Raw genomic sequence first — 55,777 nt, 5'->3', positions numbered from 1 at the left:
TGAATTTTCGTAGGAAAATCAATTGATTGGAGCCACCCTCCACTGCCGTCTCAGGCAGCGAGGGCGCGAACTATACGGACTACTGTGCTTCTGCGCAAGTCTTTATTCAGCTGTTACGCAGCCCTCTTATTTTGAGGGGAGTATTGAGGCCGCATCCGACCTCCCGACGATCACATTTCCGTCTCAGTTCGCACTCCCGCATAACTACCTTAAGGTCGAAAGGTACAAATCCCAAAGAGAATCCTTAGAGGCTAGTGCAGCTCCCTATCCTTCGCCTTATCACCAGCAGTTTCGCTACTTCGATTGGCGGGTTTTGGGTGTACTCTGCCCCATAGCCACAAAGCCGGACCCGAAAGTGTATAGAGAACAGCCAAAGTGAGGAGAACACCAGCGGGGTCGATGGTCACAAGGCTAAACACCAGGATTACTGCAAGCATCATCACAAAGGGTACTCGACCCTTGAAATCAAGTCCCTTGAAGCTTGTATAGTGGAAATTTGAGACCATTAAAAGCCCTGCCACGGCGGTTACCAATGCGGCGATCATTGCCATACCAGCGCCGACATCGAGATCGTGTCCAGCCCAAACCATGCTGGCAACAATTGCCGCAGCTGTTGGACTGGCAAGACCAATAAATACCCCTTTATCGACGGTATCTACCTGGGTATTAAATCGGGCCAAGCGCAGGGCGGCGCAAGCCGCATATAAAAACGCGATAGCCCAGCCAAATTTGCCCAAAGAATCCAGCCCCCAGCTAAAAGCTACCAGAGCTGGAGCAAGGCCGAAAGAAACCATGTCAGAGAGGGAATCATATTGCACGCCAAAGGCACTTTGAGTGTCGGTCAGACGTGCAACCCGCCCATCCAGGCCATCCAAAACCATAGCCACAAAAATTGCGATCGCGGCAGCCTCAAAGTTTCCGCTCATACCGGCAATAATTGCGTAGAAACCGCTAAAAAGGGCTCCGGTGGTAATTAGGTTGGGCAAGAGATAGACACCGCGCGCGCGCACCTTTTTGCCATTCTCTGCAACCTCTTCCTCAATGTGCTCGTCGACGGGCAGACGAATTTCCTCATTCAGACCACTAATTGGGTCTTCGGGCTGCTTATCATCCCCTTGAACGCTCATAGACTCTCCGTTAATGCATTTTGCAGCCAGCGAGTGTACGCCATTGCCCTGTGTGGGCACAGGGCAAAAAAAAACGGCGGGGTATCCCGCCGTCTTTTTAGTTAAACAGTTCTCAACCGTTGCCTTCTGTCCGATCAATAATTTTATTCGCTTTAATCCAGGGCATCATGGCACGAAGCTTGGCACCCACCTGCTCAATTTGATGTTCTGCACCAATGCGGCGCTCAGCCTTTAAGCGCGGCTGTCCAGCGAGAGATTCCAACATAAAGTCCTTTGCGAATTTCCCGGTCTGAATATCCTTCAAAACGCGCTGCATTTCTGCTTTAGTCTCATCGGTAACAATCCGCGGCCCAGTGACATAATCACCGTACTCTGCAGTATTGGAAATAGAATAGCGCATGTCAGCAATACCGCCCTGATACATCAGGTCGACAATCAACTTCAGCTCATGCAGGCACTCGAAATAGGCCATCTCAGGCGCGTAACCGGCCTCAACCAGAGTTTCGAAACCAGCGGTCACCAGGGCGGAAACCCCCCCGCACAATACAGCCTGCTCTCCAAAAAGGTCTGTCTCAGTCTCCTCACGGAAATTGGTTTCAATAATTCCAGAGCGGCCGCCACCATTTGCACTGGCGTAGGAAAGTGCCAGTTCTTTCGCATTGCCGGAAGCATTCTGATAAACCGCAATCAGAGTTGGCACACCGCCCCCTTCAAGATAAGTGGAGCGTACGGTATGCCCGGGACCTTTTGGCGCAATCATAATGACATCTATATCTGCCGGCGGCTCAATCAGTTCGAAATGCACATTGAACCCGTGAGCAAAGGCGAGCGCCGCACCAGATTTTAAATTGGGGGCCACTTGCTCTTTGTAAATATTGGCTTGGTACTCATCCGGTGCCAGAATCATTACCACATCAGCATCTTTGACCGCACTCTCTACCTCGGCAACACGCAGGCCGGCACTCTCCACTTTGCTCCAGGAGCCAGAACCTTTGCGCAAACCGACAACAATATTTTCTACACCGGAATCCTTGAGATTATTGGCGTGGGCATGCCCCTGAGAACCGTAACCGATAATCGCAACATTTTTCCCGCGGATTAAAGACAGTTCACAATCTTTATCGTAATAAACTTGCATGACTAAATTCCTATTTCCTGCTATCTAAACACTTAATACTTTTTCACCGCGGGCGATTCCAGAAACCCCGGAGCGCACGACTTCCATAATGGTGTGCTCTCCCAATGCCTGTAAAAATGCATCGAGTTTTTGACCGGTACCGGCAACCTGAACCGTGTACATACTGCTGGTAACATCCACTATCTGCCCACGAAAAATATCTACACTTCGTTTGACCTCATCGCGCTGGGCTCCATTGGCGCGCACCTTTACCAGCAATAATTCCCGCTCAATGTGAGAGCCTTCCGTAAGGTCAACCAGCTTCACCACATCAATTAATTTGTTGAGGTTTTTTGTTATCTGCTCGATCTTGTGATCATCACCTATGGTCACCATGGTGAGACGTGACAAAGTAGCGTCTTCTGTAGGCGCCACAGTCAAGCTCTCAATGTTGTAGCCGCGCTGGGAAAACAATCCCACAACTCGGGATAGCGCTCCCGGCTCGTTCTCCATCAAAACCGAAATAATTCTCCGCATTTCCCTAACCCCTATGTCCGTTCGGTTTTGCTCAGCCACATATCACGCATGGAGCCACTCGGCATGACTTGCATCGGGTAGACATGCTCAGAGGGATCGACATAAACATCGATAAACACCGTGCGGTCTTTATGCGCAAAGGCTTCTTGCAGTTTTTCATGCAGGTCTTCTCTTCGCTCAATCTTCACACCCAGGTGGCCATAGGCTTCTGCAAGCTTGACGAAGTCCGGCAGAGACTCTTCGTAGACACTGTTGGAAAGGCGCCCTTCGTACTGCATTTCCTGCCACTGCTTCACCATGCCTAGTGCCTGGTTATTGAGACACAGAATCTTAACCGGCAGATGGTATTGAGTAGCGGTGGACAATTCCTGAATACACATCTGGATACTGCCCTCACCGGTCACACAGACAACTTCTTTATCTGGGTGGGCAATCTTCACCCCCAGGGCAGAAGGCAGACCAAAACCCATGGTGCCGAGCCCGCCGGAGTTAATCCAACGGCGCGGCTTGTCGAAATGGTAATACTGGGCGGCAAACATCTGGTGTTGTCCAACATCAGAGGTCACGAAGGCATCGCCCTCGGTGATATCGTAAACCGCACGAATGACCTCCTGCGGCATGATCAGGGCGCCGTCAGTTTTGTATCGCGGAACGGTATAGAGGCCGTGACGTTCACGCCAGTCGTCTATCTGACGCCACCAGTCAACGATTGCTGACTGGTCCGGCTGTTCCTCACTGGATTTAAAGGCTTCCAGCATATCAGCCAGTACTGACTGCACAGTACCAACGATGGGAATATCGGCGACGATGGTTTTGGAAATAGAAGCCGGGTCCACATCAATATGAATAATCTTGGCTCCCGGACAAAATTTGCTGGGTGTATTGGTAACGCGGTCATCGAAACGCGCTCCCACCGCCAGAATGACATCTGCATGATGCATAGCGGTATTAGCCTCGAAGGTGCCATGCATGCCGAGCATACCGAGAAAACGTTTATCGCTACCGGGAAAAGCGCCGAGTCCCATCAAGGTATTGGTCACGGGATAATTCAAATGGCGAGCCAACTCAGTGAGCAGTTCGGAGCCATCCCCCTGAACCACACCACCGCCAGCGTAAATTACCGGTCGCCGCGCCGATAGCAACAACGCCACCGCCTTGCGAATTTGTCCACTGTGGCCCTTGCCCGCCGGAGTATAGGAGCGCATGCGCAGCTTATCCGGGTAGCGATAGGGAAAGCGCTCGGCGGGGTTGGTTACATCCTTGGGTACATCAATCACCACAGGGCCAGGGCGGCCAGTCGTGGCTATATAGAAAGCTTTCTTAACGATCTCGGGAATATCCTCGGCGTTCTTCACCAGGAAACTGTGCTTTACGATTGGCCGCGAGCACCCAACCATATCGGTTTCCTGAAAGGCATCTTCACCGATCTTATCGCTGGGCACCTGACCCGAAATCACCACCATAGGAATCGAATCCATATAGGCGGTAGCAATTCCGGTAATCGCATTCGTGGCCCCTGGACCCGAGGTCACAAGTACAACACCCGCCTTGCCTGTTGAGCGGGCATAGCCGTCTGCAGCGTGAGTAGCACCCTGTTCATGCCGCACCAAAATGTGTTTGATGGACTTCTGCCTAAAGATGGCGTCATAGATATGCAGTGCCGAACCGCCCGGGTAGCCAAAAATCAGATCTACCCCTTCATCCTGCAGCGCGCGAACCAACATATCGCCGCCGGAAAGTAATTCCACTTGAGTCTCCTCAATTCACCTAGTTGGTAGGATAGCCATCACCAAAGAACCGCTAACCGAACGAACAACAAGAATGTTGAACGGCAATTGTAAAGGAAAATGATGACAGATATCAGCCTGTTGCGTGTTTACATGCCGATTTTTAGGATGAGATCATCGCGCGCAGTAAAACACCCAGCCTGAAACCGACACGGCGGTGTCCGAATTGCAGGCTAGCAGGCCTCCAGGGGTAGGGAGAGCCTCTCGGCGGAATTGCGGCGGAGGGGTGGTCCACCTGTGCTAGTGTCCTGGCCGCGGGTGTGCGGAGACGACTACTCGCCGAGGAAACAGTCGATTTTGCCAATCCAACATTGACTGTCAATAGACATGACTGAAAGTGTTAAGAGAGTTACAGGAAAGTCCACCGTTACCGGTACAATATGTCGGGTAAGGAAAGATACAACGATAAGGGGTAATCCGATGCGCATCGCACTCGCAATGCTATTCTCCGGCCTGGCACTGGCCGCTCAAGCCAACGGCATCTACAAGTGGGTGGATGAGAACGGCGTGGTGCACTTTGGGGAGCAGCCACCCAGTAGCACTGAGGTTGAAGTTATAAAGAAGCCGAAGTCGGAGCGCTACAAACAATGGGAAGCGGAACAACAGGCTGCGATAGCTGCAGAAAAAGCCAAACAAGTGGCTGCCAAGCCCACTCCCGAGAGAAAAAATACCACAAAACAAGAAGCCCAGGGCCCCTCAAAAGTGGATGAGCAAGTAGCCCGTGCCCAGGCAGCAGCACGCGCACAACGCTGTGAGTCCTCCCAGAAAAACCTAAAAGCCCTGACTACCCACGCTCGGGTACGTGAAATCGACGAACAGGGCAATCACCGTATGCTGGGAGAAGATGAACGCCAGGAACGCATTACCAAGGAAAAACAGAGTATCCGCGATAACTGCTAAGCCCTAGCTTTTAAAGCTCTTTATAGGGCGTTTCGTTAAACTGCTCCAGGCTGTAACGCTCGGTGTAATAGCCGGGTTCAAACAGCCTATCTGCCCTGGGCACCGTCACCCGCGCAATACTCAGCTGCTTAACCAGATAGGGGCCATCCTGATCGGCATCGCGGATCATCAGACCGTAAAATTCGAAGGGGATCCAGTGGCGCCCTGGAGAAAGCTCAACCGCATATTGGGTGCTGCCAATGGGCGTCTGCTCATCGTTGTAGAGGGAACCACGGAAGTAAAAACGGCCCTGTTGCAATATTTCCACTTCGGCTTCCACTAGTAAATTACCCTCACTGGTAAGCGAGTCCCGCAAGTTGCCAGTATAGCTGCCCGTATCCTCTGACAGTGTAAATGCCGCTGCATCGCGCAGGCCATCGATATCCGTATCCACGATAATCTTATAAATACCCGTTGGCAGCGACTGCCCTTGGTAAGCTCCCGCCTCTATCTCCGCCTCGTAAACCAAGTCCCCGTTGCCATCTTCAAAGGTCAGTGAACCCAGCACATGCTGGTCATCCAACACCATCAGGGCGGTCAGGTCCGCTGGTACCTTGGCACCATCGCTATCAGTCTGAAAGGCGAAGACACGCACGGTATCACCATACAGATAGAACTTCTGATCAGTCCACAGGGTCAAGGTGTCCCCATTGTCACTGTAGGTAGTGCGCTGGTCTGGGGCATGGGTCTGGGAAATCGGATCCTGCGAAGCGCTCTTGATCGCGCGATTTTCCGGTGGATAGCGGTGAAATTTTGCCAGATCAGAGAGCAGTGACTGGTGCAATTCGGTCTTGACCGGCCGCGCCTGGATCTCCTGCCAAACCTGAACAGATTTATCCTCGACCGATTTCTCTTCAACCAGCGCTACCTCTTGAAGCTCGGCCCTCTGTGGCTGTGGGGCATGGAGCCCGCCAGCTTCCGCCTTGGCAACAACCGCTGTGGATACTTCCCCACCCTCACCAGTGAGCCAATAAGCCACGGCTGCGGCGATAAAGACAATGGATCCCAGGATGGCTAAGCGCCCCTTGAGGCGATTGTTGCTGACGAACATAGGCTAGCTCCCGCAAAAATTACTGAGTACAGGCGGCAATTCGGCCGGCGCTGTTTTTACCAACCCCACAATTCAAACCATCGGGAATGCCATCGTAATCCGGAGACAAAATACCGCCATTGCGCTGAGCATCGTGATCGGTATAAATGCTGGCCAGATTGTAGGAGCGAGCCGTACCCTTATTGTCGTTGTCACAGGAGAAGGTGGCACTGCCGTAGGCAATACCCATGAAGGTGTCGTACTGCTTGAGGTTTGACCAGAGGCTTCGTTTGCCGGAACCAGAACAGTTCATCTGGGAAGCGAGATTAATGTAACCATCATCTTCACCATTCAACAGTGCCGAGGAAACGCTTTCTGCACCGGGAAAGCCCGCGTAGCCGCCAATGGTGTAGACAGGCGCACCCAGATTAGTGCCCACGTAATTACGCACGGTATAAATATCGTTGGTCTGCATATAGCGCACCGCGGCACACTCCCTGCCAAAGAAGAGGTCGTTGATCACCTCGTCATACCAAGTGCCATTACAGATACGATCCACGCCCTCGGTACCGGTGATTGCTCCACCAGTGGTGAAGATCGCAGCCACTCCGCTAATCGCACTATCAAAATCCACAGTAACCGCGTTGGCATCACTCAGGCTGGCAACCTGCACTTCCTCAGAAACGGTTTTACAGCTCTTGCTACCCCACCAAGTTGTCGAGCACTTTTTAACATCCTGTACTTCAGTATCTGTGTCGTACTGATTGTAAGCACGGTTGTAGTAAGGTGATCCTTCAACAGCGTTGCCAGCGATATACATCATCTGCGCAGCGCCCTGGCTGTGGGAAATAATCCAGAAGGTATCATCGGCAGAACACTGGTTTTCGTGTTCGAACCTGTCTCCGGCTCCACTGCGGATCTGAATAATTTGCCGTGCAATTTCACCGGAGGTTTTATCGTGCCAGTAGGGCAGCTCACCCTCATCGGTAGAGTTGTACCCCACTACTCCGTAATTACCGCCGCTGATTAGCAGCTGGTCGATAAAACTGCTGTTTTTATATTCATCGAAATAGGTTTCGCTCCAATAGTCCAGTGCCGGTTGCACTAAACTCCCATCGCTCTCTGTACTGGTTGTATGCCCCTCGACTCCATGTCCATGGACCAGGATGTAGCAGTTCTCCGCTACCGCTGCAGAAGTGCCTACCATCGCAGCAAAAAAAACAGACAGGCCTGCGCCCAGTCGTTTAGACAGTGTCATGGTTATTGACCTTTATAATTTTATAAGTGGATATTTACTGACTGCAGAGTCTCGAGGTATCCGTTTCGCAACACACTGCAGACCCCTGCAACTTATCTGCTGAAGTGGGTGCCGCAATAGGATTTATGGCGCCACAGGATGATCAAGTGCGCCACATGAGGCGACCGGTTCGTCATAATTCACATTATTGTTTTCTTAGATTGATACGCCTTTGCTATGATCGAATTAACGCCACCCGGACGGCAAAGAGTCATGAGAGACCAGAATAAAAATATGTCCGGCCATGCCGGCGTGCCTAAAATATTTGCACCCTATTTCGTTACAGCTGCTGCGCGGCTGGGTATTCCTATTGGTACTCTAATTGAACGGCTGCCTTTCGCATTTAGCTGGAATCCCCGCGAGAACGAGCGACTGAGTTACAGCGAGTTCAATGCACTGATTGAAAACCTGGTAGCACTTTCCCCAGTTTCTTCACCGGGACTCAGTTTCAGTCGCTTTCCTATTATCTTGTGGCTGGAAGAAACCATTATCGAGGCGCAACCCTCCCTGCGGCGGCCACGGGAAATACTGCGCCCTGCGGAAATTGTTTTATCGCAAACCCTGGCACCGCTACTAAGATTCGAAACAAGACAAGAAAAAGAATTTGAAGTCCTCACTCTGCAATGGCGCTTAGAATTATTTAGCGAATCGGTAAACCATTTCTTTGCCGAAATGTTAATGGCCCGAATCGCGGAATTATTGCGTACGCTGAACCCCCAGTTTACTGAGGTATGCGGTGTTAAGTTGCGCAGGCCAAAACCCGAGGATGATTCTATTTATGCCCGTATATTCCAAAGCCCAGTAGAATTTGACTGTGATACCAACGCCATTATTCTTGGCTCTGAAACACTGGATTTTCCTATCCCCAGCTACCACAAGTTACTGCGTAGCCAGAGCCGAAATGTTTTAAAAACTGTTTTACACAATACGCTATCGAGTTACAACTTAGCTGCGAGCCTGCGCTCATGGCTGGAAAAACACATTCTCCGCGAGGAAGTCACCATTAAACAGGCCGCCGCTCACTTTCGCACCAGCGGCCGCACCCTGCAAAGGAGATTGAAAGAACAGGGGGTTACTTTTCAGGAGCTAAAAGACAGTGTCACCCTGGCCCTGACCAAACGTCTACTGCTGTCCTCCAGTGAATCTGTCGAGAGTATCGCAATAAAGCTGCATTTTGCCGAGCGCGCGGTATTTACCCGCTTCTTTAAAAAACACGAAGGGGTTACTCCCAGTGAATTCCGCCGTAGTAACACCACAAGGGGTATCCTCGACGCTTAAAAGTATCATGCACGAGGCCATTAATTGCCCTGCACTTGTGCCCTTATCTTTTCGTAATCCCGCCCCAAATAAAGATACATGGCAGGCACCACAAAAAGGGTAAACAATGTGCCAATCGTCATACCCGAGGCGACGACCAGCCCCATGGCAAAACGGGCCCCACCACCGGGCCCTGAAGCAATCAGCAGTGGCACCATTGCCAGCACCAGTGATGCCGTTGTCATCAATACCGGCCGCAGACGAATAGAAGTGGCCTCCTCTATAGCGATACGCTTATCCACTCCCCCCATTTGTAGTTTATTGGCAAACTCCACAATTAGAATTCCATGCTTGGAGATAACGCCGATTAAAGTCACCAGTCCCACCTGGGTGTAGATATTAAGTGTGGTTAGACCCAGGCTTACAAAGATCATAGCGCCGCACACACTCATCGGGACAGTCACCAGCATAATTAGAGGGTCGCGCCAGGACTCAAACTGAGCCGCCAGCACCAGATAAATTACTATCAGTGCGAAGAAAAATGTTATGACTAATTCAGAACCTTCCGTTTTGAATTGACGGGATTGACCGGAGTAGTCCACAGAATACTCGGCTGGCAGTATTTGCCTCGCCGCATTTTCCAAAACGTCCAACGCTTCACCTAGGGTGACACCCGGGCGCGGCACCCCGGATATCGTAACCGCATTAAGTTGCTGGAAGCGTTTTAATTGTTGTGGCTCAACGATTTGGCGCAGATTAATCAGGGTATTAATAGGAACCAGGTCCCCGTTAATCGCCCGGATATAATATTGCTTCAACTGGGCAGGAGTCAGGCGATCAACTCGCTCGACCTGAGGGATCACCTTATAACTACGATTATCAAGTGAAAAGCGATTAACATAAGCACCGGAAAGCATTGCCCCCAAGTCACGACTGAGGTTCACCATATCCACCCCCATAGTCGCAGCCTTCTCTCGGTCTATTTCAATAACGACCTTAGGCTTATCAATTTTCAGGTCGGAGTCCAGAAAAATAAACTTCCTGCTTTGCAAGGCCTTTGCCATAATCTCACTGGCAACATCGGCGAGATTCTCCACTGGCTCTGTTGCCCCGATAACAAATTCCACCGGCAGTTGACCACCTGCAGTGGGCAAGCTCGGCGGCACAACCACAGCCACTTTAAGACCAGCGATGTTGCGCACATCCTCACTGATTAGTTCCTGCATTTGTGCAGTGTCACGTTTACGCTTTTCCCAGGGCCCTAATACAAAGCCCGCCGTAGCATTATTGACACCACTGCTAAAAGTACCGGCGCCATTGAGCAGGAAAATATTTTCCACCTCAGTATAGAGATCAGCAATATCCACCAACTCCCCTGTATATTGCTCAACATAATCCAGTGTTGCATAAGCATCTGCTGTGGATATAGTGAGGACCAAACCCCGATCTTCTGTAGGCTCCAGCTCCTGCGGTGAAGTAATAAAAAGAAAATAACAGCTCACCAAAACAATCAAGCCGAAAAGTAAAATAACGCTGCGTTCCTCTAATGCGTTGTGCAAGCGCTTTTCAAAACCCTTCTGTAAATTCGCAAAGCGCCGCTCCAACCAGGCCTCCAAGCGTGTCCCCCCACCGTCACGCGGCTTCAGTATCCTAGAGGCCATCATTGGTGAAAGTGTTAGCGCGACCACACCCGATAGCAGCACGGCACCGGCGAGAGAAAACGCAAACTCGATAAATAGAGTTCCGGTAAGACCACCGAGAAAGCCAATAGGAATATACACGGCGATCAACGTGGTAGTCATAGCTACTACTGGCCATGCAAGTTCTCGAGCCCCTACAATGGCAGCTTCGCGTGGCGTGAGCCCCTCTTCAATATGGCGGTGCACATTTTCCAAAACGATAATCGCATCATCCACGACGATGCCAATAGCCAGCACCATACTTAACAGAGTTAGCAAGTTGATGGAAAAGCCCATCAACAGCATCAGAAACATTGCACCCACTAAGGAAAGAGGAAGCGCGATGGCAGGAATCAAAACACTGCGCAAAGACCCCAGAAACAGATAGATGACCACGATAACGATAATCACTGCTTCAACAATGGTACGCACCACTTCAGAAATAGAGTCCTGAATATACTCAGTACTGTCATAGGGAATTTCTCCCCGCATCCCCTCCGGTAGCTGGGGAAAAATTTCACTCTCCAGCTTTTCCCGTACATGTTTGATGACATCCAAGGAGTTTGCATTGGGGGCGACTTCAATAGCAATAAAAGTTGCAGACTGCCCGTTAAATGTCACCGAGCTATCGTAAGTCTCCGCTCCCAACTCAATATCCGCTACATCTCTAAGTCTTACCAATTGATCGCCGCTCGCACGCACCACCAGATTTTGAAAATCCACTTGGCGGGAAATATCCGTGTCTGCACGTATTTCTATTGCTACTCTAGAGCCCTTGGTGGCCCCCGCTGCAGAAAGGATATTGTTATTGCGCAGGGCATTGGCTACGTCTTCAGGTGTCACCTCCAACGCAGCCATTTCTTTAGGCTTCAACCAGGCGCGCATAGCAAAAGTACTGTCTCCAAGCAAACGTGCACGCTGTACCCCGGCTATAGTGGCCAGCTTGGGCTGCACAACCCGAACTAAGTAATCGGTAATTTGATTGTTAGCGAGGATCTCCGAGGAAAAAGAAAGGTACATGGCAGCGGTTGTTTCCCCCTGCTGCATCTCCACACTGGAATCCTCAGACTCTTCGGGCAAGTCGCTGCGCAATTTATTTACCTTTGCAACAATTTGAGTCAGCACCTCGTTGGGGTCGTAATCAAACCGCACATAGGCATTGATGGTCGAGAGCCCCTGTACGCTGGTAGATACCATGTAATCTATGCCATCCGCCGTTGCAATCTCCTGTTCAAGCGGCGTGGTAATAAATCCCTGTACAAGATCGGAGTCTGCTCCCACATAGACAGTAGTGACTGTAATAACTGCATTCTCCAGTTCCGGATACTGACGAATATTTAATTCAGTTATTGAGCGCAAGCCCAGTAGAAAAATAAATAAACTGACTACTGAAGCTAATACCGGTTTACGAATAAATATCTCTGTAAAATTCACCGCAACACCCAGTAGAAATTAACTGTTTTCAGGAGTGGGAGATGGGTCCTCTGGCGGCTTGTTCTCATTGTTGATTACCGCAGCCTCACCATTGCGCAATTTAAGCAAGCCACTGCTGGCCACCTCATCGCCCTGCAGCAATCCTTCTACAATTTCCACCAGATCACCGCGCTCCTCACCGGTTTTAACAAAGCGTTTGTTTGCGGTGACACTGTTGTCAGAGGCTTCCGTTTCCAACACAAAGACCGATACGCCATAGGGAGCAAACAACAGGGCCGTTCGGGGGACCACAAGTACTCGGCGGCTGGCTTCAATTTTTACAGAAACCTGGGCAAACATACCTGGGCGCAGGTGCTTCTTGGGATTTTCGAGCGTAGCCTGTATCAGGAAGTTGCGGCTGGCTCTATCTACTCTGGGGTCTACTGCGGTAATTCTCCCCCGGTAGGTTTTACCGGGAAAAGCATCGGTAGTCAGGCTGATAGGCATCCCCTCCTTAACCAGAGAGTATTTCTGCTCTGGCAGGGAAAAGTCGACAAAGATAGGCGTGAGCTGTTGAAGAGTGACTACCGCGTCCCCCGGGCTGACATTCTGCCCAAGATCAATACGGCGTATTCCTAGAACACCATTAAAAGGCGCCAGCACTCTACGCTGATCCACCCTGGCGCGCTGTACCTCGATATTGGCCACCACCTGATCCAAGGTGCTACGTGCACTATCGAGCTCTGCTTCGGTGGTCACACCACGAGCGGTAAGCGTTTTAATTCGTGCATAATTGCGCCTTGCCAAACGCAGCTCAGCATCCAGAACCTGCAGCTGTGCTTTCTCCGGCTCGGCGAATATTTCTACGAGAAGGTCGCCTTTGTGTACATACTGGCCGGACTTGAAGTGGATAGCACTAACCACACCCTCGGCCTCTGTCGTAACCTCAACACCATTGACGGCACGGACTGTACCAACCCCGCTTAAATCCTCTGGCCAATTTTGCACCTGCGCTTTCGCCGAGGTCACTGTAGGAGCCGGCAAACGCATATTGTCCAGAAATTGATTCACCATACGCTGGACAATAAATTTATACGCAAAAATACCGCCAAAAAGTACCAGGCACCCGAGCAGCATTAGCACCATGCGTTTACTGATAATTTACCCCCGATCATTCACAACAATGCCGCGGATCGACAAGACGGAGGTCTGACTCTGGGAGCCACCAACTAAACAGACCACCAGATTTAGTTTATAAAGAAAATCCCGTGCGTATTGTTAGACTCTCATTGGATTAGCCTGAAAAGATATTTGAACGCCATGGAAGGGACGGAAGTGACGATAATGGTGGAAAGATAGGTACCTGCACCCAATTTTGAGCGAGATAAAGAAGGAGGAAGAAAACGAAATATCCTACTCTAAAAGTCGATGAAACAGATGTATAACTAGCTGTTTCATCGACAGAGAAACGAATAATACCGACTAGCGGAATACCGCCCGATCACCCTCGACATCCGCGTGGATAGTGGTGCCGGGAGTAAATTTACCTGCGAGCACATCTTGCGCCAGTGGGTTTTCCAGCCAGATTTGTATCGCCCGTTTCAGTGGCCGCGCGCCATAGACCGGATCAAAGCCCACCTCAGCAAGCTTATTCAACAGGCCCTCGGAAACCTCCAGCTTCAGATCACGCTCGCTCAGACGGCGGCACAATTGTCGCAACTGAATTTCCGCAATGGAGCGCACTTCCGCCTTATCCAGCGGGTGGAATACCACTACCTCATCAATACGGTTAATAAATTCTGGGCGGAAGTGATTGCCCACCACTTCCATCACCGCATTTTTCATCTGTCGATAACGAATTTCGGCATCCAAGTCATCACCACTCTCGGCGCTGGCAAACTTTTGGATCAGGTCCGACCCCAGGTTGGAAGTCATCACTACAACAGTATTGCGAAAGTCCACGGTGCGACCCTGGCCATCGGTCAAGCGACCATCATCCAGCACCTGCAGCAGGATATTGAATACATCCGGATGTGCCTTTTCCACTTCATCGAGCAACACCACTGAGTAGGGTTTACGACGCACCGCCTCAGTCAGATAGCCGCCCTCCTCGTAACCCACATACCCCGGAGGTGCGCCTATCAGGCGGGCCACTGAGTGCTTTTCCATAAATTCCGACATATCGATGCGCACCATGGCATCTTCGGTGTCGAAGAGAAATTGTGCCAGCGCCTTACAGAGCTCAGTTTTACCAACCCCGGTGGGGCCCAGAAATAGGAAAGAGCCGTTGGGGCGATTAGGATCGGCGAGACCCGCGCGGGAGCGCCGCACCGCATTGGCGACAGCTTCCACCGCTTCACCCTGGCCTATAACACGTTTGTGAAGCTCGTCTTCCATACGCAGTAATTTTTCCCGCTCGCCCTCCAGCATTTTGGAAACCGGGATACCTGTCCAGCGAGAAACAACTTCGGCTACTTCTTCATCGGTTACCCGATTGCGCAACAGGCGCGGCTCTTCACTTGCCTCATGGGTTGCAGCAGACTTCAACTGTTGTTCCAGCTGTGGGATAACACCGTACTGCAGCTCCGACATTCGGGTTAAATCACCGGCGCGACGCGCCGATTCCATATCCAACTTGGCCTGTTCCAGTTTCTCTTTCAGGTCGTGGCTACCCGCAAGCTGGGATTTCTCCGCTTTCCAAACTTCCTCGAGATCGGAGTATTCCTTTTCCAACTGGTGAATTTCCTCCTCCAACTTGGCTAACCGCTTTTGTGTGGCCTCGTCATCTTTATCTTTTTTGACTGCCTCGCGTTCGATTTTAAGTTGGATTAAACGGCGTTCCAGTTTATCCATCGATTCCGGCTTGGAATCTATTTCCATGCGGATACGACTGGCCGCTTCATCGATCAGGTCGATCGCTTTGTCCGGCAGCTGACGATCGGTAATATAACGCTGGGACAATTTGGTGGCAGCAATGATGGCCGAGTCGGTGATATCCACGCCGTGGTGCACTTCGTAGCGTTCTTTTAATCCCCGCAATATGGCAATGGTATCTTCCTCGGTGGGCTCATCCACCAGTACCTTTTGGAAGCGACGTTCAAGGGCCGCATCTTTCTCGATGTACTGGCGATATTCATCCAGGGTTGTGGCGCCAACACAGTGCAACTCACCGCGCGCTAGAGCCGGTTTAAGCATATTACCGGCATCCATAGCGCCCTCGGCTTTGCCCGCCCCCACCATGGTATGCAGCTCATCAATAAACAGAATGATCCGCCCTTCCTGCTTGGAGAGCTCATTGAGAACAGCTTTTAAGCGCTCTTCAAATTCTCCACGGAACTTGGCGCCGGCTAGCAGAGCGCCCAAGTCCAATGACAACAGACGCTTGTCTTTGAGGCCCTCGGGAACCTCACCGTTCACAATTCTCTGAGCGAGCCCCTCGACAATCGCGGTTTTTCCCACACCGGGTTCACCGATCAGTACCGGGTTGTTTTTAGTGCGGCGCTGCAATACCTGTATCGTACGACGAATTTCATCGTCACGACCAATCACCGGATCCAGCTTGCCGGCTATCGCGCGTTCGGTCAGATCCAAGGTGTACTTATCCAATGCCTGACGTGCCTCTTCCGCATTGGGATCGTCAATTTTTTCATCACCACGCACTTTTTGTATCGCTGCCTCTAATTGTTTTAAGTCGCCATTGGCATTGAGTATTTTGGCAATTTCCCCTGCAGCAGAATCAAACGCAGCGAGTAAAACTGTCTCACTGGAAATAAAACTATCACCATTTTTTTGCGCTTTTTTATCCGTGAGGTTCATCAGGCGCATCAGCTCCTGCGACATACCCACGTCCCCAGTGGGGGAACTGATAGTTGGCAGGTTATCCAGCCTTTTAGCCAGATCATTGCGCAGACCATTTAGATTAAATCCGGCCTGCGACAAAAATGCAGGCACGCTGCCGTTATTTTGGTTGAGCAGCGCAAGCAACAGGTGCTCTGGATAAATTTGGTTGTGATCTCTGCCAACGGCCAGAGATTGTGCATCGGCAAAAGCTGCCTGCAGCGGGTTTGTCATTCTGTCTATACGCATGAATGCAACCTCTCCTACTCGGGGATTTTTGTAGTACTGGGTCGATAGCAGCCAAGCGGCGCCACGCTTCAGTGTAGTGTTGGGAAATAAAATAGGGGCGGGAGGAAGGTTTTCAATGATTTAAATCAATTGGTGGGAATTCCTAACGTAAATCACTAATGCGCAAAATAATTTTTTCTTAAATCTAGTTTTAAATCCACACCTGAAGCTTGATTTTTGCGCTTAAGACCCCAATAGAAGTCAAAGGAAAAAGTGGTTCACTCTGCCATAGCCTTACCTCAACTCAGGCAAAGGAAGCGAAAGCGAAGTAAGACATAGAAAGCACAGCAAAAATCACTCGCCTTTCTTTACTGTGTTCTCAGCTTTCATCATCCGCCAACCAGATTAATGAAGCCATTCGTCCGGTAGTTCTTTCCCTGCGGTAAGAAAAAAAACGTTCGGCTTCATTCACTGTACAATATTCTCCCCCATAAATATTTTCTATGCCAAGTTCAGCCAATTCAGCTCGCGCCAGGGCATAGATATCAGCAAGAAAGTGCAAGGGTTTCTTACTGTGGGGACGAAAACACTGAGCAATCGCCTCGGTATGCGTGCCACTTTGCGCATGCTCGAAAAAGGCTTCTAAAACATCGACGCCCGTTTCAAAAGCTTCGGGGCCAATCGCAGGCCCCAGCCAGACTAGTAATTCTTTTGGGTCGCAATCAAGCGCAGTAACCGTGTTACGCAAAATGCCCTCGGCCAAACCGCGCCACCCCCCATGTGCTGCAGCTACCCTGGTGCCCGTCTTGTCGCAGATAAGCACCGGCAGACAGTCCGCTGTGAGGACCGCGCAAGCAGCGCCACCGCCAAGGTTAAAGCTGGCATCAGCGGTACGCACAAGCCCATCGCTCTGTGCCTCAATGACCTTGTCACTATGAATCTGCTCCAGCCACTGAGGCACCGCCGGCAGCTTCAATTCCTCCGACAACTGCTGCCGGTTGGCCATTACTGCAGGTTCCTCATCCCCCACATGGGCGCCAAGATTGAAGCTGCTAAAAACTCCGGTGCTAGTACCGCCATTGCGCAAGGTAGTGACGGCACGCACCCTGGCTGGCGCCGGCCAAGAGGGGGTCAGGTAATGATCGAGGGACATAGTTTTTCTGCTTTATATCGATGTTGCGGAGCGGGCCGTGACTGCACACTCCACCTCAAGTGAAGATATAGTCACAGATTTCACTCACTCCGATCCCTATTGAGGAGCTCGAGCAACTGAAGCATATCCGTTGGCATAGGAGCACACCAGTGCATATTTTCCCCGGTGCGCGGGTGAACCAGGGCCAACTCTGCAGCGTGTAGGGCCTGACGGGGAAACCCCTGTAGTGCCTCAACCAGCTCCCTGTTAGCCTCGGCGGGCAATTTAGGCCTCCCACCATATAGCGGGTCGCCGACCAATGCATGACGAATATGGGCCATATGCACTCGAATCTGGTGGGTACGCCCGGTTTCCAGCTTGCAGCGCAACAGGGTGTGGGCACGGAAACGCTGATGCACTTGATAATGCGTGATGGCTTCTTTACCACCAAAATCGAGTACCGCCATTTTCAGTCGATTCTGGCGATGGCGACCGATAGGCGCGTCAACGCGACCGGGGCCGGTGATATAGCCTTGTACTAAAGCGTCATACTGCCGACTGACCGTCCGCTGCTTCAATTGGTCTACAAGGTGTACCTGTGCCGGTAAAGTCTTGGCGACAACCATCAGGCCACTGGTGTCTTTGTCTAAACGGTGCACAATGCCAGCACGGGGAATCACCTCCTGATTTGGGCAGTGGTGTAGCAAGCCGTTTAGCAAAGTGCCATCAGGATTACCCGCAGCCGGGTGAACCACTAGACCTGCAGGCTTATTGATCACAATGAGACTATCGTCTTCATAGACAATATTCAGGTCCAGGGCCTGGGCACTCCAGCTTCCCTGAGCCTCCAATTCCGCGCGTAGACTAAGCTGCTCACCGCCAAATAGCTTATCCTTAGGCTTGGCAACAGCACCATTCAAGGTGAGCTGGCCGCCTTTGATCCAGGATTGCAGGCGAGCGCGGGAGTAATCGGGAATTAATTCGGCTGCTGCCTGGTCTAATCTTCGACCAGCCATACTGGCCGGAACTTCAATATCGAGTTTTAGGTGGTCATTCATCAAACAATTGCAAATACTTTGGGCAGCTCCGGGACTGTGTTTAAATGTCTGGAGCGCCAGATTAATCTTGGCGGATAGTTTAATAAGGTAGAGTGTGAGAATGATAGAGCGAGGGGCTATGCAAGCCTGGAAAATGCTGTCGCTGGCCTTGGTGTCGGTATTATTGGTTGCCTGTGCCAACACCGATGACTCCGAAGAGGGCCTGCCCACTGGCAACCGCACTGAACAAGCCTTCTATGAGGCTGCCCAGCGGCAACTTCGCACTAGCCAGTGGGATCTGGCGATCAAGAACCTGCGCGCCCTGGAAGACAACTTCCCCTTCGGCAACTATGCAGAACAGGCCCAGCTGGAGCTGATCTACGCCTATTACCGCAACTATGAAAACGATGCCGCCATCGCCGCAGCGGACCGTTTTATCCGGTTGCATCCGCAACACCGCAACGTCGATTACGCCTACTACATGAAGGGACTATCCTCCTTCACCGAGGGCGCCGGCCTGTTTGAGCGCTTTATGCCTACCGACCTCACCAACCGAGATCCAGGCGCTGCTCGCGAATCCTTCGCCTACTTCTCTCAGTTGATGGCCCGCTATCCGGAAAGCCGCTACGCCGCAGATGCGCAGAAACGCATGATTCACCTGCGTAACCTGCTGGCTCGCTATGAGATCCATGTGGCCAACTACTACTTCAAGCGCGGCGCCTACCTCGCCGCCGCCAACCGTGGCCGCTATGTTGTGGAAAACTTCCAGCAGACTCCGGCCGTACCCGATGCACTCGCAGTGATGGTACAGGGCTACCACATGATGGAGATGCCGGAGCTGGAAGCCAACGCCCTGAGCGTGCTGCGCAACAACTATCCCAAGCATCCAGCGTTCAATGAAGATGGCACCTTCAACTATGACTTCTTCAAAGGCGCCAGCGGCCGCAGCCTGGTACACCGTGTTACCCTCGGGTTGTTTGAAAAGTCTGATCCCGAAGGTTTCGATAGCCGCGAGCTGTATAACCCCGAGTACAACCGCAATGAAGCCCCTCTCCCTCCGGAGCTGATGTAACACCCCTTGCTGAACATAAAACGGCGCCTTTCGGCGCCGTTTTATGTTCTAGTCCAGCTTACTCGCCAGCCTTCCAACCATTGGTTATCGGGTAGCGCCGATCTCGGCCAAAACCCCGCTCTGAAATCCGCACACCCACGGCAGCCTGGCGACGCTTGTACTCATTGCGTGATACCAGGCGTACCACACGCTCAACAATGCTGCGCTCAAATCCCTGCTTAACAATTTGCTCGGCACTGAAGTCTCTGTCGACGTAGAGATTCAGAATCTCATCCAACACTTCGTAGGGAGGCAGACTGTCGGTATCCGCCTGATCTGGGGCCAACTCAGCACTTGGCGGTCGTGTGATAACAGTTTCAGGAATGACTTCCGAGACCGTATTTCGATAGCGCGCCAATTCAAACACCAGTACCTTGGGCACATCTTTTAGCGCGTTGAAGCCCCCAACCATATCTCCGTAAAGAGTCGCATAACCGACTGCCATTTCACTCTTATTACCGGTGGTCAGTACCATGGCCCCCTTCTTATTGGAGATCGCCATCAGCAATACTCCGCGAGTTCGCGCCTGCAGATTTTCCTCGGTGGTATCTCTCGCACTACCAGCAAATTCTTCCGCCAATGCCCCCATGAAGGCATCGAAAACGGGCTCGATTCCAATTTCCCGGTAATCGACGCCAAGGCGCTGTGCCTGATCGGCGGCATCGGTCTTACTCAGATCTGAAGTGTAATGGAAAGGCATCATCACTGCTTCCACCCGATCTTTGCCCAGTGCATCCACGGCAATCGCCAGGGTCAAAGCCGAGTCAATGCCACCTGAGAGTCCCAGTACCACACCGTTAAAACCATTTTTATTAACATAATCGCGTACTCCCAGTACCAGCGCCTGATAAACCGATGCCAGATCCCCCATAAGAGGCGCCACCTTACCTGGTAATAGGGTTACTCTTCCACTCTGCTGGGATACCGATACGGGCAGTAACTGCTCGGCAAATTCTTCTGCCCTGGCGCAGATCTGTCCATCAGCATCCACAGCCATTGAACCCCCATCGAAGACCAGCTCATCCTGACCACCACACCAATTCACGTACACAATTGGTGTTTCCGCTACACGTGCCTGAGTGGATATCAACTCCTGTCGCTGAAGAGATTTACCGCGATGAAAGGGAGAGGCATTGATATTCAGAATCAATTTGGCCCCTGCCTCTACGGTCTGCTGTATGGGTTCCCGATGCCAGATATCCTCGCAAATGCTAAAGCCTACCGAAATACCCTTGATATCCACGACACAAGGTTGATCACCTTTGGTGAAATAACGTTTCTCATCGAATACTTGATAGTTTGGCAATTTTTGCTTGGCATACTCCGCCACCAACTCTCCGTTGGCAATCAGGCCCGCCATATTAAACAGCTTGCCGTTTAGATGACGGGGATAGCCGATCAGAATTGCACAGGGCAGTTGAACAGCTTTCAATGCTTCCAGTGCAGCCTCAACGCGAGTTTGCATACTGGGACGCAGCAGTAAATCCTCTGGAGAATAGCCACACAAAGTCAACTCGGGAAAAAGGACCAGATCGGCACCCAATTCACGGTGGGCCCTGTTAGCCACCTCAATCACTCGAGCGGTGTTACCTGGGATATCTCCTACGAGAGAATTGATTTGTGCCAGCACTAGCTGCAAAGTAGACATGGTTAAACCTCGGACAAGACAGGCCGCCATTGTAACCCCTGTGGGCTCTAACGGCAGCGGTCACCATAACAACATACCGGGAAACCACCTTGAGTAGTGCCAACGACACCAGTACAACCCCCTCTTTTCAACACCATGAGCTATTGCGAATTTGCGCAATTTATCGGCTATCTATCGCCCTAGTGTTACTTGGAATTTTCTATTCGGATATAGGAGCCGGCGCTCTTGGAGATACTGCACCGCTACTTTTCTTGTATACAAGCGTTGTGTATTCCCTACTTAACTTTGGCTGGTTAATTTTTTTACGCCAGCAGGCCTATCAAGTAGGCACAGGGCAAATTGGTATCATTCTGGCCTGTGATATTCTGGTTTTCCTTCTTTTAATTGAATCCAGTGGTGGCTTGAACTCCGGTCTCGGCTATCTATTGCTAATCAATTGTTCAATCGGATCTATTCTTTTAGACCGCCGAATGAGTGCCTTCTTCGCGGCGCTGGCAAGTCTCGGGGTCATCGGCCTAGAGTTGTACAATTTGATGTCAGGTAAAGGCACTAGTCAGGATATTGTCGCCGCTGGAAGCCTAGGCCTGTTGCTATTCGCCACGGTAAGCGCATTACAGTATTTGTCTGTACGTATTCGTAGCGCCAATATTCGCGCCGACCAGCAAAGCCGCCAAGCTGCACACCTTCAGCGGCTGGCACAACAGATTATTGAGCGTATGGGTACCGGAGTACTGGTAATGGGCCCTACTGGCCAGCCCGAGCTGATTAATCAGGCAGCCCGGAGGCTCTTGGGAGAACAGTTACACGCTGAGAGCCTCGCAGGGAGCTCACTACTCCAGTCGATTCGCCAGTGGCGCGATACTAAAGGACCCGATACTTCACTGTTACAAGGGGACAATGGTAGAGAACTGCACCTAAACTTCGCGAAGCTCGAGCATGAAAGCGGCAACAGTACACTGGTATTCGTAGAAGATAATCGCAAGCTAGCCGTAGCTGCACAGAAATTGAAACTTGCCTCTCTCGGACATCTCACCGCCTCCATCGCTCATGAGATTCGCAACCCTCTCTCGGCTATCAGCCATGCTGCCCAACTGTTGTCTGAGTCCTCCCAATTGGCTGAGGAAGATCACTATCTCACCGAAATCATCTGTAGGCAGAGCCAGCGGGTTAATCAAATCGTCGAAAATGTTATGCAACTCTCGCGGCGCCAAGCTGGCGATCCGCAGGAACATGACATCAGTAGTTGGCTACAACAGTTGATCCAAGACTATAACGCCGGATCCATTGGGGCAGGTCAAGTTGAGCTCGACTTACCTGAGAACCCCCTCAAAGCCAGGTTTGACTCGGCACAAATGGCCCAGGTGGTCACCAATTTAACCGACAATGCCCTGCACCACTCTCAAGTAGCCTCCGGCAAGAGACATGCCTCAATTAGTGTGTACTACAATTCTGAGCGCGGTTGTACTCAATTGGATGTGAAAGACCAAGGGCCAGGGGTTCCACAGGCACACCAAGACAAGATTTTTGAGCCCTTTTTCACCACCGGCAGCCGCGGCAGTGGTCTGGGTCTTTATATTGCCCGAGAACTCTGTGAAACCAATCAGGCCAACCTCTACCACTGCCGTAGCAAGGATGATATGAGTTGCTTTAGAGTTGAATTTGCTCACTAAAAGAATGTGACTTGATTCTGCTCAGGAATATTTCCCAAAATGTATGAGAATATTCGTAAAGAATTTCTGACATAATCAGAATCGGCACCTTTGCCCACAATCTCCACAAAACAAGAAAAGACAGAGAATTGATGCTACCTCTGGCCCTGGTTGTCGATGACGAACCGGATATCTGCAAACTAATCACACTCACTCTGCAGCGCATGGATGTGAACTGTCACACCGCCGCCAGCTTAGCGGAGGCAACACGCCTGCTTAAAGAGAACCACTATGATTTTTGCCTGACCGACCTGCGTCTGCCAGATGGCGATGGTCTACAACTAGTCGAGCATATCCAGAGTGGTGTTCTTCGAGACTTGCCCATCGCAGTGATTACCGCGCACGGCAATATGGATACTGCCATTAAGGCGCTAAAGCTCGGCGCATTTGACTTTGTCAGTAAACCGGTCGATTTAGAACGGCTTCGCAACCTCGCTCAGCTGGCCCTACGCGTGAATAGGGAGCGAGATCCACAACAGAGCAAGAGCGCGAAGCAGCTGCTCTTAGGGGAAGCCCCAAATATGCGCAAGCTGCGCGAACAGATAGCCAAAGTTGCGCGCAGTGATGCCCCGGTTTATATCAGTGGCGAATCGGGCTCAGGTAAAGAACTGGCTGCCCGGTCCATTCATTCCCAGGGAGCCCGTGCCGACAAACCTTTCGTACCCATTAACTGTGGAGCCATTCCCACTGACCTTATGGAGAGCGAGTTTTTTGGGCATAAAAAAGGCAGTTTTACCGGCGCACATAAAGACAAAGCGGGCCTACTACAGAGTGCTCAGGGCGGTACTCTATTTCTCGACGAAGTTGCCGACCTACCCCTGGATATGCAGGTCAAGCTTTTGCGTACAATACAGGAAAAACGCATTCGGGCTATAGGCGCAAGTCAGGAAACTCCTATCGATGTACGTATCCTCAGCGCTACTCACAAGGACCTAGCCAAAGAGGTCACCGAAGGGCGCTTTCGCAACGACCTCTATTACCGCATCAATGTAATCGAAATATCCACACCCCCTCTACGCGAGCGCAGTGAAGATATACCTTTATTGGTCGATGCCATTATGCAGCGTATTGCCCAAAATTCAGGGACAATACCCCCTGGCATATCTACCGATGCCATGCAAGCCCTACAGGCTTTCCCCTTTCCCGGTAATGTTCGCCAACTCGAAAATATCCTCGAACGCGCCTTTACCCTATGCGATCATCAGGAAATTTGCCTTGATGACCTGCTACTGGAGAAGGATGAGCAATCGCAAGATCGAGAGGCTTCCTCTACTAGCACTAAAGGTGAAGCCTTAAATAGAAACCAATCGGAAGAAAACAATCGCTTTGATCCCAGCCAGTACAACTCCCTAGATGAATTTCTGCAGAATATTGAAAAAGAAGCAATTGAGAGCGCACTCACCAAGACTCGCTGGAACCGTACCGCTGCAGCTCAGAAACTTGGTATCAGTTTTCGCTCACTGCGTTACCGGTTGAAGAAGTTGGGGCTGGAGACTTAAGGTGGTCAAGGGATATCACACTGATCCGTGTGATATCCCTTAGACACTCTTTTGAGCAATTAACAAAGTAAAGAGTAAAAAAGAAGAGTCTCACCAGCACTCTGAAGTATTTGATCCAGTTGCCGTCCTAGCCCCTGCTTCATCCAACTTTAGCGCAGTGCATTCACTGTCTTTACTTTGGCTCTTTCCTGCAACAGGTTGCGCAGTAAGATCAAAAGTTGCTGCCGCTAAAATACCTGTGACTGTGTAGTAACCTTTTTCAGATTCAATACTGTTTCCCTCTGTGACTGATGCTGCGACGGCACAATTATCATTATTGTAAGTGCTATAAGTTGTAAAGCAGCGCTGTAACCTATGTGCAACGTCATTTAATACGGTTTGCGCATCAGTTCGATTTCCCTCTCTTATCATTTCCATATACGAGGGGATGGCTACAGCACTGATGACCCCAATAATCAGAACAACAACCATCAATTCCACTAGAGTAAAACCTGAATTTAGTTTTTTAACATTCATTTTCATATGCTACTTTCACCTAACGTATCCGTCTCCAAGAGATCCTTTCAATACCCCCAATCCGAAAACCGCCAGTAGTTCCAGCATTTCCACCAACATCTATGTATGGAGCAATAATTTTTCTTCCCGCAATAATTACATCGGAAAAACCGATAATAGCCTCGTCAACTTTTTTAGATCCACCAATGATCGACTCTCCAGCAAATCTAGGATCACCCAATGCTACTAATTCCATAATCCAGCCTGAGGCACCGGCAACACAAGGATCATCCGAAGGGATCAAAGTTGGGAAAATCAAGCGGTCATTAATCAGCAGGGGTTTACTAATTACTCTCTCTCCGCTTATTGAAGAACCAGTAGAATTAAAATCCAAATACCATCCACTTTTTGTCGGCCACCAACTAGTGTCCCCATCGTTGGTAACGCTCCTAGAATTACCAGTTTCAACTATGCTTTTTTGCATCAAATCAGAACGGTCGGTGCCTGACAAAACCACCCCTTTATCCACTATTCCATAAAAACTATGAATAATGCTGCCAGCGGTTTGATCTGTTTGGCTTACATATTTCCCTGTACCAAAGTAAACCATAATCGCCCCGTCTACTTCCGCATTAGAACCAAGTACCGGGGTAGAAGTTATTGGTTGAACCTTTCCATTTGGGTCCCTGGCAGTAAATAAGGGAGCATTACCTGAAAAAGCTAACTGCCATTTGCTGCCGGAAATGTCGAACTTCCACATATTACCCATCAAGTCCCCAGCATAAGCAGCATGCACCACTCTATTTGAGTCAATCAGTAATGAGGGACCGGCCAATCCATTATCCGTATTAGTATTTGTGGCAATTACCTGGATATCAGCTGGGTCAGCTAAATCAATCACTAGCAACTTAGCTTTATCATTGGCTGAATTATAACCATTACCAAATATAACTTTCCAACCATCCTCTGTAGGGGCAATTATTGGTCGCCCAAGAATATTGCCAATATCAGGATTAGAACCATCAATCTCAAATAGTATGTCAGGATTCTCAGGATCAGTAATATCTAAGGCAAATAATCCTTTAGCCCCTGCGCCATAAGTTCCAACGAGAACATTCATCCACTTTGGGCTACCACTTTTATTCTTGGCAAAGTAGGCATCACTGACAAACAAAGGACCATCAACAAGATATTGATGCGGGTTATCCTCAGTACCATAATCCAGCGCTGCAACATTCTTTAATTTTGAATATATAGCACTGGGGATATATGCAAACTTTTCTGATCCATCAGACGAGTCAAAGGCATGCAGCATGCCATCATTCGAACTTACATAGAGAATTTCACTGCGGTTATTTTTTCGACCTTCAAGGTAGTCCTGATAGCTATTCCCCCCCAGATTGTCTGGAAGTGTTTTAAATTTTTGATCTTTATTACTCGCCAATACAGGGCTTGCATTTACAACATCCCCTAGTAAAACAGCCCTGTCACGTAGACCATCGACGTCTTCACCACGTACCCAATTCAATCTTTGCTTTGCCAAATCTTCATCGTCAGTACTAATTAAGGCCGTCTTCTGGCTACTGGTTAAATTTGACCAAGAAAAATTAACTGTATCAGAACCATCAAAAGTTATGATATCTCGATTATTCGTTGGAATTTTTCCCGCTGTTGAGGTACTCCAAAGAGTCGTATCAGAAAGTGTTCCATCACTCTCCAGCCTAATAGATTTTATTTCGCCACTCCAATCACCCGAGTTGAAAATAGCCTGAAAGATTGCACTGTCTGTGCTCAACCTCGTTGAATTGGCTGCAACAGATGAAGAGGAAGCCTCTCTCTCATTTATTCTGGTAAGTAGATCGGAAAGCTGAGATGCAAATACAGTCGCATTTGCTGCATTGTAAAACCCACCCCTGCTGTTAACCCCAGCGTGGAGTAAATCATCTAGCTTTGCCGCATCACTATTATTAGGGTTTGGCCAGGAAATTGCCGCACCAGATTCAATAGCATTAAAAGCGGTATCAGAGTCAACACTACCTGTCACTCCTAAACCTACACCAAAGGTTACCATATGTTGCCAGTCTGCCGGATCAGCTTCCCCACTATCGACTTTATTATCGAGACTGCCATGTAAATCATTTTCCCAGTAGTACCTGGCTATATCTGCAAGAGTATTCGAACGAGAATCCTGAAATGGATTTCCATCATTACCATCTACATTACCAAAGCTAGATATACTGCTGTAATCATTACCATAACCATCTGTCATCAAAATGGTATAGCTCGCCCTACACGCAACTTGAGCACTGGAGTCATTAGTTCCAGGTTCCCCTGCCCAAGGACCATTCCTATCCGTTCGACTGTAATAGTCACCAACTCGCTTTAAGGCACTTAAGAGTGGAGTACCTGCCTGAGGAATATCTACACCGTAAAGATTTTCAAAAAAATCTTCACGATCATCTCCAGAAAAAGCGCGTACACCACTAATAATGGTACCCGTACTAACCTGATCTACATTGCTGGTTCCTTTATTTAGGGTTCCAAAACCCACTCTGAGACCTTCTGTTTGAGAAGAAAATGCTTTGCCAATTCCAGCACGGGAAAGTAATACCCGGGAACGGTAATATGAATACCAATTAGCAAAATTCTGGATCTCCTCCTCATAACTACAAGAAGTTGTCGATAGTTTACAATCCGTTCGATCTTCGCTACGAGGGAAAGTTAGGCCGGATCGAATCTCTTTGCGGGTATAGTTTGACGAATCAAAAAGACTACCATTACCGCTATATTGGAAGTAAGTAGCCGGATAAAAATACAAATAGCCATTACCACAAGCATCACTTTTATGGGAGTTCTTATTCGCAGAATCCCATAGCCAGCACTTTGCACGCTGATAATTATCAACCGTCAGATTTCTCCAACCTTTTGAAGTATTTGCAGGGTTATGGTAAGCCGCCTCCGGATTTGCCGCCGGCCAAAGAGATCCATCCTCTTTCGACCACGGTTCGTAACGAATTTCTGGATTATAATAAGTCTTATTATTATAAGCGGAGCGGAAATAAGCCGCCCACTTATTATCAGCTTCAAATCTAGGAATCGCCTGATCACCATTAGCCCAGTAATCACAACTTGATGTATTCCCATCTGCATATGGACAGGGTACAAATTTTACAGAGGAACTATTTGTTTCCGTATTTGGAAAAACATAGACGACCCGATCCAGCTTATTAAAGTAATTAGCCACTTCAGAAGGAGTAACCTCGAACTGCATTGAACCTGAGTCATCAAGAACAAACATAATATTCGGATCAGTACCCTGCTTTAAAAATAAAGGCTGTTGAGATAGCGTTAGGGACGCAGCACTATGGGCAATTCCAAGCGTTAGTGATGCGGCAATTACAGCAGAGAAACTTTTAATTTTTCTAGATATAAATGACATAGCTATTTTTCTCATCACTACTCAATCTTTCATAGTAGATTGCAAAATCACAACCGTATTTTCAGTACCGCCGACACCTCTACTGGTTATTCGGTAATAATTGGGAGGGACACCCTTATCCACAGACTCAAGATCAATAGCACCTCCAGTTTCACCTGTATTACTTGCTTCAGTCGTCACCTTCTCCACAATATAAATTGGCTGGCTGGCTATACTCTCTAGATCAAGATCAGCCTTTACCGACACACCAGACCAGCTAAAATCCAGCCAGAATCCACTATTTTTCGAACCATCTAACTCATCACCATATCCAACAGTATCGCCATCAAAAATTGTACTAATAGGTTTATTAAGCTCGGTTATTATATTTTCTTCAGCAACTCGAAGAGCAGACTCTGCGGCCTGAAACGCCAATTGACGATCCCGCATATTGCCTGCCATAAGTTCCTGCATACCACTCCCACGAATAGCCGCAAGGCCAATAAATGTCATTAGCAACAACATGACCAAGCCAACTAACAAAGTGGCTCCTCGCTCCTGCTTGAAAGTACTGATTTCTTTATACATAGGAGACCTTATTATAATTAGGGCACACGGCTTCTTATCGTTACAACACTGGTAAACACCTGCCGAAGACGACGATCCCCTGGGTTATTTATAACTTTACCGTCAAAAGTGTATGGCTGGGCTTCTTGTAAAACACTGTCTTCAATACTAGCCACTAGTAAATCTAAGCGAACAGTTGAAACTTTCTTCCAATCAAGAATAGAACCGATTTTTTCTGCCGTTTGATAGGCATCAATAACATCATCATCATTGATATCCAAACCATAAGTGATCTGCATATCTTCAACACCTTCGAGCAACTCTTGTTGCTCTCCATTTATTTCCCTAAATAAGCTAGGGCGCCCGGAAGTTCCATTGGCAATATAGTAAAAAGTTGATTCCAAATTAATTACTTGAGCATCTTTTCCAAAAGAATTATGTCCGTCAGTAGTCTCAGCGCCCCAAACTGCTACTTTGTTACCTGGCTCAAAAGAGGCAATATCCGAATGTTGTATTCCAATAGTTTCACTGGAGCTGGCACCAACAAAACCGGTTGCCTGAAAAACTCTCACATAGCTACAACTTGATACTACAACGATATCACCTTCACAAAATCCACTATATTTATCTTTACCTTCATCACACTCTCCACTTTCCACCCCAGTATTCTCTACAAATATCTGGGCCGGATTACTCATATCAGCTACTCCAACGCCAATACCAAAGGCACTACGAATTAAAATCGCATCAGTGCCTGCCAGTGCGCCATTTGGAAACCCAGCGACATCCTTGGAAGAATCCTCACCTTCTACAGCAACATCATATCGATAACTAATCAAGTCGCTGTCATTAAGGAAATTTTTCATATCTCCGCTACCTGAATGACGCGAAGGGTTTGCACATCCAACATAGCCAGCCATTCGAATATCTTCACTCAAAAACTCTATCGCCAAACGCCCAGTTTCCTGAACTCGCGACATTGCATTTTGCGTACTAAAAGTTAGGTTACTCGATAAAAATAGTTGGGTGACACCAGCTAGAAGCACTAGACCTACGGTAATTGATACCATAAGTTCCACCAGGGAGATCCCCGATTGTTCACGCATATACATCCCTCTAAATTCTCGTCATATACTGGAAGTTACTTTTATCCGCATTACCATCTGATCCGGTGGCATCATGTTCAGCCCATTGGATGACCACAGTACAAATATTATTTGTATCACATGAAATACCACCAGAGCCTTCTGGTAATAGCTCATTAAGTGCTTGTCGCCACTCGATCAGGTCAGATTGTGCCTGATTACCACTAGCCATTGGAGGAGCATCATTAATACCTAAATTATAATCAGCCAATCTGCCACGGCTCGCTCTCATTCGATCTAATAAATCGTAAGCAAGAATATTTGCTTGAGATCGCATGTAGGCACTATGATTGTACTGAAGTGCCCTGCTCTGTAGTGCGGCCAAACCAAGTAAAGATGTTGATAAGATCAATACGGTTACCATCACTTCAATTAAACCAACACCATACTGTGCATTAAATTTTTTCATATTATTCACAGCTTGTTTTAGATATTGAAATAACACCGGAGCTAGCGAGCACAATATTTTTTGCGCTATCTCCTGTACAGCCAGATGTTTTTACACTGATATTCGTCTGGACAAACCGACCTAGTGTACCCATACCCGTAAACCGCACAAACTTTGTTGCCGCATTTTGCGTAACACCAATAACAGCTTCCTCACCCTTAAAATCCCAACTGCGCAAAACACTATCAACAACAGGGTCAATAGCCTTTTCTGTCAAGGCTCCATCAACAAAAACTATCCAGCCATCAGACCATTTATTTTCTCCTGCACAACTAGAGCCATTACTACTTGCACAAATTGATACATTAGTACCGCGTTTTACCGCCTCACTACGAGAATAATGAAGCGCATTAATAAAATCATCGGCTAATGCAAATGACCTGTAATTATTAATCATATCTGTAAAGCTTGGGATAGCGACCGAGATTACAATTGCTAATACTGTCATAGCTACCAACAACTCAATTAAAGTAAAGCCGCTTTGAGTCTGCTTTTCCCCATGAGTACTTATAAATCGCTTACGATGCATTATTTCCTCAATTTACTCATAACTTACGTTCACTCATCCGCCAAGCATCTAGCAGTTAAAAGTCACCCAACGGTATAGTTAACAATTTAGCATCCTCACTTTCTTATCTCTATTAGCGACCGACAAGCGGCTTTTTCTGGGGGCTTAATGGTCTTCATAAGGAGAACTACTTCAAGGAGTAGAGATATGTATGAAGAATAAACAAGGGTTCACATTGCTTGAATTACTGATAGTACTCACTGTATTGACGGTACTGGTGATGATCGCAACACCAAGCTTTATTTCAATGATTCAAGAGACACGCCTAAAAGCAGTAACCGAAGAACTGTTTAATGCTGTTCAATTGACTCGTACAAATGCTATTACCCACAATCAAAGAGTAACCATGAGAAACTTCGGAAGTTGGGAATTAGGCTGGGAGATTTTTCTGGATCCTGATAATGACGGTTTACGCAGTAACGATGAACACTTAATTCTCAAAAAAGAAGCCCTGAAGGAAGTGCAAATAGCACCTAACTCGCCAGTAAAGGACTATATTTCTTTTATAAGCTCAGGTGAAAGCCGGAAAACAGGCTCGCCATTGGGGGCGTTCCAAGCTGGAACACTACATGTCTGCGCTCAGGAAGTTCAGGCCGCACAGGCTCTAATCCTATCAAGAAGTGGGCGAATGCGGATTGAAAAGGCAGATATCGGCAACTGCCCCTAAAAAGGAAGTTACAATTATCAACATTTAGAAAGGCGCTAGCGCAGCTCCTTGGGCAAAGAGAAGCGAATATTCTCCTCACGCCCATCCATCTCTTCTGGCACTGTGGCACCAAGCCGTTGCAATTTGCCAATCACCTCTTGCACCAGTACCTCTGGAGCCGAGGCACCGGCGGTGATGCCAATGGATTTTTTGCCTGTGAGCCAATCGGCATCAATATCAACAGCGCCGTCGATTAATTTGGCATCGGCACCACAGCGCTCGGCCAGTTCGCGCAGGCGGTTGGAGTTGGAGCTATTAGGGCTGCCCACAACCAACACCAGGTCGCTCTCCAGAGAAAGTTGGCGGACAGCATCCTGGCGGTTTTGGGTGGCGTAGCAGATATCATCCTTGCGCGGACCGCGGATGTTGGGAAAGCGCTGTCGCAAGGCATCGATTACCCGGGCAGTATCGTCCATGGATAAGGTGGTCTGGGTAACATATGCGAGATTATTCTCGTCATTCACCTTTAGCTTGGCCACATCCTCCTCGTCTTCGACCAAGTAGATAGCACCACCAGCAGTGCCATCATACTGACCCATAGTGCCCTCTACTTCCGGGTGTCCGGCGTGGCCGATTAGTATGCACTCGGCGCCATCACTGCTGAATTTGCTGACTTCGATATGCACCTTGGTAACCAGTGGACAGGTGGCATCGAATACACGCAGGTTGCGATCTTCTGCTTCCCTTTGCACAGCTTTGGATACACCGTGGGCACTGAAAATAACGATAACATCATCGGGCACTTCCGACAGCTCGTCCACAAACACGGCACCGCGCTCGCGCAGGCTTTCCACCACAAACTTATTATGTACCACCTCGTGACGTACATAGATGGGCGCACCAAAGACATCTAAGGCACGGTTAACAATATCAATCGCGCGGTCGACGCCGGCACAGAAGCCACGGGGATTAGCCAGTCGGATTTGCATTTTTACTTCAGCACTCTTTCGATAATCTATTCAACGGGTGAAAAATTGCCCTTATTGAATCGAATCCACTGCGATAATTTTTACGTGGAAGCTCAGTGTCTGCCCTGCCAGAGGGTGGTTGAAGTCAACGGTTACTTCATCTTCCTCAATCTCGCGAACTACACCGGGTAATTCACCACTTCCATTATCAAAGGAAACTACCAAGCCAGGCTCCAGTTCAATATCCGGAGCGAAGCTGTCGCGGCGCACCTTTTGCATGTTGGCCGGATTACGCTGACCGAAGCCCAGCTCAGGGGGGATTTCGATTTCCGCCTCATCGCCAGCTTTGAGACCGAAGAGGGCTTTTTCAAAGCCTGGCAGCAGGCTGCCATCCCCCACACTAAAAGAAGCGGGATCGCCTTTGAAAGTGGAGTCCACCTCGGTACCGTCATCCAGCTTAAGGCTGAAGTGCAGAGTTACGCGGCTGTGCTCGCCGATAACGCTATTACTCATGGTTCGTTAAACTTCCGCGTTATTTTTTGTCTTGTCGCCGTCTTTTTCTGCAAAGAAAAGCAACTCTATAACCAGCATGGCCGCGCCGATACTGATACCCATATCCGCCACATTAAACACTGGGAAATGCCAACTACCGTAGTACACGGAAATAAAGTCCCGCACATATCCCAGCAGAATGCGATCCCACAGATTTCCGAGAGCACCACCCAAAATCAGGGCCAGGGCACAGGGTTCCCAGCGCTTTAGCGCTGGCAAACGCCACAACCAGATAATGACCACAATGCTAAACACCATTGCGATCACACCAAAAAACCAGCGCTGCCAACCACCCGCATCAGACAGGAAGCTGAAAGCTGCACCATAGTTTTCCGCATAGGTGAACTGCAGAAAGCCCGGAACAATTTGCACCGATGGGCCGTACATAAATTCGCCCACAGCCCAGACTTTAGTGGCAACATCCAGAACCACCACAGCCAGTGCCAGCCAATACCAGCGCCAGGGGTGGCCGAATAGCAGATTAGTCTTAGGCATAGTGCCTTACCTCGCCCTCACCAGCCACATTCTCTACACAGCGACCGCAAATATCCGGGTAATCACTGTTTTCACCCACATCTGCACGGTAGTGCCAGCAACGCTCACATTTGGGGTGATCCACTTTGCTCACACCAATTTTAAGACCTTCAAGCTCGGTGCTTTCAGCACCCGCCGCATCGCTGAGAGGCTGCACTGAAGTGGAAGAGCAAATCAGTACGAAACGCAGTTCATTCTCCAACTCGAGCAATTTCTCGCGTAGATCATCATTGGCATACAGAGTAACTGCCGCCTGCAGAGACCCACCAATTGCTCCAGCAGCGCGCTGCTCCTCCAATACCTTGTTTACCGCCGTTTTCACTTCGGCCATTACAGCCCAATAGGCCGCACCTTTATCGGCTTCGGCTGACAGTTTGGGCAGCGGATACCACTCTTCGATAAACACGCTATCGGCATTATTACCAGGAATAAACTGCCACAACTCTTCCGCAGTGAAGCTGAGGATTGGGGCAATCCAGCGCACAAATGCCTGCACAATATGGTAGAGCGCGCTCTGTGCGGAGCGACGCGCGACACTATCTTCCTTGGTGGTGTACTGGCGGTCCTTGATGATATCCAGGTAGAAACCACCCATTTCAACCACGCAGAAGTTATGCAGCTTCTGGTAAATCTGGTGGAACTGGTAATTATCGTAGGCTGCCAGGATCTCATCCTGCAGGTGTGCAGCTTTATCCAGTGCCCAGCGATCTAGTGCCAGCAACTCTTCCTCCGGCAACAGGTCTTTTTGCGGATCGAAACCGGCTAGGTTAGATAGGAAGAAACGGGCGGTATTGCGCAGGCGGCGATAAGAATCGGCGGTGCGTTTAAGGATTTCGTCGGAAACGGCCATTTCACCACTGAAGTCGGTGGCCGATACCCACAGGCGCAGTACATCTGCACCCAACTTATTAATTACATCCAGGGGAGCAACGGTATTGCCAATAGACTTCGACATTTTGCGCCCCTGCGCATCCACGGTGAAACCGTGGGTGAGTACCTGTCTATAAGGCGCGCAACCATTAATGGCGATAGAAGTCTTCAGGGAAGATTGGAACCAGCCGCGATGCTGGTCGGACCCTTCCAGATATAGATCGGCGGGGAAGCGCAGCCCTTCGCGGCGCTCCAACACCGCGTAATGGGTCACACCTGAGTCGAACCAGACATCGAGGGTGTCGGTAACTTTCTCGTAATGTTCCGCCTCATCACCCAGAAGATCCCGAGCATCCAGATCAAACCAGACATCCATACCCTTTTCGTCAACCAGGGCCGCCACTTTATCCATCAAGGCAGGAGATTCCGGATGCAGCTCGTGGGTCTCTTTGTTCACGAACAAAGCAATAGGCACCCCCCAGGTGCGCTGGCGGGAAATACACCAGTCCGGGCTGCCATTGAGCATGGAGTCGATTCGGGCCTTACCCCAGCCGGGGATCCACAATACGTCATCGGCGGCTTTTTGCGCCTGATCCAGCAGGTCATTTTGCCGCATGCTGATAAACCACTGAGGAGTCGCACGGTAGATCAGCGGTGTCTTAGTGCGCCAGCAATGCGGGTAGCTGTGCTCCAGCTTGCCCTTGTGCAGCAGCACACCGCGCCCCTCAAGTAATGCAACAATCTTGTCGTCCACTTTGTAGACATGCTCGCCAGCAAATAGCGGCACACTGTCGCGATAAACACCGTTATTATCAATGTAATTGAGGGTCTCAATACCGTAACGTTTGCCTACCTGGAAATCGTCCGGACCGTGGTCTGGGGCTGTATGTACACAGCCGGTTCCAGCATCGGTAGTGACATGATCACCCAGGACAATGGGCAGCAACTTGTCGTAGAAGGGGTGATGCACTTTCAAGTGCTCCAGGGCCGCGCCGCGAATGCGACCCACAACTTCCCCTTCGAAGCCTGCGCGGGCCAGTACCGCATCCTTTAAGGCTTCTGCGATCAACAGGCGGCGCTTGCCTGCCTGCACCACCACATATTCCAGCTCACCGTTTACGGAGATCGCCTGGCTCGAGGGTAAGGTCCAGGGTGTTGTAGTCCAGATCACCACCGACAGTGGGCCTTCTCCAGCATGGCCACCAGAGGCATCGGCTATGGCCAGATCCGCCTCTTCACTCACCGGGTAGCAAACGTCAATGGAATAGGAGACTTTATCTTGATACTCCACTTCCGCTTCCGCCAACGCAGAACCACCCACCACACTCCAGTAGACCGGTTTGAAACCGCGTGCAAGATGGCCATTTTTCACCACACGGCCAAGGGCGCGAATAATATCGCCCTCAAACTGGAAATCCATAGTGCGGTAGGGGTTGTCCCATTCGCCAAACACTCCCAGGCGTACAAAATCTTTCTTCTGCCCATCCACCTGCTTGGCGGCATATTCACGGCACTTCTGACGGAAAGTCTTATGGTCCACCTTGCTGCCAGCTTTGCCAATTTTCTTCTCTACGCGGTGCTCAATCGGCAGGCCGTGGCAGTCCCAGCCAGGTACGTAGGGAGCATCGAAACCACTCAGGGTTTTCGACTTGATAATGATGTCTTTGAGAATCTTGTTAACTGAGTGACCAATATGAATATCGCCATTCGCATAGGGAGGGCCGTCGTGCAGGATAAATTGCTCGCGCCCGGCACGCGCCTCGCGAATTTTTTCGTAGAGCTTGTTGTCCTGCCATTTTTTCAGAATTGCCGGCTCACGCTGCGGCAAATTGCCGCGCATGGGAAAATCGGTCTCAGGCAGATTCAGGGTCGCTTTATAATCAGTCATTGGGTGTCTACTTCAGCTCTAGTAGAAAAATAAATTAGGTCGTCTCAGTTTATTGGTGCGGTCTAGGATTTTGTTTAAACCACTGCCGGGCATTTTCAATATCCTCGGCGATACGAGCCTTGAGAATATCCAACGAGGCAAACTTCTCCTCGTTGCGCAACTTGTGGCAGAACTCCACGGCGAGCTCTCGCCCATAGAGATTGCCATTGAAATCAAACAGGTTCACCTCCAGCAGGGGGCGCGCGCCCTCGCCCTCTACAGTGGGGCGAAATCCCACATTGGCCACGCCATCTATGTCTTGGCGCCCCGTAGCAAGCTCAGAACCATCTGTGGCAGTGGTGCGCACCGTATAAACGCCAACTAGCGGGGAGCGGTAACGCTGCAGGCGCACATTGGCCGTGGGCGCACCCAGCTGACGACCGAGTGAACGCCCTGGCGCCACCCTGCCGGTAATCTTGTAGGGCCGCCCCAAGAGGGTTTCAGCCAGCTCAAAATCACCACCCTGCAGGGCTTCGCGAATACGGGTACTGCTCACCCTGGAGCCACGTATTTCCATAGTCGCGGTATCTTCCACGGTAAAGCCATGCTGGGCGCCCATCGCTTGCAGGAGGCTATAGTCTCCACTGCGGTCGCAGCCAAAACGAAAATCATCACCCACCACCAGATGGCGAATGCCCAGGCCATCAAGCAGTATCCGCTGGATAAATGCCTCAGCACTGAGGCCGCGCAGGGTATCGTTAAACTGCAGGCACAAGACTCGCTCCACACCCACATCGAACAGCGCCAGCACTTTTTCCTTAAAACGCATCAGCCTCGCGGGAGCCTGCTCGCCAGAGAAGAACTCGTGGGGCTGGGGTTCAAATATAATGGCTACCGAAGGAAGGCCCTGCTCAAGCGCACGCTGTTGCAACTGGGCAATGATCGCCTGATGACCAAGATGTACGCCGTCGAACGAGCCGATCGTCGCCACGCATCCTCGGTGGCGGGGGCGCAGGTTGTGCAACCCGCGAATTAGTTCGCGTTCCTGGGCCAAAACGATCTTCCCATCCTCATAAAATCGAGCCGCACAGTATAGCGGATTCCCACAGGGCGGCCAGTAGCGACTGGCCGCATACAATTCATGCCACATTGGCTTCTATTCAAAGTTAACTGGTGGCGCGGAAGTGACGTGGGCGCAGGCCTGACACAAACAGGGTAAACAGGTAGGCCAAGCCCCCTGCGGCTACTATTACACCCATACGCCAGGCCCGTTCAAACCAGCCCCAGGCACTCCAACTTTCCCAGACGTGAAGGAGCCCCATCAGCACAGCGACCATCGCCAAATTCGCCGCTATCAACCGCAATAGGAATCGCCCCCAACCAGCCTCAGGCATGTAAACGTCATCCCGGCGCAAACCCTTGTACAGTAACCAGGCGTTGATTGCCGCCTGGCAGGCGGTAGCCAGCGCCAGTCCCATATGGCCGAGTTTAAAATAATGATTCAGCGGGATAACAAACAGAAGGCTCAGCACCATCTTGGCCGAAATTGCGATCAAGCCGAAACGCACCGGTGTATAGGTATCCTGACGGGCAAAATAGCCCGGCGCTAGCACTTTGATCAACATAAAAGCCAACAACCCCAAGGCGTAAGCTCGTAGGGACCAGGCCGCCATCTGCATATCTCTGGGCTGCATCTGGCCGTATTGGAATAGCGTGGTCAACAGCGGCTCAGCTAATACCACAAGGGCTACCGCCGCAGGCAGGGAGATAAGGGTAACGCTGCGCAGCGCCCAGTCGAGGGTATGGCGAAAGCGGCGCGGATCTCCATCGCTGTGCAGACGAGACAAGCTCGGCAATATCACCGTTGCCACAGCCACACCAAACACCCCCAGCGGTAATTCGGTCAGGCGATCGGAAAAATACAACCAGGAGACACTGCCACTGGGCAGGAATGAAGCCAGCAGCGTATCCAATACCAAACTGATTTGAGTGACCGAGACTCCAAAAATTGCCGGAGCCATCAGGCGCAGAATTTTGCGTACCCCCGGGTGGCTCCAATCCCACTTGGGCCTTGGCAATAACCCCTCGCGCGCCAGAAAAGGCAGCTGAAACAGCAATTGCACCACTCCGGCCAAAAGCACACCCCATGCCAAGGCCAGTATCTCTGGATCGAACCAAGCCGTACCTATAGTTGCCGCACCAATCAACACCAGATTCAACATAATTGGCGTCAGTGCCGGAATCGCAAATCGATCAAAGCTGTTCAGAATAGCGCCGGTGAAACCCGCCAGTGAGATCAACATCAGGTAGGGGAAGGTAATTTGCAACATGCCGGTGGCGAGCTCAAACTTTTCCCTTTCGCTGCCATCCCACCACCAGCCAAATGCAAAGATCCCCGTCACCAGAGGCGCGCACAATACGCCAAATAAAGTAACCAACAACAAAACACCGCCGAGTGCTCCCGCGACGCGATCATTGAGCTCTCGTGCTGCAGCAATGCCCCCCTTTTGGCGGTACTCCGCCAACACCGGCACAAATGCTTGGGCAAAGGCGCCCTCAGCAAACAAGCGGCGGAAAAAGTTAGGGATTTTAAACGCCACGAAAAAAGCATCGGCGGCATCCCCAGCCCCGGCAAAGCGCGCCAGGGCCATATCCCTGGCCAGGCCGGCAACCCGGGACAACATCGTTGCGGCCCCCACCACCGAGCTGCCGCGCAGGAGTCTGGATGTACCGGTTTTTTCGACGGGCTGGTCTTGGGTGGGCGGCGACTGGGGCAACGCTGTGACTCCTGGATTTGGGCGATATCTGCTGGCCGGCAAGTCTACCGCAATTCCACAAAAGTCATTGAGGGATGGATATCTTTATGCTCCTACGACCTGGAGCCCACGAGCCTATACTAGCTGTGAATTAGTGACGCGTCCCACGGAATCGGTGGCGCGGGGAGAAGACAGGATGACCATTAACGCTTTGATTATTGCCCTGGCACTGGCGATTGTGCTTTACATTGCGATAATGCGTGGCCCCCGCCCCCAGCGTGTGCGTGTCCGCGTAGATTCGCCCCGCGACCGGCGCTACCACCGCCTGAAATAACAGGACACACCGGTTGCCATCTTTCGCCACAATTGCGCAGCGATTTGCCACCACTGCGCCACGCCAGTGCCTCCTTGGAGCTTTTTAATAGCACTCAAACGGGCCACACACAGCCCCACCGAGTAAAAGAAAGCCTCCAAGGAGAGTAAGCAATGAAAAAAACATTAATGGTTGCAGCCCTGACTTCCCTGATCGCCTCTGGTACCCAGGCGAATGAACTCAACGAATCGAAACTGACCCCGGCCAAGCAGGCCACGGTCTTTACCACGGCAGCCGTTGCCGGTGCCGCTGTAGGGGGCCCTGTCGGGTTTATCGCCGGCGCAATCGGTGGAGCCTGGCTCGGCGAACAGGTCAAGCAAGCAGAAGAGGCTGATATGCTGGCAACACAACTGACAGAGAGCCGTGCAGAGCTCAGCAACCTGGCACAGCAACTGGATGCGGCTCGACTGTCCGCGAATGATGCCAGCCAAGTGGCACTGGATTCATTACAGTTCCAGATGCTATTCACCACCGGGGAAGACGAACTCCAGACCACCCAGCTTCAACAGCTGAATGCCATGGCAGACTTCCTGAAACGCCATCCCCACCTGCAGATTCAACTGGAGGGACACGCAGACCCACGGGGCAGCGATGGTTACAACAACGTGCTCTCTGACCAACGTGCCCTAAGTGTTGAACAGGCACTGATCTCTCTGGGCATTGACGCCTCCCGCATCAGCCGTCGCGCTATGGGCTCCACCTACTCGGAGGCCCCCAAGGGCGATGTCGACGCTTACGCCATGGAGCGCCGTGTTGATATCCGCTTTTCCCTACCGGAATCCATGGCCGGACACTTCTAACAACTGCTAAACAGCCGCGATGGACTGCAAATCCTCGCGGCTGCGCAAGGTGACTTCAAATCGCTATTGCGCCTGTGGACTGATTAAAAGTATGGCCACAAACTCTCCTCCGTGAAAAAAACCCTGTTGTGCTTGCGGGCCATTTGCGCCCGCCTTTTTGCCAATAAGCTGCTATTTCGTGCATGATTCTCCGCCACAAAGGAAGCAGCCGGAATCAGCCATGAGTGCAACTATCGCTATTGTCGAAGACGAGCGCGCCATCGCCGAAAATTACCGCGATGCATTGCGCCGTAGCGGTTATCGAGTCGATCTCTACAGCGCAAGGATTGAAGCCATGGAAGCTTTCCGGCAGCGACTGCCAGACCTGGCGGTAATCGACGTCGGGCTCGGCAGTGAAGTGGAAGGCGGTTTTGAGTTGTGCAGGGAGCTGCGCGCTATGGCCCCCAGTCTGCCAATCCTGTTTCTCACCGCCAGAGACTCCGAACTGGATATTATTTCGGGACTACGCCTCGGCGCCGACGACTATCTCACTAAGGATATCTCCCTGCCCCATATGCAAGCGCGTATCAACGCGCTGCTGCGACGGGTCAGCGTACTGCGCGACCAGAGCGATGAAGGGGAAAGCCTTACCCAGGGCAAGCTGGAATTGGATATTTCCCGGTTGCATTGCCACTGGGACGGAAGGGTAGTTGATCTCACTGTCACTGAATTCTGGATTGTCCACGCTCTAGCCAAGCGCCCCGGGCATGTGAAGTCCCGCAGTCAGCTGATGGAGGCCGCTCGGGTAGTTCTGGATGACAACACCATCACCTCCCACGTAAAGAGAATCCGCAAAAAATTTCAGGCCCTGGATAATGAATTCAACGCTATAGGTACAGCCTATGGCATGGGCTATCGCTGGCAGCTCTGATTGCCTCGGCAACATAGCAGCCGGTCTACAGCTTTTCGGGGACCCGTAGATGAAACTTCGCCGACAACTCCTATTGGTGAGCCTTGTGGCGCTGGCTCTGCCCTGGGCCGGCTGTCAGTATCTCCGTCAGGTGGATGCGGCACTGGCGCAGGGCCAACTACAGGCCCTCGAGGCCACAGCTGCAGCAATTGCCGCGCGCCTGGCCAGCGCACCAGAGTTAATCGCTCCCGATCCCGCACGCCATGCTAGACCGCCTGGAAGCCAGCTCTACTTAAACCCCCTCTCCCACCCTCCAGTTGTAGATGGTTACGGGGACGATTGGCGTCCCTGGGAGCTTACTCCCCGAGAACTGCTCAATGAGCAGCACATGCCCCAGGCCCAGATCACACTCGGCCAGTATGCTGATCAGATCTACCTACTGCTAACAGTCAGTGATGAGACCCCAGCCTACCGGGACCCTCGCACAAACCTGCTCGCCGGAGGGGATACCGTTCAGCTGTTTACCAATGGGCGCCATTATCTGTTGCCGGTGGCGAGCCGGGGGCCTGTCGAGGCCTTTTGGCACAATCCACGCGAAGGCAGCTACCAACGCGAATTGCGCCTGCGCGGGCGCTGGACCGCTTCACCGAAGGGGTATCAACTAGAGCTCAGCCTTCCCTACACACTCACACGTGGCAGCCTGTCCATTCAAATACTCGACCGCACCAGTAGCAACGGTTCCCCACCAGTTCACAGTACCAGTACCCTTCCCGCCGATGGCCTGCCGGGGCACTTAGTTGCTCCACTGCCCAAGCTGCAGGCGGAATTGGACCACTTTGCCCGCCCAGACCTGCGCTTGGCAGTCGTAGACAGCGAGGGATTCCTGCTCGCCAGTAACGGCCAACCACAGGTGGCCATTGAGGAGCAGAGCACACCACGGCCCTGGCTGCGCAGTTGGATTTATCGCAAACTGCTTGCCAGGGAAGAGCTACCAAAGCTACCCCAAAATGAACTGCCGCTAAGCAGTGGCATTGGACGTGATACAGCCGAGCAGTGGTTTGGCGGGCCACTACAGTCGCGTATAGGAGCAGTCAGTGTGCCCGTGATAACTCGGGCTGACGAAGTCGTAGAAAGGCCTCTGCTGGGACGAGTGCTTGTGTTGCAGTCCGCTGAGGCTATGCAGTCGATGACCGATAGCGCCGCACACAGGTTATGGTTGATTAGCTGTGCGGCAGCAGCAACCGCACTGCTGTTTTTGCTCGGCTACGCCAGCTGGCTATCTTGGCGCATTCGCAAGCTGCACCGCGCTGCGCGCAATGCGGTCGACAGCAGTGGCAAATTGCGTGGCAACTTTCCCCTCTCCTCTGCCAGAGACGAACTGGGCGCACTTAACCGTGCCTTTGCCAGTCTGCTGGGCGAGCTAGATCAGTATCACCAATACCTGCGAACCCTCGCCAGTAAATTGTCCCACGAGTTGCGCACGCCTCTCGCGGTGGTGCGCTCTTCACTCGATAACCTCTCCACCGGCAAACTGGATGAAGACAGCCGCCGCTATGCCGAACGCGCACTGGATGGCAGTGCCCGCCTATCCGGCATCCTCAACAGCCTCTCTGCGGCTAGCAACCTGGAAGCCAGCATTCATCAGGCAGAGCGCGAGCGCTTTGACTTGGCGGACCTGCTGGAAGTTATGGTGCAGTGCTATGGCGACGCCCACCCCCGCCACCAATTTTCTCTGAAAAAGCCAAGTGGAGAGCTTCGCTGTGAGGGCGCTCCGGAGCTATTGGCACAGCTTTTAGATAAGCTGGTAGACAATGCCTGTAGTTTCGCCCCAAAGCACAGTGAGATTCAGCTTGCAGTCCACAGCGAAAAGGACGGCTACCTAATCAGTGTGAGTAACGACGGTCCATTACTACCCAATGGCTATGCACACAAGCTGTTCGATTCCCTGGTATCTGTGCGTAAGGAAGGTGACAACGCTGGGCATCTGGGCCTTGGATTGCATATCGCTAAATTGATTGCTGACTTTCACCGAGCCCGCTTGGAGGCTCGAAATCGCACAGATAATAGCGGTGTGGAGTTCAGCCTAAAACTGCCGACCCGCTAATCACGCACCAGCACTGGCAGACAAAGCGCAAGCTATCTGCCCAGATGGTTGACAAACAACCAGCTGTGGGGATAATGTCGCGTCCCGATCGGGCCCCAGGGCCTGTTAGTTACAGATTTATAGATTCCAGACAGGAGCAACCGGTGGCCAACTCACCTCAAGCGAAGAAACGCGCGCGCCAGAACGACAAGCGCCGCATGCATAACGCCAGTCTGCGCTCCATGGTGCGCACCTACATTAAGAAGGTAGTTGCGGCCATCGATGCAGGCGACGCTGAAAAAGCAAAAACTGCATACGCAGAAGCGGTTCCCGTTATCGACCGCATGGCAGACAAAGGCATTATTCACAAGAATAAAGCCGCTCGTCACAAGAGCCGCCTGAACGCTCAGGTTAAAGCTCTCGCCGCCTAATTCTTTAGGTAGCAGACACAAAAAACCCCGCAATGCGGGGTTTTTTTATGCCTGAAAGCCAGTACTTCTGCTAGAGCAAGATAAGGTTATCTCTGTGTATCAACTCATCGTCATCACGATAGCCGAGCAACTCAACAAAGTGCTCCGATGACTGCCCGAGAATCCTGGCACTCTCGCTGCTGTCATAATTTACAAGACCACGGGCGATCTCATGTCCCGCACCATCAAGACAGGAAACCAAGTCTCCCCGGTGAAAACGCCCCTGCACCGCAGTCACCCCCACCGATAGCAAACTCTTACCACCATCGCGCAATGCCCTCTCAGCACCACTATCGAGAGTGAGACTACCGCGCACCTGTAGCTGCCCGGCAAGCCAGCGCTTCCTCGCCGCCAAGGGGTCCGCCTCCGGAAGCAGGAGAGTTCCCAAATCCTCGCCTTTCCATACCCGTGTTACCACTCCCTCTCTGGCACCCCCGGCAATCACAGTGCAGGCACCGGAACGAGCCGCCAGTTGTGCCGCACGCACCTTGGTGGTCATACCTCCTCGTCCCAGACCACTGCGGGAGTCCCCCGCCATCCCCAGTAGCCTCGGATCCAGCGCCGAGGCCTCACCAACAAGCTCTGCATCGGGGTTATCGCGAGGGTCTTCGGTAAAGAGCCCATCGGCATCAGTCAAAATCAACAAGGCATCCGCCTCGACAAGGTTAGCCACCAACGCCGCCAAGGTGTCGTTATCACCGAAACGTATTTCATCGGTTACGACGGTATCGTTTTCATTGACGATCGGCACAGCTCCCAATGAGAGTAGTGTTCGCAATGTACTGCGCGCATTGAGGTAACGAGTGCGGTTGGAGAGATCATCATGATCCAACAAAATCTGCGCGCTGCGTATATCGAAGAGACCGAAAGCCTGCTCATAGACCTGCACCAAATGGCTCTGCCCTATCGCAGCTGCGGCCTGCAACTGATGGATCGACTCCGGTCTGCGGTTCCAGCCGAGACGATCCATACCCGCAGCTACTGCCCCAGAAGAAACCAACACCACTTCAACACCCTGCTGGCGCAATTCGGCGATCTGTGCCACCCAGGCGCAGATCGCTGAATTATTGACGCCGCGACCGTTATCAGTAAGCAGGGCACTGCCAATTTTTACCACCCAGCGCTGCCCCTTAGAAAGTCCTCTACGGGACACTGATACGGAGCCCATACTTCCTCCCTGGACACCGGCCCCTAGGGGCCTATCGAATTATCATCACATTGCCGGTAAAGGGCCGAGCTGACAGAAATTCTGCGCGGCAGCACAGATTTGCCACCGGAAACATACGATTCAGGAGCGATACTCAATATCGACATCGTGATCGTCATCATCCCAGTCTTCGTCATCATCGACATGCCCCTTGGCAGCCCTGCGTTTGGCGCGATGGCTATCCCGAAGCTCCTCGATACGCTCGCGGGCTTCGCGCTGCATCTGACGCTGCGCCTCCAGTTCAGCCTCAGCCAATTCCGGATCGCGATCCTCCTGCTCTTGGCGCTCCTCCAGGTAATCCATCAAGCGGCCGCTAAGCACATCCGTACCCTCACCGCGAATAGCCGCCACCCGGAACACCGGCCCTTTCCAGCCCAGCGCATCCACAACCGACTGACAGCGCTCTTCCAGTTCAGCAGCAGGCACCAGGTCAGTCTTATTCAGTACCAACCAGCGCTCTCGACCCGCCAGAGTATCGCTAAAACTAGCCAGTTCACGCTCGATAGCGCGGGCGTTCTCCACTGGGTCCGAACCATCAAATGGCGCCAGGTCTACCAAATGCAGGAGCACCCGGCAGCGAGTCAAATGCTTGAGGAAACGAATACCCAGGCCTGCCCCTTCAGCCGCCCCCTCAATCAAACCCGGAATATCGGCAATCACAAAACTGCGATGCCGCTGTACCTGTACCACGCCTAGGTTTGGCACCAAGGTCGTGAAGGGATAGTTGGCAACCTTGGGCTTGGCCGCCGATACCGCCCGAATAAACGTGGACTTGCCAGCATTGGGCAGCCCCAACATCCCCACATCTGCAAGCACCTTCAACTCCAACTTCAGGCTGCGAAGCTCACCCTCGCTACCATTGGTGGTCTGGCGAGGGGCTCGGTTAGTACTCGATTTAAAGCGCGTATTACCCAAACCGTGAAAGCCCCCCTGGGCGACCAGCAGACGCTCACCGGCTCGGGTCATGTCACCAACAGCTTCACCGGTATCCACATCGATTACTGTGGTGCCCACAGGCACTTTAAGAACAAGGTCTTCCCCTTTGGCCCCAGTACAGTTACGCCCGCGCCCAGGCTGGCCGCTCTCAGCGGCGTAACGGGGCTGGTAGCGGTAATCTACCAGAGTGTTGAGGGAATCATCGGCCTCCAGGTAGACGGAACCGCCATCACCGCCGTCACCGCCGTCCGGACCACCCTTCTCTACAAACTTTTCCCTGCGGAAACTCAGGCAGCCATTGCCGCCTTTACCCGCCTGCACAAATATGGGCGCCTCATCGACAAACTTCATAATCACTCCACCGCCACAGCGGTTGTCTCATCCGGTGCGCACATACACACACCTACCATCATATTCATCATACCAGCCGACAAGCCGCCACTCGCAGGCATCTGCCGCCCCAACTTCCCACCACCCTCTATTAGGGCTGCCCCAACAAAAAAGCCCCGCAATAGCGGGGCTTTTTATGAAGCTAGGGCTTGCGACCGCTTAAGCAGTTTCGATAGAAACGAACTTGCGGTTGTTGGGGCCTTTAACTTCAAACTTCACAACGCCGTCCGCAGTGGCGAACAGGGTGTGATCTTTGCCCATACCAACGTTAACACCAGCGTGGAACTTGGTGCCACGTTGACGAACGATGATGTTGCCTGCCGCTACAGCTTGGCCGCCAAAGCGCTTCACGCCCAGGCGTTTACTCTCGGAATCGCGACCATTTCGCGTACTACCGCCAGCTTTCTTATGTGCCATGAGTCGTTACTCCTCTCTTATGCCTTGATGCCAGTGATTTTAACTTCGGTGTACCACTGACGGTGGCCCTGGCGCTTCATGGAGTGCTTACGACGGCGGAATTTGATGATCTTCACTTTCTCGCCGCGGCCGTGGCTTACCACTTCAGCAGATACTTTAGCGCCGTCTACAACGGGAGCGCCGATGTTGATTTTGTCGCCATCAACGACCATCAGCACTTTGTCGAAATCGATGGTTTCGCCAGTAGCTACTTCCAGCTTTTCCAGGCGAAGTACTTCGCCTTCTTCTACACGGTGTTGCTTACCACCGCTCTCAATAACAGCGTACATATTTCTATGCTCCGGTATGGACGACACGAAGCAGCGGGAGGACTATCGAGTCACTGCTCCGCATTTCGGGAGCTTGCGCCGTGTTGTTTAACATCTATTTCGCCGGCGGCACCAGCAACAGTAAAGCCGCGGAGCCCGCAATCGACGGGGCGCAGATTCTAATCAATTCGCCGGGTTGATACAATAGCGGCCCTCTGCCGCCCGAGCCTTCGGGGGCGCCTGTCTAGTCGTATTAAGGAACTCTCAAATGCTGCCTTTTCACCGGGTCGCCGCCGAAGACTTTGCCGCGGTCAACCAGCGTATTCTCGACCAACTGCACTCGGATGTCCCCCTGGTGGAAAATATAGGCCACTACTTGGTTGAGGCCGGCGGCAAACGCCTGCGACCCCTGCTGGTGCTGCTATGTGCCAGGGCCTGCAACTACCAAGATGAGGGCCATATTGATCTGGCCACCATTATCGAATTTATCCACACCGCCACCCTGCTACACGATGATGTGGTGGACACCTCCGATATGCGCCGCGGCCGCCTTACCGCCAATGCCAAATGGGGCAATGCACCCAGCGTCCTGGTGGGAGACTTTCTATACTCCCGTGCCTTCCAGATGATGATTGCCCTACAGGACATGCGCATCATGGCAATCCTTTCTGATACCACCAATACCATTGCCGAAGGTGAAGTACAGCAGCTGGTAAACGCCGGCGACCCAGAGGTCAGCGAAGAAAACTACTTCAGTGTAATTTATAAGAAAACCGGAGCGTTGTTCGAAGCGGCCTGTGAGACCGCCGCCGTTTTGGCCGACTGTTCCGCCGAGGAACAAAATGCCCTGAAACTGTATGGACGCCATTTAGGCCTCGCATTCCAGCTGGTGGATGACGCCCTGGATTATCGAGGCAACCCGGAAGAACTAGGCAAAAATGTCGGCGACGATCTTGCGGAGGGCAAGCCCACACTTCCCCTGATCTACACCATGGCCAATGGCAGCCAAAACCAGGTGGCTCTGGTAAAGGAGGCGATTGAACAGCGCAGTGCAGCAAAACTGGTAGAAATTGTCGAGGCTATTGAGGCCTGCGGAGCACTGGATTACACCATGGAGCGGGCCCGCGCTGCCGTGGAGGATGCCAAAGCTCAGTTGGATTTCCTACCCGAGAGTGATCAAAAAACCGCACTACAACAACTAGCTAGCTTTGCCGTGGAGAGAAATGTCTAGCAAGCTCGGAGTATCGTCCTATCCCTAGATACGAGAAGGCCAGATGTCGTAAACCAGCACCCATTAAAAAAGCCCCATAAAATGGGGCTTTTTTAATTTCAAGGTGGCAGCGCATGAAGCCTATCCAGAGCTGATCAGGAAATCACGAACGAATCAGCTTTAGTAGCTCTTCGGTCTTCTCACGCATCAAAGCCTTATCCCCGCGGGACTCAACATTGAGGCGAATCACGGGTTCAGTATTGGACATGCGTAAATTAAAGCGCCACTCGGCATAAGCCACGCTCAGGCCATCCACATGCTCGACACTGAGTGCATCTGCACCATACTTTTCCTCTGCAGCTTTAATAACCGCTGCCGCATCCTGCACCTTGGAGTTGATCTCACCCGAGCAAGGGAAAGCCGCCATGCGCTCCCCGACCAACTGGGACAGAGTCTTACCGCTTCGACTGACCAGCTCCGCCACCAACAACCAGGGGATCATGCCACTATCGCAGTAGGCGAAGCCACGGAAATAATGGTGTGCACTCATCTCACCACCATAAATGGCATCTTCTTTACGCATGCGCTCCTTGATAAAGGCATGGCCAGTTTTACTTTGAACCGGCTCACCCCCAGCAGCACGCACAATAGCTTCCGTATTCCACAGCAGGCGCGGATCGTGGACCACTTTGGCGCCTTTGTGCTTGACCAGAAAGGCCTCGGCAAGCAGGCCGACCACATAGTAGCCCTCGATAAAATCACCGTTTTCATCGAAGAAAAAACAGCGGTCAAAATCTCCATCCCAGGCAATACCAAAGTCGGCGCCACTCTCACGCACCGCCTCTGCAGTAGAGGCACGGTTTTCCGGTAGGATTGGGTTGGGGATACCGTTGGGGAAATTCCCATCTGGCTGATGGTGAACCCGCACAAACTCAAAAGGCAAGTGAGGGGCTAGCGCATCGACAACTGCACCTGCACCACCATTGCCCGCATTCACTACCAGCTTCAAAGGCTTCAGCGCTTTACTATCAACATAACCCAGTAAGTGCTCAACAAAAGCCGGCCTGTGCTCAAAGCTCTGCAGTTCACCGCGCTCTGCAACAGGAGCAAAGTTGTTTTCCTCTGCCAGGCGCTTGACTTCCAATAACCCGGTATCCCCACTAATCGGCCTACTACCCGCGCGAACAAACTTCATGCCATTGTAATTCATGGGGTTATGGCTGGCGGTAACACAGATACCGCCATCAAAATCACCATGGAAAGTAGCGAAATACACTTCTTCGGTGCCGCATTCACCAATGTGGAAGACATCGGTACCAGCGTCGCGCAAACCGTTCACCAGGGCATCCGTCAGCTCACCACTGGTAACTCGAATATCATGACCAACCACAACACGTTTCGCCCCCAGAAATTGGGCAAATGCCCGTCCCACCCGATAAGCCACTTCGGTATTCAGCTCATCAGGCACGCGGCCACGCAAATCATAGGCTTTAAAGCAGGTCAGCTCTGACACTTATTTTTTCTCCTCGGCGGCCTGTTCCGGCAGATACACACTTTCAAAGACGTGGTTAGTGGCCTCAATAAACCCTTCCACAGAGCCACAGTCAAAGCGCCGCCCCTTAAAAGCGTAAGCAAGAACACAGCCCTGGCGCGCCTGGGTCAGCAACGCATCGGTAATTTGCACTTCTCCATTTTTGCCCGGCGGGGTATCGCGGATGAGATCAAAAATATCTGGAGTGAGAATATAGCGGCCTATGATTGCCTTATTGCTTGGCGCATCTTCAGCGGCCGGCTTTTCCACCATATCCGTTACCTGGTATAGGCCCGGCTTGATTTCATTGCCGGCAATCACACCGAATTTATGAATCTGCTCCATAGGCACTTCTTCGACGGCCACAATGCTGCAGCGAAACTGCTTGTAAAGCTGCACCATCTGCGAAAGTACACCAAGGTCATTATTCAGACACAGGTCATCCGCCAAAACTACCCCAAATGGCTCATCCCCTACTAGGCGGCGTCCCTGTAATATCGCATCGCCCAAACCACGCATTTCACCTTGGCGGGTATAAGAAAAGCTGGCACTGTCAATCACCTTCCGAACAGAGTCCAAATAGCGCTCTTTACCTGTCCCGGCAATTTGGTGCTCCAGCTCGTAATTGGTATCGAAGTGGTCCTCAATAGCGCGCTTACCGCGCCCAGTAACGAAACCTATCTCTGTCAGGCCGGCTTCGATGGCCTCTTCTACCCCATACTGCACCAACGGCTTGTTCACCAATGGCAACATTTCCTTCGGCATCGCCTTGGTGGCTGGCAGGAAACGGGTGCCGTAACCGGCAACCGGGAATAAACATTTTTTGAGCATTATGCTCCCCCATGAACTTAAAACGAGCGCTCCCCCGCTCCCGGCGGGAACCTAACATAGCTAAAAAGAGAGTTCACTTACAAAGGATGGCGTCAAATTCCCTCAATGTGTCAGCGCTCTACACAAATGATCATATAAGATGTTGTGAAGGTAATTACTACGACAGTCACAAAAATAATTTTGACTGACTGGACAAGCGACACACAGCGCTTAGAATGCCCGCTCTTACAAAAACGCTCAACATGAGTTGCGTAACCACCCAAAGCCGGGGAGAAGATGAGTAATTTTGTTCAAAAAAGTAGCTACAACAGAGAGGAGCTACTGACCTGCTCCAGCGGAGAGATGTTTGGTCCAGGCAACGCACAATTGCCCGCCCCCAACATGCTGATGTTGGACCGTATCACCCATATATCAAAAGAGGGGGGAGCATATGATAAGGGTGAAGTCATCGCCGAGCTGGATATACACCCCGACCTCTGGTTTTTTGATTGCCACTTTCCCGGTGACCCGGTAATGCCCGGGTGCTTGGGGCTCGATGCCATGTGGCAGCTCCTAGGCTACTTTTTGGCCTGGAAGGGTAATCCCGGGCATGGCCGTGCCCTCGGCTGTGGGGAGGTAAAGTTTACCGGTCAAATTTTACCTACCAGCAAGAAGGTAACCTACCACATTCAATTGAGTCGGCTTGTTGAACGAAAGCTGGTTATGGGTATTGGCGATGGTACTGTGTCAGTGGATGGGCGTGAAATCTACACTGCAAAAGACCTTCGCGTTGGTTTATTTACTCGTACTGATAACTTTTAACTTTATAAAGCTCAGGCGGGCAAAACTTTAAAGGCCTTTACTACCAAGTACTGTTGGAGATCACTATGCGTCGGGTAGTCATTACCGGGATGGGCATCACATCCTGTATCGGTACCAATACAAAAGAAGTTACCGATTCACTAAGAGCAGGCCGCAGCGGTATCCGCTTCCAGGAGGAGTACAAAGAGCTAGGCCTGCGTAGCCAGGTTGCAGGCCCTGTGGATATCGATTTCAAAGAACATATAGACCGCAAGCAACTGCGCTTTATGGGAGATGCTGCCGCCTATGCTTACATCGCCATGCGAGAGGCAATCGAAATGTCCGGCTTGGAGGAGAAAGACATCTCCAACCCTCGAACCGGCATTGTGATGGGTTCCGGCGGCACCTCCACCCAAAATATTATTGATGCCGCACACACGCTCAAGGAAAAGGGGGTTCGCCGTGTCGGCGCCTACCGAGTTCCCCAGGTGATGAACAGCACCGTTTCAGCCTGCTTATCCACACCCTATAAAATCAAAGGTGTGAACTACAGCATCTCCTCCGCCTGTGCCACAAGTGCCCACTGCATCGGCAACGGTGCCGAACTGATTCAGATGGGCAAACAGGATATTGTCTTCGCCGGTGGCGGTGAGGAACTGGCCTGGAGTCTCACGCACCTGTTCGACGCCATGGGCGCCCTATCGAGCAAGTTTAACGACGACCCCACTAAGGCCTCACGCCCCTACGATGCCGATCGGGATGGTTTTGTTATCGCCGGTGGTGGTGGCTGTCTGATTCTGGAAGAAATGGACCATGCACTCGCCCGCGGCGCAACCATTTACGCCGAACTCACTGGCTACGGCGCAACTTCTGATGGATACGATATGGTGGCCCCGAGTGGAGAAGGCGCAGTGCGCTGCATGCAGCAAGCCCTAGCGGGCATGGATGGCAATGGGCTGCAAGGCGGTGTGGACTACATCAACACCCACGGCACCTCAACCCCGGTCGGCGATATCGCTGAGCTAAAAGCCATGAGCGAAGTCTTTGCCGGCAAAGTGCCCGCATTTGCCTCCACCAAGTCTCTAACCGGACACTCCCTCGGCGCTGCCGGCGTGCAGGAGGCCATCTACAGTCTGCTAATGATGCAAAATAACTTTATTGCCGCTTCCGCCAATGTGGAGCACCGGGACCCAGAAGCGGAAGGGATGGATCTAGTCACTGAATTGCGCGAGTGCGAGATTAAGCGTGCCATGTCCAACAGCTTTGGTTTCGGTGGTACCAACGCTTGCCTAATTTTCGATAAAGTTTAAAGCCGTTATCTTGATCCAAATAAAAAGGGCGCCAATGTGGCGCCCTTTTTATAATCGCTTATAGAGCTATTCCTGCATCTCCGCGTCCAGACGCTCCAGCCACAGCTCCACCTGCCTAGTGAGACCTTGACGCCAGCTATGCTGCTGTATGCCAAAGACATCGCGCAACTTACCACAGGCCAACACCACCCCCCGGTTCTGGTCCGGCCCGGTTTCCAGTGCGCTGAATTGTGCGAACCTGCCCTCGTCGTAGAGTGACTGGGCTCGCTCCACAACCTCAAGGGCAAACTCCACCGCAGTACAGTCATCCGAGCTGCCGTAGTGATAGATCCCTCTAGCCTCAGCACCACTGGCTAGTTGCTGCGCCACTGCAACTGCAACACGAGCCAGATCCAGGGCCGTGACCGGGTTACCGCTATTACAGCCATCCAGTGTGACCGGCTCACCCGTCACAAAACCCCGTAACACCCGCCCCAGCAGAGCATCCGGATTGCTATCCACCATCCAGCCAAAACGCAGAACTGTCAGATTCTCAAATTCTGATAAGGCTTCCTCACAAGCCAGCCATTGCCGCCCACTGTGAGATTGAGGTGCAGCTACCTCATCCTCGTCGTATTTCCTCGGTTCACCACCGGCAAAGACCGCATAGGAAGAGAGGTGAATAACATGCTGACAGGAGCACTGTGCCAATGACTCAGCAATCTCTAGGGCTTCCGGCATACCCTGGTCATCCGCGCATGCCGACGCATTAATGACAATAGAGGCGGGGCGCAACTTATCGAGTTCTGCGGGTGCAAGCAGCTGTATACGGAAACCAGCACGCTGCAGGCGTTTCTGCAGCGCGCTATCGATATCGTTTCCGGCGCGAATTAGCGCAACCCGATCCGGCTTATATCCGGTATGTAGATCAGACACAGGACAGGCCTGTTTTAGAAGGGGATATCGTCGTCAAAGCTATTATCAAAACCACCGGCAGGGCCCTGGCTTTGCTGCTGCGCAGGTTGCTGTTGGTTACTGGGAGCCGGGCGCCCCTGATTACCCTGCTGATAGCCACCTTGCTGGAAACCGCCCTGCTGTTCGTAACCGCCTTGCTGACCGCCCATCTGGCTCCCCATAGCTGCACCTGCCGCACCCATTGCGGCACCGCCCATACCCTGACCGAAACCGCCCTGCTCTCCGCGACCATCCAGCATTTGCATTTCGCTGGCAACAATCTCCGTAGTGTAGCGATCCTGACCAGTATTCTTATCCTGCCATTTACGCGTGCGCAGCGAACCTTCTACATAGACCTTTGCACCTTTACGTAAATACTCACCGGCAATCTCTGCCAAGCGGTTGAAAAATACTACGCGGTGCCATTCAGTGCGCTCCTGCTGCTGGCCAGTCTGCTTATCCTTCCAGCTCTCGCTGGTGGCTAAGCTGATATTGGTAACCGCACCACCGCTCGGCATATATTTGGTTTCCGGGTCATTACCCAGATTGCCAATTAAGATTACTTTGTTGATACCCCTGGCCATGGCCCTCTCCTCTCTTCGACCCGGGTCCCACCCGGAGCACTAATCATTCAATATTAAATTTCAGGTACGGTTTCACTCGTACTCTGAGTATGTAAGCACGCAGCCACTTACAGCTGCAGACAGTGTATTTTTATACAGCAGCATACAACAGACACCCACTGTTAGTAAGCGCTACCCTCACGGATGTCGGAGAGCCGCTCGCGCAGAGCCCACCAAAGCAGTATCCAAATTGCCACTACAGCAAAACCGAGCCCCGCTACAGCACTGGTGCCACCGAGTCCATACAGATATCCGCCCAGACTACCGCCGACAAAGGTGCCAAAAAACTGTAGCGTCGCATACAGACCCGAAGCTGCCCCACGGGCATCCTCCGGGGCTTTGCGAGTCAACTGGGCCGGCAGCAGGGCCTCCAACAGATTGAAGCCCACAAAGAAAATACTCAGCAGCAGTACAACTGTTATTGTTCCATTCATCGGCAGTAACGCCGCGCTGCCAGCAACCAGAGCTAGCGCCGCCAGGTTCAGCGCAAGCGGCACTTTGCCAGTGCGCTCGGCCATTCGCATTAAGGGCAGCATAATGATAAAGGTGCCCAGCATTAGTGGACCATAAAGTTTCCAGTGCTCATCCGCCGGCCAATCCAGGCGATCGACTAGCACCAGTGGCAATGCCACAAACAGCGCCGTCAATAGTAAGTGAGAAAAGAAGGCCCCGCTGACCAGGCGCCAGGTCAGGCCACTACCCAATACTTTGCGGAAACCGCCCTTAAATACCGCAGGGCGCTTTGCTACTTGAGGTGTTGGCACCACCCGCCATACCAGCAACATGCCGAGTACGGCCAGTACTGCTGTCAGCCAGAAAATGGCCGGCAGTCCGCCAACACCCGCGAGTGCCGGGCCCAGTATTACCGCCAACATAAAGGCCACACCGATCGAGGCCCCGATCACGGCCATGGCAATGCCGCGCTTCTCATCCCGGGTCAAATCAGCCACCAGCGCCATCACTGCGGCAGCGATCGCTCCACACCCCTGTAACACCCGGCCGACAATCAGCCCATATACGGAATCTGTCTGAGCAGCGACGATACTGCCTAGGGCGAATAGCGCTAGGCCGGTATAAATTACGGGTTTTCGGCCCCAGCGATCAGACAGAAGTCCCAGCGGAATCTGCAATAAGGCCTGACTCAAACCGTAGGCACCCATGGCCAACCCCAGCAGCATCGGAGTGCTATCACGATAGCCTTCACCGTACACCGTGAGCACCGGCAGCACCATAAACAGGCCGAGCATGCGAAACACATAAAGGGAAGCCAGCCCACCCAGGGCTCGGCGCTCAATAGAATTCATGCAGCTCCCGGAACAGCGTCAAAGTGGGCGCGCATTGTACAGCGAGTGAGCGCCAGGCTGTAGTGGGAGCAGTACAACTTTCGCGGAGATCTAGCCTCGACCATAGTCGTCATCGAAACGGACTATATCGTCCTCGCCCAGGTAGCTGCCGGACTGCACCTCGA

At 51.7% G+C, this 55,777-nt stretch carries 48 protein-coding genes (1 of these 48 only partly in view); 14 read left to right on the top strand and 34 right to left on the bottom strand.

Annotated features, from left to right (window positions below):
- Positions 1-251 precede the first annotated feature (251 nt).
- The 4 genes from pssA to ACJJIJ_RS21060 form a co-directional block, all read right to left on the bottom strand.
- Positions 252-1,127: a CDP-diacylglycerol--serine O-phosphatidyltransferase gene (pssA, locus tag ACJJIJ_RS21075; protein WP_444903789.1), complete on the bottom strand. Its 876-nt coding sequence runs from the start codon at positions 1,125-1,127 to the stop codon at positions 252-254.
- A 112-nt stretch (positions 1,128-1,239) separates the two neighbouring features.
- Positions 1,240-2,265 (bottom strand): ketol-acid reductoisomerase, encoded by a 1,026-nt coding sequence (gene ilvC / locus ACJJIJ_RS21070; protein WP_444938326.1) that lies wholly within the window; start codon positions 2,263-2,265, stop codon positions 1,240-1,242.
- 24 nt (positions 2,266-2,289) lie between these two features.
- On the bottom strand, positions 2,290-2,781 hold the full coding sequence (gene ilvN / locus ACJJIJ_RS21065) for an acetolactate synthase small subunit (protein ID WP_252084471.1): 492 nt from the start codon (positions 2,779-2,781) through the stop codon (positions 2,290-2,292).
- 11 nt (positions 2,782-2,792) lie between these two features.
- Positions 2,793-4,529, bottom strand: coding sequence for an acetolactate synthase 3 large subunit (locus ACJJIJ_RS21060; protein ID WP_444883732.1), 1,737 nt, complete (start codon positions 4,527-4,529; stop codon positions 2,793-2,795).
- A 459-nt stretch (positions 4,530-4,988) separates the two neighbouring features.
- Between ACJJIJ_RS21060 and ACJJIJ_RS21055 the strand changes: the two genes are divergently transcribed.
- Positions 4,989-5,468 carry a DUF4124 domain-containing protein gene (locus tag ACJJIJ_RS21055; RefSeq protein WP_444883731.1) on the top strand — a complete coding sequence of 160 codons (480 nt, stop codon included), beginning with the start codon at positions 4,989-4,991 and terminating at the stop codon, positions 5,466-5,468.
- Between the two features lie 10 nt (positions 5,469-5,478).
- Here ACJJIJ_RS21055 and ACJJIJ_RS21050 read toward each other — a convergent pair whose 3' ends face one another.
- Positions 5,479-6,558, bottom strand: a complete 1,080-nt coding sequence (locus ACJJIJ_RS21050) for a DUF4785 family immunoglobulin-like domain-containing protein (protein WP_444938325.1) — start codon at positions 6,556-6,558, stop codon at positions 5,479-5,481.
- A 19-nt stretch (positions 6,559-6,577) separates the two neighbouring features.
- Positions 6,578-7,795 carry a hypothetical protein gene (locus ACJJIJ_RS21045; protein ID WP_444938324.1) on the bottom strand — a complete coding sequence of 406 codons (1,218 nt, stop codon included), beginning with the start codon at positions 7,793-7,795 and terminating at the stop codon, positions 6,578-6,580.
- 252 nt (positions 7,796-8,047) lie between these two features.
- On the opposite strand from ACJJIJ_RS21045, the gene ACJJIJ_RS21040 reads away from it, so the two are divergent.
- The gene (locus ACJJIJ_RS21040; RefSeq protein WP_444938323.1) at positions 8,048-9,112 is read left to right on the top strand and encodes an AraC family transcriptional regulator; all 1,065 of its coding nucleotides are present in this window, start codon (positions 8,048-8,050) and stop codon (positions 9,110-9,112) included.
- A 20-nt stretch (positions 9,113-9,132) separates the two neighbouring features.
- Here ACJJIJ_RS21040 and ACJJIJ_RS21035 read toward each other — a convergent pair whose 3' ends face one another.
- From ACJJIJ_RS21035 to rluD, 5 genes are all read right to left on the bottom strand, one after another.
- Positions 9,133-12,204, bottom strand: a complete 3,072-nt coding sequence (locus ACJJIJ_RS21035; protein WP_444908677.1) for an efflux RND transporter permease subunit — start codon at positions 12,202-12,204, stop codon at positions 9,133-9,135.
- A gap of 18 nt (positions 12,205-12,222) precedes the next feature.
- The gene (locus tag ACJJIJ_RS21030) at positions 12,223-13,329 is read right to left on the bottom strand and encodes an efflux RND transporter periplasmic adaptor subunit (RefSeq protein WP_444938322.1); all 1,107 of its coding nucleotides are present in this window, start codon (positions 13,327-13,329) and stop codon (positions 12,223-12,225) included.
- A gap of 336 nt (positions 13,330-13,665) precedes the next feature.
- The gene (gene clpB, locus ACJJIJ_RS21025) at positions 13,666-16,269 is read right to left on the bottom strand and encodes an ATP-dependent chaperone ClpB (RefSeq protein WP_252084463.1); all 2,604 of its coding nucleotides are present in this window, start codon (positions 16,267-16,269) and stop codon (positions 13,666-13,668) included.
- Positions 16,270-16,627: 358 nt separating this feature from the next.
- Complete coding sequence (pgeF, locus tag ACJJIJ_RS21020) at positions 16,628-17,401, bottom strand: peptidoglycan editing factor PgeF (protein ID WP_444938321.1); 774 nt, start codon at positions 17,399-17,401, stop codon at positions 16,628-16,630.
- Positions 17,402-17,481: 80 nt separating this feature from the next.
- Positions 17,482-18,438 (bottom strand): 23S rRNA pseudouridine(1911/1915/1917) synthase RluD, encoded by a 957-nt coding sequence (rluD, locus tag ACJJIJ_RS21015; protein WP_444938320.1) that lies wholly within the window; start codon positions 18,436-18,438, stop codon positions 17,482-17,484.
- A 118-nt stretch (positions 18,439-18,556) separates the two neighbouring features.
- Here rluD and ACJJIJ_RS21010 point away from each other — a divergent pair, with 118 nt between their 5' ends.
- Positions 18,557-19,489 (top strand): outer membrane protein assembly factor BamD, encoded by a 933-nt coding sequence (locus ACJJIJ_RS21010; RefSeq protein ID WP_252084460.1) that lies wholly within the window; start codon positions 18,557-18,559, stop codon positions 19,487-19,489.
- A 58-nt stretch (positions 19,490-19,547) separates the two neighbouring features.
- Here the strand turns inward: ACJJIJ_RS21010 and ACJJIJ_RS21005 are convergent, their stop codons facing one another.
- Entirely contained in the window at positions 19,548-21,176 is a 1,629-nt protein-coding gene (locus ACJJIJ_RS21005; RefSeq protein WP_444938319.1) for an NAD+ synthase, read from the bottom strand.
- 89 nt (positions 21,177-21,265) lie between these two features.
- On the opposite strand from ACJJIJ_RS21005, the gene ACJJIJ_RS21000 reads away from it, so the two are divergent.
- Together ACJJIJ_RS21000 and ACJJIJ_RS20995 are read left to right on the top strand one after the other, a co-directional pair.
- Positions 21,266-22,846 (top strand): sensor histidine kinase, encoded by a 1,581-nt coding sequence (locus tag ACJJIJ_RS21000; protein ID WP_444938318.1) that lies wholly within the window; start codon positions 21,266-21,268, stop codon positions 22,844-22,846.
- 131 nt (positions 22,847-22,977) lie between these two features.
- Positions 22,978-24,384, top strand: a complete 1,407-nt coding sequence (locus tag ACJJIJ_RS20995; RefSeq protein WP_252084457.1) for a sigma-54-dependent transcriptional regulator — start codon at positions 22,978-22,980, stop codon at positions 24,382-24,384.
- Between the two features lie 90 nt (positions 24,385-24,474).
- Here ACJJIJ_RS20995 and ACJJIJ_RS20990 read toward each other — a convergent pair whose 3' ends face one another.
- Genes ACJJIJ_RS20990 through ACJJIJ_RS20965 form a run of 6 tightly spaced genes read right to left on the bottom strand, consistent with a single transcriptional unit; the run spans position 24,475 to position 30,986 of the window.
- Positions 24,475-24,906, bottom strand: a complete 432-nt coding sequence (locus ACJJIJ_RS20990; RefSeq protein ID WP_444938317.1) for a type IV pilin protein — start codon at positions 24,904-24,906, stop codon at positions 24,475-24,477.
- 13 nt (positions 24,907-24,919) lie between these two features.
- Positions 24,920-28,333: a pilus assembly protein gene (locus ACJJIJ_RS20985; RefSeq protein ID WP_444939597.1), complete on the bottom strand. Its 3,414-nt coding sequence runs from the start codon at positions 28,331-28,333 to the stop codon at positions 24,920-24,922.
- A 6-nt stretch (positions 28,334-28,339) separates the two neighbouring features.
- Positions 28,340-28,885, bottom strand: a complete 546-nt coding sequence (locus ACJJIJ_RS20980; protein ID WP_252084455.1) for a pilus assembly PilX family protein — start codon at positions 28,883-28,885, stop codon at positions 28,340-28,342.
- A gap of 17 nt (positions 28,886-28,902) precedes the next feature.
- On the bottom strand, positions 28,903-29,970 hold the full coding sequence (locus ACJJIJ_RS20975; protein ID WP_444938316.1) for a PilW family protein: 1,068 nt from the start codon (positions 29,968-29,970) through the stop codon (positions 28,903-28,905).
- A 10-nt stretch (positions 29,971-29,980) separates the two neighbouring features.
- Complete coding sequence (pilV, locus tag ACJJIJ_RS20970; RefSeq protein ID WP_444887976.1) at positions 29,981-30,418, bottom strand: type IV pilus modification protein PilV; 438 nt, start codon at positions 30,416-30,418, stop codon at positions 29,981-29,983.
- A gap of 1 nt (position 30,419) precedes the next feature.
- Positions 30,420-30,986 (bottom strand): GspH/FimT family pseudopilin, encoded by a 567-nt coding sequence (locus ACJJIJ_RS20965; RefSeq protein ID WP_444887975.1) that lies wholly within the window; start codon positions 30,984-30,986, stop codon positions 30,420-30,422.
- Positions 30,987-31,176: 190 nt separating this feature from the next.
- On the opposite strand from ACJJIJ_RS20965, the gene ACJJIJ_RS20960 reads away from it, so the two are divergent.
- Positions 31,177-31,692 (top strand): GspH/FimT family pseudopilin, encoded by a 516-nt coding sequence (locus tag ACJJIJ_RS20960; protein WP_444887974.1) that lies wholly within the window; start codon positions 31,177-31,179, stop codon positions 31,690-31,692.
- 35 nt (positions 31,693-31,727) lie between these two features.
- On the opposite strand, the gene ispH is transcribed toward ACJJIJ_RS20960, so the two are convergent.
- The 6 genes from ispH to murJ form a co-directional block, all read right to left on the bottom strand.
- On the bottom strand, positions 31,728-32,660 hold the full coding sequence (ispH, locus tag ACJJIJ_RS20955) for a 4-hydroxy-3-methylbut-2-enyl diphosphate reductase (protein WP_252084450.1): 933 nt from the start codon (positions 32,658-32,660) through the stop codon (positions 31,728-31,730).
- Positions 32,661-32,711: 51 nt separating this feature from the next.
- Positions 32,712-33,152, bottom strand: coding sequence for an FKBP-type peptidyl-prolyl cis-trans isomerase (locus ACJJIJ_RS20950; protein ID WP_252084449.1), 441 nt, complete (start codon positions 33,150-33,152; stop codon positions 32,712-32,714).
- A 6-nt stretch (positions 33,153-33,158) separates the two neighbouring features.
- Complete coding sequence (lspA, locus tag ACJJIJ_RS20945; protein WP_444887973.1) at positions 33,159-33,686, bottom strand: signal peptidase II; 528 nt, start codon at positions 33,684-33,686, stop codon at positions 33,159-33,161.
- Complete coding sequence (gene ileS, locus ACJJIJ_RS20940) at positions 33,679-36,483, bottom strand: isoleucine--tRNA ligase (protein WP_444938315.1); 2,805 nt, start codon at positions 36,481-36,483, stop codon at positions 33,679-33,681. The genes lspA and ileS overlap by 8 nt, the downstream gene beginning before the upstream one ends.
- A 49-nt stretch (positions 36,484-36,532) precedes the next feature.
- A complete protein-coding gene (gene ribF, locus ACJJIJ_RS20935) occupies positions 36,533-37,516 on the bottom strand; it encodes a bifunctional riboflavin kinase/FAD synthetase (RefSeq protein ID WP_444938314.1) in 984 nt (327 codons plus the stop codon).
- 112 nt (positions 37,517-37,628) lie between these two features.
- Complete coding sequence (gene murJ / locus ACJJIJ_RS20930; protein ID WP_286036999.1) at positions 37,629-39,239, bottom strand: murein biosynthesis integral membrane protein MurJ; 1,611 nt, start codon at positions 39,237-39,239, stop codon at positions 37,629-37,631.
- 4 nt (positions 39,240-39,243) lie between these two features.
- Here murJ and ACJJIJ_RS20925 point away from each other — a divergent pair, with 4 nt between their 5' ends.
- The 5 genes from ACJJIJ_RS20925 (at position 39,244) to rpsT (ending at position 43,794) form a co-directional block, all read left to right on the top strand.
- Positions 39,244-39,552, top strand: a complete 309-nt coding sequence (locus ACJJIJ_RS20925) for a hypothetical protein (RefSeq protein ID WP_444887970.1) — start codon at positions 39,244-39,246, stop codon at positions 39,550-39,552.
- 152 nt (positions 39,553-39,704) lie between these two features.
- Complete coding sequence (locus ACJJIJ_RS20920; protein ID WP_252084444.1) at positions 39,705-40,391, top strand: OmpA family protein; 687 nt, start codon at positions 39,705-39,707, stop codon at positions 40,389-40,391.
- A gap of 220 nt (positions 40,392-40,611) precedes the next feature.
- Positions 40,612-41,301 carry a proteobacterial dedicated sortase system response regulator gene (gene pdsR, locus ACJJIJ_RS20915; RefSeq protein WP_252084443.1) on the top strand — a complete coding sequence of 230 codons (690 nt, stop codon included), beginning with the start codon at positions 40,612-40,614 and terminating at the stop codon, positions 41,299-41,301.
- Between the two features lie 49 nt (positions 41,302-41,350).
- Positions 41,351-43,384, top strand: a complete 2,034-nt coding sequence (locus ACJJIJ_RS20910) for an ATP-binding protein (RefSeq protein ID WP_444938313.1) — start codon at positions 41,351-41,353, stop codon at positions 43,382-43,384.
- A 143-nt stretch (positions 43,385-43,527) separates the two neighbouring features.
- On the top strand, positions 43,528-43,794 hold the full coding sequence (gene rpsT / locus ACJJIJ_RS20905; protein ID WP_020411431.1) for a 30S ribosomal protein S20: 267 nt from the start codon (positions 43,528-43,530) through the stop codon (positions 43,792-43,794).
- Positions 43,795-43,864: 70 nt separating this feature from the next.
- Here rpsT and proB read toward each other — a convergent pair whose 3' ends face one another.
- From proB to rplU, 4 genes are all read right to left on the bottom strand, one after another.
- Positions 43,865-45,001, bottom strand: coding sequence for a glutamate 5-kinase (gene proB / locus ACJJIJ_RS20900; protein ID WP_444938312.1), 1,137 nt, complete (start codon positions 44,999-45,001; stop codon positions 43,865-43,867).
- 120 nt (positions 45,002-45,121) lie between these two features.
- On the bottom strand, positions 45,122-46,327 hold the full coding sequence (cgtA, locus tag ACJJIJ_RS20895) for an Obg family GTPase CgtA (RefSeq protein ID WP_444891406.1): 1,206 nt from the start codon (positions 46,325-46,327) through the stop codon (positions 45,122-45,124).
- A 198-nt stretch (positions 46,328-46,525) separates the two neighbouring features.
- On the bottom strand, positions 46,526-46,783 hold the full coding sequence (rpmA, locus tag ACJJIJ_RS20890) for a 50S ribosomal protein L27 (RefSeq protein ID WP_067086922.1): 258 nt from the start codon (positions 46,781-46,783) through the stop codon (positions 46,526-46,528).
- Between the two features lie 17 nt (positions 46,784-46,800).
- A complete protein-coding gene (gene rplU / locus ACJJIJ_RS20885) occupies positions 46,801-47,112 on the bottom strand; it encodes a 50S ribosomal protein L21 (RefSeq protein ID WP_252084438.1) in 312 nt (103 codons plus the stop codon).
- Between the two features lie 247 nt (positions 47,113-47,359).
- Between rplU and ispB the strand changes: the two genes are divergently transcribed.
- Complete coding sequence (gene ispB, locus ACJJIJ_RS20880; RefSeq protein WP_252084437.1) at positions 47,360-48,322, top strand: octaprenyl diphosphate synthase; 963 nt, start codon at positions 47,360-47,362, stop codon at positions 48,320-48,322.
- 142 nt (positions 48,323-48,464) lie between these two features.
- On the opposite strand, the gene ACJJIJ_RS20875 is transcribed toward ispB, so the two are convergent.
- Both ACJJIJ_RS20875 and galU read right to left on the bottom strand, forming a co-directional pair.
- The gene (locus ACJJIJ_RS20875) at positions 48,465-49,814 is read right to left on the bottom strand and encodes a phosphohexomutase domain-containing protein (protein ID WP_444938311.1); all 1,350 of its coding nucleotides are present in this window, start codon (positions 49,812-49,814) and stop codon (positions 48,465-48,467) included.
- The gene (galU, locus tag ACJJIJ_RS20870) at positions 49,815-50,663 is read right to left on the bottom strand and encodes a UTP--glucose-1-phosphate uridylyltransferase GalU (RefSeq protein ID WP_252084435.1); all 849 of its coding nucleotides are present in this window, start codon (positions 50,661-50,663) and stop codon (positions 49,815-49,817) included.
- A 276-nt stretch (positions 50,664-50,939) separates the two neighbouring features.
- On the opposite strand from galU, the gene fabA reads away from it, so the two are divergent.
- Together fabA and fabB are read left to right on the top strand one after the other, a co-directional pair.
- Positions 50,940-51,464, top strand: a complete 525-nt coding sequence (gene fabA / locus ACJJIJ_RS20865) for a 3-hydroxyacyl-[acyl-carrier-protein] dehydratase FabA (protein ID WP_252084434.1) — start codon at positions 50,940-50,942, stop codon at positions 51,462-51,464.
- Between the two features lie 65 nt (positions 51,465-51,529).
- Positions 51,530-52,753, top strand: a complete 1,224-nt coding sequence (fabB, locus tag ACJJIJ_RS20860; RefSeq protein WP_444938310.1) for a beta-ketoacyl-ACP synthase I — start codon at positions 51,530-51,532, stop codon at positions 52,751-52,753.
- Between the two features lie 66 nt (positions 52,754-52,819).
- On the opposite strand, the gene ACJJIJ_RS20855 is transcribed toward fabB, so the two are convergent.
- From ACJJIJ_RS20855 to ACJJIJ_RS20840, 4 genes are all read right to left on the bottom strand, one after another.
- Positions 52,820-53,668, bottom strand: a complete 849-nt coding sequence (locus ACJJIJ_RS20855; protein WP_444938309.1) for a sugar nucleotide-binding protein — start codon at positions 53,666-53,668, stop codon at positions 52,820-52,822.
- A 14-nt stretch (positions 53,669-53,682) separates the two neighbouring features.
- Positions 53,683-54,270 carry a single-stranded DNA-binding protein gene (ssb, locus tag ACJJIJ_RS20850; protein ID WP_252084431.1) on the bottom strand — a complete coding sequence of 196 codons (588 nt, stop codon included), beginning with the start codon at positions 54,268-54,270 and terminating at the stop codon, positions 53,683-53,685.
- Between the two features lie 161 nt (positions 54,271-54,431).
- Positions 54,432-55,613 carry an MFS transporter gene (locus tag ACJJIJ_RS20845; protein WP_252084430.1) on the bottom strand — a complete coding sequence of 394 codons (1,182 nt, stop codon included), beginning with the start codon at positions 55,611-55,613 and terminating at the stop codon, positions 54,432-54,434.
- A gap of 90 nt (positions 55,614-55,703) precedes the next feature.
- A protein-coding gene (locus ACJJIJ_RS20840; protein WP_444938308.1) for a mannose-1-phosphate guanylyltransferase/mannose-6-phosphate isomerase crosses the window boundary here: on the bottom strand, positions 55,704-55,777 show its final stretch. Its footprint extends 1,333 nt past the window's final position; the window shows 74 of its 1,407 coding nt (coding positions 1,334-1,407); its start codon lies off the right edge, out of view; it ends in the stop codon at positions 55,704-55,706.

Source organism: Microbulbifer mixtoriginis (SeqCode) (genome assembly GCF_052467945.1).
This window is presented reverse-complemented; position numbering and strand designations above follow the sequence as displayed.

What these genes read in the sequence shown, in the direction of transcription:
- clpB (WP_252084463.1), bottom strand. Translation starts at nt 16,269, where the DNA reads ATGCGTATAGACAGAATGACAAACCCGCTGCAGGCAGCTTTTGCCGAT.
- rplU (WP_252084438.1), bottom strand. Translation starts at nt 47,112, where the DNA reads ATGTACGCTGTTATTGAGAGCGGTGGTAAGCAACACCGTGTAGAAGAA.
- lspA (WP_444887973.1), bottom strand. Translation starts at nt 33,686, where the DNA reads ATGCCTAAGACTAATCTGCTATTCGGCCACCCCTGGCGCTGGTATTGG.
- ACJJIJ_RS21040 (WP_444938323.1), top strand. Translation starts at nt 8,048, where the DNA reads ATGAGAGACCAGAATAAAAATATGTCCGGCCATGCCGGCGTGCCTAAA.
- rpmA (WP_067086922.1), bottom strand. Translation starts at nt 46,783, where the DNA reads ATGGCACATAAGAAAGCTGGCGGTAGTACGCGAAATGGTCGCGATTCC.
- ileS (WP_444938315.1), bottom strand. Translation starts at nt 36,483, where the DNA reads ATGACTGATTATAAAGCGACCCTGAATCTGCCTGAGACCGATTTTCCC.
- ilvC (WP_444938326.1), bottom strand. Translation starts at nt 2,265, where the DNA reads ATGCAAGTTTATTACGATAAAGATTGTGAACTGTCTTTAATCCGCGGG.
- ACJJIJ_RS20980 (WP_252084455.1), bottom strand. Translation starts at nt 28,885, where the DNA reads ATGTATAAAGAAATCAGTACTTTCAAGCAGGAGCGAGGAGCCACTTTG.
- pgeF (WP_444938321.1), bottom strand. Translation starts at nt 17,401, where the DNA reads ATGTCCCTCGATCATTACCTGACCCCCTCTTGGCCGGCGCCAGCCAGG.
- pssA (WP_444903789.1), bottom strand. Translation starts at nt 1,127, where the DNA reads ATGAGCGTTCAAGGGGATGATAAGCAGCCCGAAGACCCAATTAGTGGT.
- galU (WP_252084435.1), bottom strand. Translation starts at nt 50,663, where the DNA reads ATGCTCAAAAAATGTTTATTCCCGGTTGCCGGTTACGGCACCCGTTTC.
- ispB (WP_252084437.1), top strand. Translation starts at nt 47,360, where the DNA reads ATGCTGCCTTTTCACCGGGTCGCCGCCGAAGACTTTGCCGCGGTCAAC.
- ACJJIJ_RS21050 (WP_444938325.1), bottom strand. Translation starts at nt 6,558, where the DNA reads ATGTTCGTCAGCAACAATCGCCTCAAGGGGCGCTTAGCCATCCTGGGA.
- ACJJIJ_RS20845 (WP_252084430.1), bottom strand. Translation starts at nt 55,613, where the DNA reads ATGAATTCTATTGAGCGCCGAGCCCTGGGTGGGCTGGCTTCCCTTTAT.
- fabB (WP_444938310.1), top strand. Translation starts at nt 51,530, where the DNA reads ATGCGTCGGGTAGTCATTACCGGGATGGGCATCACATCCTGTATCGGT.
- ACJJIJ_RS20985 (WP_444939597.1), bottom strand. Translation starts at nt 28,333, where the DNA reads ATGAGAAAAATAGCTATGTCATTTATATCTAGAAAAATTAAAAGTTTC.
- ACJJIJ_RS21005 (WP_444938319.1), bottom strand. Translation starts at nt 21,176, where the DNA reads ATGTCTACTTTGCAGCTAGTGCTGGCACAAATCAATTCTCTCGTAGGA.
- ACJJIJ_RS20965 (WP_444887975.1), bottom strand. Translation starts at nt 30,986, where the DNA reads ATGCATCGTAAGCGATTTATAAGTACTCATGGGGAAAAGCAGACTCAA.
- ACJJIJ_RS21030 (WP_444938322.1), bottom strand. Translation starts at nt 13,329, where the DNA reads ATGGTGCTAATGCTGCTCGGGTGCCTGGTACTTTTTGGCGGTATTTTT.
- ACJJIJ_RS21010 (WP_252084460.1), top strand. Translation starts at nt 18,557, where the DNA reads ATGCAAGCCTGGAAAATGCTGTCGCTGGCCTTGGTGTCGGTATTATTG.
- ACJJIJ_RS20910 (WP_444938313.1), top strand. Translation starts at nt 41,351, where the DNA reads ATGAAACTTCGCCGACAACTCCTATTGGTGAGCCTTGTGGCGCTGGCT.
- ACJJIJ_RS20975 (WP_444938316.1), bottom strand. Translation starts at nt 29,970, where the DNA reads ATGCGTGAACAATCGGGGATCTCCCTGGTGGAACTTATGGTATCAATT.
- ispH (WP_252084450.1), bottom strand. Translation starts at nt 32,660, where the DNA reads ATGCAAATCCGACTGGCTAATCCCCGTGGCTTCTGTGCCGGCGTCGAC.
- fabA (WP_252084434.1), top strand. Translation starts at nt 50,940, where the DNA reads ATGAGTAATTTTGTTCAAAAAAGTAGCTACAACAGAGAGGAGCTACTG.
- rluD (WP_444938320.1), bottom strand. Translation starts at nt 18,438, where the DNA reads ATGAATGACCACCTAAAACTCGATATTGAAGTTCCGGCCAGTATGGCT.
- pilV (WP_444887976.1), bottom strand. Translation starts at nt 30,418, where the DNA reads ATGAAAAAATTTAATGCACAGTATGGTGTTGGTTTAATTGAAGTGATG.
- ACJJIJ_RS21055 (WP_444883731.1), top strand. Translation starts at nt 4,989, where the DNA reads ATGCGCATCGCACTCGCAATGCTATTCTCCGGCCTGGCACTGGCCGCT.
- ACJJIJ_RS20960 (WP_444887974.1), top strand. Translation starts at nt 31,177, where the DNA reads ATGAAGAATAAACAAGGGTTCACATTGCTTGAATTACTGATAGTACTC.
- ACJJIJ_RS20920 (WP_252084444.1), top strand. Translation starts at nt 39,705, where the DNA reads ATGAAAAAAACATTAATGGTTGCAGCCCTGACTTCCCTGATCGCCTCT.
- proB (WP_444938312.1), bottom strand. Translation starts at nt 45,001, where the DNA reads ATGGGCTCCGTATCAGTGTCCCGTAGAGGACTTTCTAAGGGGCAGCGC.
- cgtA (WP_444891406.1), bottom strand. Translation starts at nt 46,327, where the DNA reads ATGAAGTTTGTCGATGAGGCGCCCATATTTGTGCAGGCGGGTAAAGGC.
- ssb (WP_252084431.1), bottom strand. Translation starts at nt 54,270, where the DNA reads ATGGCCAGGGGTATCAACAAAGTAATCTTAATTGGCAATCTGGGTAAT.
- ACJJIJ_RS21045 (WP_444938324.1), bottom strand. Translation starts at nt 7,795, where the DNA reads ATGACACTGTCTAAACGACTGGGCGCAGGCCTGTCTGTTTTTTTTGCT.
- ACJJIJ_RS20995 (WP_252084457.1), top strand. Translation starts at nt 22,978, where the DNA reads ATGCTACCTCTGGCCCTGGTTGTCGATGACGAACCGGATATCTGCAAA.
- ilvN (WP_252084471.1), bottom strand. Translation starts at nt 2,781, where the DNA reads ATGCGGAGAATTATTTCGGTTTTGATGGAGAACGAGCCGGGAGCGCTA.
- pdsR (WP_252084443.1), top strand. Translation starts at nt 40,612, where the DNA reads ATGAGTGCAACTATCGCTATTGTCGAAGACGAGCGCGCCATCGCCGAA.
- ACJJIJ_RS20990 (WP_444938317.1), bottom strand. Translation starts at nt 24,906, where the DNA reads ATGAAAATGAATGTTAAAAAACTAAATTCAGGTTTTACTCTAGTGGAA.
- ACJJIJ_RS20950 (WP_252084449.1), bottom strand. Translation starts at nt 33,152, where the DNA reads ATGAGTAATAGCGTTATCGGCGAGCACAGCCGCGTAACTCTGCACTTC.